The sequence below is a fragment of the Jiella marina genome (assembly GCF_024359545.1).
In the GTDB taxonomy this organism is placed as follows: Bacteria; Pseudomonadota; Alphaproteobacteria; order Rhizobiales; family Rhizobiaceae; genus Jiella.
Window position 1 is genome coordinate 115,344 of sequence record NZ_JAKQZG010000011.1, and the last position, 57,671, is coordinate 173,014.

The window sequence follows — 57,671 nt, forward strand, 5'->3', positions numbered from 1 at the left end:
TTCCCCGTCGCCCGGCTGAGCCTCGCCTCGGGTTTCGAGGCGGTCGATTTCTCGATGGCGGCGGTCGAGATCGAGGAAGAGGCGCGGCTGGCTCTGCGACGTTCCCGTCCGCTCGACCGCGCCGCCGGGCGAACGCGTGAGGGCGTGCACCGCGCCGACCTTTCGGTCTATTATGCGGAAAAGGACATGCCGGCCGCGCTCGCCTCCACCGGCGAGCAGAAGGCGCTGCTGATCGGCCTCGTCCTCGCCCACGCCCAGCTCGTCGCCGCCGTTTCCGGCTTCCGGCCGGTCATGCTGCTTGATGAAGTGGCGGCCCATCTCGACCCGGGGCGGCGCGCGGCCCTGTTCGAACTGATCGGCTCGCTGGACGTCCAGGCTTTCATGACCGGTACCGACGCCCATCTGTTCGAGGCGATCGCGGATCGCGCCAACATGATCCCGGTCGGCGGCGACCAGGAAGGACGGTGACATGACGGACGAGCGCAGCCTCGACCAAAGCGAACTCGCCCGCTACGCCCGGCACATCGTGCTGCCGGAGGTGGGCGGGCCGGGCCAGCAGAAGCTGAAACGGGCCCGCATCCTCGTCATCGGCGCCGGCGGCATCGGCTCGCCGGTGGCACTCTATCTCGCCGCGGCAGGTGCCGGTACGCTCGGCCTCGTGGACGACGACACAGTGTCGCTGTCGAACCTCCAGCGGCAGGTGATCCACGGCACGAAGGACATCGATCGGCCCAAGCTCGAAAGCGCCCAGGACAAGATCGCGGACATCAATCCGCATGTGCATGTCGTCCCGTATCACCAGAGAATCGACGCAGGGAACGGTGCCGCGATCGTCCGCGATTACGATCTCGTCGTGGACGGGTCGGACAATTTCACCACGCGTTACGCCATGGCCGATCTTTGCGAAGCCGCCGAGCGGATCCTGGTGACGGCGGCCGTGCAGCGCTTTTCCGGCTCTCTGACAGTGCTCGCGCCGCACTTGAGCGACGCGGAAGGTCGGCCGAACCCACGCTATCGCGACCTCTTTCCGGAGCCGCCTCCCGCCGGCGTCGTTCCCACATGCGCCGAAGCCGGCATCCTGGGCACGACAACCGGGGTTCTCGGGACGCTCGCTGCCAACGAAGCCATCAAGCTCGTCTGCGGCATCGGCGAGCCGCTGATCGGCCGCCTGTTGATGGTCGACCTTCTCGCGCCCCGCTTCGAGACGATTCGCTATCGGCGGCCGAAGTCGGGTTGAGCGGTTTCAGCGACGCGGGCGTCCCGATCGATCATACCCCTTCCGCCTGGACGGACGAGGGAGCCGGTTCGTCCACTGCCTCATGCTCCGGCAGGATCAGCGACAGGAGGATCGCCGCCAGACCCGACAGGGTGATCGGCGTCGCAAAGACCTGGCGAATGAAATCGGGCAATTGCTGGGTCGCGTCCGGCACCAGCGTCACCCCAAGGCCGAGGCCGAAGGAGACGGCCATGATGTAGGCCTTGCGACGGTCGATCTCCTGGGTGGCCAGAATGCGGATGCCGGCAACGGCGATGGTGCCGAAGAGAACCAGCGTGGCGCCGCCCAGAACCGGCTTCGGGACAAGCAGGAACGCGCTGCCGATGATCGGCAGGAAGCCGAGCACTACCAGAAGGCCGGCGATGTAATAGCCGACATGACGGCTGGCGACGCCGGTCATCTGGATGACGCCGTTGTTCTGGGAGAAGGTGGTGTTGGGGAAGGTGTTGAACATCGCGGCGATACCGGAATTGACACCGTCCGCCAGGACACCGCCCTTGATCCGGCTGAGATAGAGCGGCCCCTTCACGGGCTCGCCGGAGATCACGGAATTGGCGGTCAGGTCGCCGGTCGTCTCGATCGCGGTGATCAGGTAGATGAAGGCGATCGGCAGGAACAGGCCAAGGTCGAAATCGATGCCGTATTTGAACGGGATCGGGACGGCAAAGAGCGGCGCCGAGCCGAAGTTCGAGAAGTTCACCATGCCCAGGATCGCGGCGACGACGAAGCCGACGATGAGCCCCAGCATGATCGCCGAAATGCGGACCATCGGATTGGCATGGAAGGTGAACACCAGGATCACCGCGACCACGAGAAAGCCGAGCGCGAGATTGACCGGGTCGCCGAGATTTTCGCCTGCATTCGCCCCACCCGCGAAGTCGGTGAAGCCGACCTTGACCAGCGACAGGCCAATCACGGTGATGACGATGCCGGTCACGGTCGGGGTGATGACGCGGCCGAGCTTGCCGATGAATTGCGATAGCACCACCTCGACCAGGCACCCGACGAGGCAGAGGCCGAAGATCATCGCCAGAATGTCCTCCGGCGTGCCGCCATTGTTCTTCACCGCGAAACCGGCGGCGAGAATGGCACCCAGAAAGGCGAAGCTCGTGCCCTGCAGACTGAGGAGGCCGGAGCCGACCGGCCCGATCCTCCGGCACTGGATGAAGGTCGCCACGCCGGAGACGAACAGCGACATGGCGATCAGATAGGGCACCTCGCTGCCGAGGCCGAGCACGCCGCCGATGATCAGTGTCGGCGTCACGATACCGACGATGGCTGCGAGAATATGCTGCAGCGCCGCCAGTGCGCTCGCACCGGGCGACGGCACGTCGTTCAGCTTGTAGATCATGGCGCCAACCGGCGCTGCTTTCGTTTCGCTCACTTTGCCCACCTCGCCATCATCGACCGCGGCTTTCCTTGCGGAAAACCGCTCCCGTGGCTGGGTAAGGCAGAATGCGTGCCAAACGCCCTTGAACAACCCGAGGACACATGAAAACGCCCCCGACCTCTCGGTCGGGAGCGCCCGGCGATCAGATTGTCATGGACTGCATACGGCTACATAGCCGGTCCGCAGAGAGGCTCAGCGATTGATTACGCCGCTTCCGCCTCGATCTGCTTATCGTTCGCGTTGCCGGGATCGGTCGCGATCGAAATCTTCCGCGGCTTCATCGCCTCGGGAATGACCCGCACGAGATTGATGTGCAGAAGGCCGTTCTTGAGGCTCGCGCCCTTCACCTCGACATGCTCGGCGAGCTGGAACCGGCGCTCGAAGGCGCGGCCGGCAATGCCGCGATAGAGCGTTTCGGCGGAGCTGTCGTCCTTCTCGGCCTTCTCGCCGGTGATCGTCAGCGTGTTCTCACGCGACTCGATCGAGAGTTCGTCCTCGCCGAAACCGGCCACCGCCATGGTGATGCGGTAGGCGTTCTCGCCGGTGCGTTCGATGTTGTAGGGCGGATAGGTCTGGCCATTGTCCGGCTGGGACATGTTGTCGAGCATCGAGAAGAGACGGTCGAAACCGACGGTCGAGCGGTACAGCGGCGCAAAATCAACGTGACGCATGGTGTCCTCCAAGAGAAGCAACAGTGTGAGCGTATGACCGATCAAGCAACCCGACTGGCGTTGCTTCGGTCGCGTGACCCTGTGAAGCGGTCACGTCCTGGATTTGGGGCTCGCGATTTCGCCGTTCAAGAGCTTCCAGGACGCCGAGCAAGAAAAAAATGCACCATGCGACTGAACGGCAGGAGCGCGCCGTGCCGCCTTGGCGACTTGCGCTACTCCGCGCTTTCCTGAACGCCGGATGAATGGCGGCTTCCGGAGAGGTTCAGATGGTGTCTGCGATTATCCGCGTCATCGGGTCGGCCGGGCTGCAAACCAATCGCCTTGTTCCGCGCCGTCCCGCCGCCGCCCGTCTGTCGAGTTCAGCGGCGGACCTCAAACGGTCGCAGTGTCCCGTCCCTTCCACTGTGGCCGCTCGGCCGGGAGTCTTAAGACGGGGCTCCCGGTCTTTTTTCCGTTCTTCAAAGATCATGACGCAACAAAAGACCGCCCGCCATGCGGCGAGCAGTCTGCGAGAATTCTTTATCTGAAGCGAATGTTGGATCGCGTCCGACGCGCCCCTCAGGCGGCGGCCCGGGACATGGGAAGCATCGCCTGGGACGAGCCGGTTCCAACTGCAGGCGGCGTGGAACGATCGCGATCCTCCTGCATCATGCGCAGCCGCGACTTCTGGTCTTCGTTCTCGCGGCGAAGACGCTCGATCTCGTATTTCCGCTTCCAGGCGAGGCGGCGATAGTGGGACTGGGTCAGGAAGGTTCCGATGCCTCCAAGGATCAGACCGACGACCAGAGAGCCCATCAGAAGGTAGAACAGGGGCACGCTGTAGGTCAGCTGCGGGATCGATCCGAACGGGTCGAGGGTGATCGGCACTTCGCCACGGTTGGCGACGAAGAAGATGACGAGCACGATCGCGATCGGCGCAAGAATGAGGAAGGAAAGAATTTTGGCGATCATGGTCTCTTAGTCTCTCTTCGTCCCGCCCCGGTAGCATCTTGATGTCGAAGCCTAACGCGCTGGCACGCAGCCGCGCTCCTTCTCCATCACGCTCGTTCAGTAAATGGCAGACGGGGCGCTGCGGTCAACGCCTGACCGCGACATCGTCGAGACCGCGAATCCGCGTCGAGCGTCATTCCTCGTTCAGGCGCTCGCGCAGTTCCTTGCCGGCCTTGAAGAAAGGCACCCACTTCTCTTCGACCTCCACGGCCTCGCCGGTCCGCGGGTTGCGGCCGGAGCGGGGCGGCCGGTTCTTGACCGAGAATGCCCCGAACCCGCGCAGTTCCACGCGGCTGGAATCGCAAAGAGCCTCTGTGATCTCATCGAAGATCGCGTTGACGATGGTTTCCACGTCCCGCTGATAAAGATGGGGATTGCGGTTGGCGATCGCCTGAACCAGTTCCGACTTGATCATTCGCGCTCTCCTTTCGGCGCGCCCGTCCGGCACTTTGAGCGATGCCGGCGCCAACTCCCGCCAAATCCCGGGCCATTGGCAAAACAGACAGACATTTCCGAAGCTTCATCGAACCTTTGTGCGGCTATCGAAAGGCTGCCAGAGCGAAACGAGCCCGTCAAGATGACCGGTCTTCATCAAGAGCGCCTTGTCGATCGAACCGGCACGCGGATCGAGACCAAGCCAGCCATAGACGGTCCCGCGCACCGATGCCAGCATCGACCATGAGAATGGCTCTTCCGGCTTGCGGTCGACGAAATCGAGCCCCGCCTCGATCTCGCGTTCCTCTTCCAGCCACCGCCGCACGGCCTCCTCGCCGCCGAGCTCGTCGACGAGTTGTCGCTCGAGCCCCTGGCGGCCGCTGAAGATGGAACCGTCCGCCAGCCGTCGAACCTCGCCAACCGACAGATTCCGGCGCTCGGCGACGAGGTCGACGAACCAGTCATAGGTATCCATGACCAGCCGATTGATCATTTCCTTCGCCTCTTCCGGCGGCGGGCCGAACGGCGATGGCTCGGCCTTGAGCGGTCCGGACTTGATGGCGTTCACCTCGACACCCACCGTGTCGAGCAGCTTCTCCGCATTCACATACTGGAAGATGACGCCGATCGAGCCGACGATCGAGGTGCGGCGGGCGACGATGCGGTCGGTTCCGGCAGCGATCATGTAAGCGGCCGACGCTGCAAGCGTGCCCACTTCGGCGACAACCGGCTTGGTTTCGGCAATGTCGCGGACCGCCTGATAGATGGATTCCCCGCCAACGGTCGTGCCGCCGGGCGAGTCGATCCGCAGCACGACGGCCTTGACATTGTCTTCCTGCTTCAAGCGATCGAGGAGGTCGAGCAGCTTGCGATCCTCCAGGATCATGCCTTCGATGGCGACCCGTGCGATCTGACCGCCGCCGGCGGAGGGAATCGCCTTCGGATAGCCGGCCAGAAGCGGGATGGCGAGCACGGCCAGCGCGACGACCACCACTGCGACGATCCGCCAGAAGCTCAGCTTGCGGCGCAGGCGGCGGCGATCGATCATCTCTTCGGCGTTCGCGACCATGACGGCCTCCATCGTGCGAGCCCTCGCAAGTCAGGGCTTCGTCGCCAGCCGGTTACCGAAAAGCGGCGCCGCTGTGAAGCGGGTCACTCGTCGCGGGATGTCTCCGGCGCGGTAAGGTTACGACCTTGGAGCTGTCGTAAAATACCCGCATTGATGCTACAAGGCCGCGCCAATCGACATGCGAGCATGCCCTGTTCAAGCTCGCACGCTCCGGCGGGACCCTTCCGGACCAGAGGTTTTTTGTTGACGTTGCAAAGTGTTGAGCTCGATGCTGAGGGGCATAATATCGCCGGCTTGACGCGCCACGCGGGTTCGCCCTCCCAAAGCCGGGAGGCCGAGTTCCGGCGCGCACGGCGACATGCCAGCATCGTTCGTGTCCTGAAGATCGGCCTGCCGCTTGTCGCCATCCTGATCCTGGTGAGCGGTGCCGCAGCCATCTGGTTCGCCCGCAGCCTGCCCGACGATGTTTCGGTGACCAGCGCCGCGATCGACGACGGCCAGGTCGTCATGGAGGATCCGCGCATGTCGGGCGTCGACGGCGAGGACCGTCCCTACGAACTCATCGCCAGACGCGCCATCCAGTCTCTGGACGGCACCGGCATCACACTCGACAAGATCGAAGCCAAGGTGCCCGTCAACGACGAGACCTCGGCGGAGATCGCGGCCACGACCGGCTATTACGACGCATCGGCGGGGATGCTGTCCCTCACCGAGGGGATCAGGGTTAAGACTAATAACGGCGTTTCCATCCAGCTCGCCGGTGCGAACATTGACCTGTCGGAAGGTACGCTGCATGGTCAGGGGCCCGTTCTGATCAAATCGGCGGGTCAGACGATCCGTTCCGAGACATTGAAGGTCTCTGACAGCGGCAAGCTCCTGTCGTTCGGCGGCGGCGTGCGCATGCTGATCGAGCCCGACTCGCTCAAGGAACAATCCGCGACCTTCCTTCCCAAGAGTAACTAACCCATGAGCCTGCTCAATTTTCGTCTGCCGGCCATCTGCCTGGGCGCGCTGCTTGCCACGACGGTCTTCGCCGCGGCACAGAACCAGGCGGAGGGCCGCAATTTCGGCGCGCTGCAGATCCGGGGCGATCAGCCGATCGCGATCGAATCCGATCAGCTCGATGTCGACGATCGCAAGACCGTGGCGACCTTCACCGGCAACGTCTCCGTGCGGCAGGGCGAAACGGCGCTGCGGTCCGGCAAGCTGATCGTCTATTACAAGCGTGACGGCGCCAGGGAGGCATCCGCCGAACCCTCGGCCGGCGCGCTGCCAAGCGGCTCCAGCCAGATCGAAAAGCTGGAGGCCACCGGCAACGTCTACGTCAAGTCCGCCGACCAGGTGGCGACTGCCGACCGCGCTTCGTTCGACATGTCGAGTGAAGTCGTGCTCATGACCGGCAACGTCGTCCTCACCCAGGGCGAGAACGTCGCCGAGGGCTGCCGTCTGCAGATCGAGATGGACACGGGCGTCGCCCGGCTCGAAAGCCGCGACTGCGGCGGCGCTGCCGGCGGCGGTCGGGTCAGGCTGATGCTGACGCCGGGCCAGGACGGCAATTGAGGTCCGAACCTTGAACGTGATGACCAAGGCGAGCAGCGGAAGCGACGTAAGGGAGGAACTCGCCGGTACGCTGGTCGCTCACGGTCTGACCAAGACCTATCGCGGCCGGCGGGTCGTCGATGATATCGGCCTGGTGGTCAGACGCGGCGAGGCCGTGGGCCTTCTCGGCCCGAACGGGGCCGGCAAGACCACCTGCTTCTACATGATCACGGGGCTGATTCCCGTGGATTCCGGCCGGATCATGCTCGACGGGCACGACATCACCCGCGTGCCCATGTATCGCCGAGCCCGCCTCGGCATTGGCTATCTGCCGCAGGAAGCATCGATCTTTCGCGGCCTGTCGGTGGAAGACAACATCCGCGCCGTGCTCGAGGTCGCCCAGCCCGACCGCAAGCTGCGCGAGGCCGAACTCGACGAGCTGCTCGAGGAATTCCACATCAGCCATCTGCGCAAGCAGCCCTCGACATCGCTTTCGGGCGGCGAGCGCCGCCGCTGCGAAATCGCCCGGGCGCTGGCCTCCAAGCCCACCTTCATGCTCCTGGACGAACCCTTCGCCGGCGTCGATCCGATTGCTGTCGCCGACATCCAAGGTCTCGTTCGCCATTTGACGGCACGGGGCATCGGCGTTCTGATCACCGACCACAATGTCCGCGAGACGCTCGGTCTCATCGACCGCGCCTATATCATGCATGCCGGCGCCCTCCTCACTCACGGGACGCCGCAGGGAATCGTCAACAACCCAGACGTGCGACGTCTTTACCTTGGTGACAGCTTCAGCCTCTGACTTGCCAAGGGCTTGGCTCGCTCCACATCTGCGCGATTGACAAGCAATCATGCAAACCGCTTTGATATGCGGCATCGGACAGGGGAGGTCGTCCGCCTTTCCATCCGATAGCCTCAGCCCGACGAGGCGCCTCGCGCGCTTCTCCAGTCCCACGGCCAAAGCGAGTATGATCTTTGCGTCCCATGGCTCTATCGGCAAAGCTGCAGATCAGACAGTCCCAGGCGCTGGTGATGACACCGCAGCTCCTGCAGTCGATCCGCCTGCTGCAATACAGCCATACCGAGTTGAACGCTTTCGTGGAGACGCAAATCGAGCGAAATCCGTTGCTCGTGGTCGGTCCGCAGGGAGCAAGCGAAGACGGGGGCGCGGCTCAACCTTCCGGGGAGCCCGCTCCGCCCGAGGGCACTGGCCTGGCGGATAAGCAGGTCTCTCCTCCCGCCGCCTCCCTCCCCTCGCCTTCCGGGCCAGCGGGAGCGGGCCGCAGCAGCTCCGGATCGGGCCGGCAGAACGCGCTCGACGGTGATCTCGGCATCGAGAATCTTGCCGATCGGCGGCCCTCCTTGCACCATCACGTGCTTGCCGAGGTCTCAGACATCATTCTCGAGGGAACCGAACGCAAGATCGGCGAGGCGCTCGCCGAGCATCTGGACGAAAGCGGCTATCTCAGGATCGAGATCGAGGAGGTAGCGACCAGCCTGGGTGTATCTCCGACCGTCGTGGAAGCGGTGCTGAGCCGGCTGCAGACCGATATTACCCCCGCCGGCCTCTTCGCACGATCGCTCTCGGAGTGTCTCGGCATCCAGCTGAAGCGCCAGAACCGCTTCGATCCGGTGATGGCGCGGGTCCTCGACAATCTCGACCTTCTCGCCCGACGCGACTTTACGGCTCTGCGCCGTCTGACGGGCGAGGACGAGGCAGGGCTGATGGAGATCTTGGCGGAGATCCGCGGGCTCGACCCGAAGCCGGGTCACGCCTTCGTCCACGACAACACCGAAACCATCGTCCCCGACGTCTTCGTGACGGAAGGCGCTGACGGCGGCTGGCGGGTGGAACTCAATCCGGATGCGCTGCCGAGGGTTCTCGTCGACAACGACTATCTCGCCGCCGTGCGCGACGGCGTGCGGACGGAGGCCGACAAGGCGTTCATCGGTGAATGTCAACAATCAGCGAACTGGCTCGTGCGCTCGCTCGATCAGCGTGCGAAGACGATCCTGAAGGTCGCAAGCGAGATCGTCAGGCGCCAGGACGGGTTCCTCAACCGCGGCGTCGGCGGGTTGAAGCCGATGACGCTGATGTCGGTCGCCGAAGCGATCGGCATGCACGAATCGACGGTCAGCCGGGTCACGGCGACGAAATACATTGCCACCCCCCGCGGCACATTCGACATGCGCTTCTTCTTCACCGTGGCGATTGCGTCCGCCAATGGCGGCGACGCCCACTCGGCGGAGAGCGTCAAGCATCGCATCAAGATGCTGGTAGACGCCGAAACCGTCGGCAAGGTCATGTCCGACGACGACATTGCCGCTGTCCTCAAGAAGGAAGGCATCGATCTCGCCCGGCGCACGGTTGCGAAATACCGCGAAGCGCTCGGCATTCCCTCCTCGATCCAGCGACGGCGGGAAATGAACGCCCGCCGGCTGGCCTCCTGAGCCTGGCGGATGCGGCCGGCTCGCCCATGACCGCGTTTCCGACCACCACTTCGTCCATTGCGCTTGCGCCGATCGCACCTAGCTTGAGAGAGGTTGGGAGCGCGTTGACAGGGCGGAACATCGTCCCTAGAAGGCGCCACCTCCCAGACTCGGTGGCGGCCGCGACATTCGACATGCGAGGGCACGGCCCAAAGAGCAGGCGAGAGCCGCTTCGAGGGGACCGGTTCGGGCCTGTAGATCCGGTGTGCGGCGGCGATGATAAGGAGCATAATCGGATGAGCCTGCGTGTTTCGGGAAAGCACATGGATGTCGGCGAAGCCTTCCGCATCCGGATCGAAGAGCGTCTCGGCGAAGCGGTCGACAAGTATTTCGACGGCAATTTTTCCGGCACGGTCGTCGTATCGAAGGACGGAAGCCGCTACACTACCGACTGCACCGTGCATCTCGATACCGGCGTCGTCTTCCAGGCTACCGGTGCCGCTCATGATCCCGAGGCAAGCTTCGTCGAGGCCTCCGAGCGCATCGACAAGCGTCTGCGCCGCTACAAGCGCCGGCTGAAGGGCCATCAGAACAACGGCCACAAGGAAATGGCCTATTCGATCATGGCGGCGATCCCGGACGAGGCCGAGGAAGTGCCGGAGGACTACGCGCCCGCAATTATCGCGGAGACGACGCTCAAGGTCGGAACCCATTCCGTGGCCGGCGCGGTCATGGAACTCGACCGGCAGGACAGCCCCTTCGTTCTCTTCCGCAACGCCCAGTCGGGCGATCTGAACATCGTGTTCCGCCGCTCGGACGGCAATTACGGCTGGGTTGACCCGTCGAACTATTCGGGGAATTCGTAAAGGCGACACAAGGTTGATCGGCTAGGAAGACGCGCCCGTCCCGCAACGAGAAGGCAGCCTTGATGGATGTCGAGACCCTGATCGACCCTGACGCGATTTTGCCCGCTCTGCGGGCGAATTCCAAAAAGCAGGTTCTCCAGGAAATGGCCGCAAAGGCCGCCGAGATCACCGGCCTGCCGGAGCGGGAGATCTTCGAAACGATTCTCGGGCGCGAGAAGCTCGGATCGACGGCGGTCGGCAACGGCATCGCCATTCCGCACGGCAAGCTGGCGGCGCTCGACAAGATCGTCGGCATCTTTGCCCGATTGTCCCGACCTGCCGATTTCGACGCGCTGGACGACCAGCCCGTCGACATCGTCTTTCTTCTGCTGGCGCCGGAAGGCGCCGGCGCCGACCATTTGAAGGCACTGTCGAAAGTGGCACGGCTGCTCAGAAGCCGTGAAATCGTCGACGAGATCCGCGATTCGACCGATGGTCGCACGATCTACGCCCTGATGACCAACGCCATGGCGAAGAACGCCGCCTGAGGCGCCCGCTGCCATTTTCGGCAGCTAGCCCTTACCTGCACACCCGGGACCCTCCCGAAATCGACCACCATGGACCATGCGCCCGGCTTCTCGCCGCCCACGTCACTTAATGGTTGTTGAATAAATATATTCTTTGATAGGTTGCATGCCGTTCGGGACGGCCGTGCGACATTTCCGTTTTCACGGCTGCCCCGCGAAGGGGAGGGTGGCGGCTTGCGCGCCGCAGCCCGGCAAGCCGTGGAAAGGAATGTGTCGGCCCGATGAGCGGATCGCTTCTGCAACAGACCCGCATCGGCGAGTTGACCACCCCGCTCGGGAAAGATGTTCTCGTTCTTCACCGACTGAACGGCTCGGAGGCAATCAGCGAGAATTTCGACCTGCGCGTCGACGCCCTCTCGAAATCACCGAACCTCGACTTCTCTTCCGCAATCGGCGAGCACTGCACGATCCGATTGAACACGATCCGCGACGGCACGCGCTATTTCGACGGCATCCTGACCGCGGCCCAGTGGCTGGGCGCCGAGGAAGGGGCCTATCGCTATCAGCTGATACTCCGCCCCTGGCTCGAATTGCTCGCACATCGAGTGAACACTCTGATCTTTCACGAGCAGACCGCCCCCGACATCATCAAGCGCGTCTTCGGCGAGCATGGCGGCCTCGCCCGCTTCGAGGACAGGCTCACCCGGTCCTATCCGACCCTCGAATACACGGTCCAGTTCGAGGAAAGCGACATGGATTTCGTGCGGCGCCTGATGGAAGCCCACGGCATCGCCTATTACTACAAGCACCAGAAGGGCGAGCACACGCTCGTCATGGTCGACGGTATTTCCGGCTACGATCCCGTGCCCGGTGCGACGCGCAGCTATTATCCGCTCGACCGGCAGTATCGCCGCGACGAGGAGCATCTCTCCCGTGTGGTGACCGAAAGGCGCTTCACCTCCGGCAAGTCGACGCTGAACGACTACGACTTCAAGAAGCCCTCGGCCGACATGAAGGCCGAGCGGCGTGGCGACACGGATTTTCCCCACGGTGATCTCGAGATCTACCGCTATCCCGGCCGCTATGTGGATCGCGGGGACGGCGAGGATATCTCCCGCGCACGCATCGAAGCGACGCGCGCCACCGACCGCCAGATCAGCGCCAGCGGCGACTGCATGAGTCTCTCACCGGGCCATCTCGTCACCGTCCAGAAGCATCCGACGGGCGCGATCAACCGCGAATATCTGACCCTTGCGGCGAACCACCATTACCTCGCCGAGGACTATATCAGCGGCGCGTCCGGCGACGAGGAATCCTATCAGGGCTCCTACGCCTTCCTGCCCTCGGACGTGCCCTTCGTGCCGCTTTCCACGACGCCGCGGCCGAAGACGCCCGGCCCCCAGACCGCGAAGGTGGTCGGCGAGGGCGAGATCGACTGCGACGAGCACGGGCGCATCCTCGTGCGCTTCCACTGGGACCGGAAGGGCGACCAGTCCATGCGCTGCCGCGTGGCGCAGGTCTGGGCGGGGAAGAATTTCGGCGGCATCTTCATTCCCCGCATCGGCATGGAAGTGATCGTCGAATTTCTCGACGGCAATCCCGACCGACCGATCGTGACCGGCTGCGTCTACAATGGCGAGAACAAGCCGCCCTATCCGCTCAAGGAGAAGAAGAACATCGCCGGCTGGAAGTCGAATTCCACCGTCGGCGGCGGCGGCTACAACGAGTTGGCGATCGACGACACCAAGGGCGACGAACTCGTCCGGCTCCACGCCCAGCACGATCTCGAAGCCAAGGTTCTGAACGACGAGCGGCGCCACGTCCTCAACGATCGCAAGACCGCGATCGATCATGACGACACACTGGACGTCGGCAACGAGCTGACGGTGACGGCGGGCAAGAAGATCACGCTGCGCGTCGGCGCCAGCACCATCGTCATGGACGGCACCTCGATCGCGATCCAGTCGCCCAATGTGGAGATCAAGGCCTCCCAGGAATTCTCCTCCAAGGCGGGCCTGACCTCCGAACACAAGGCCGGCATGCTGATGGACATCAAGGGCGCCATGGTGAAGATCAACACATGAGCGCGCCGCCGGACCCGGGCGCGCGCGACCGGCCGCCTTCCCCGGACGCCGGGCGCGAACCGGCGATCCCGGAGATGGCGGAAGCGGTGTTCGCCGCGATCCCGGAAATCATGGAGGACATGCGCGCGAGGCCGGGGCGCGAGACGAGCCTTGCCTTTCTCGACAAGCTCGTGGATTCCCCGACCCCGGAAGAGGCCGTCACCTTCTGCGCCTATCTCCTGCCGCCCCGGGTGTCGGTCGGCTGGGGCTACCGCTGCCTTGCCCCGCAGACATGGACGCTGACCGAGACGGACCGCAGCCTCCTGCAACTCGTCGAGGACTGGCTGCGCGAGCCGAGCGAAGAGGCCCGTTTCGACGTTCTGGAGATGGCCTCGGCGATCCGCCCGCGAAGCCCGGCCGTATGGCTCGGGCTCGGCGCGGGCTGGAGCGGCGGCAGCATTTCCGCGCCGGACCTGCCACCGGTTCCCGCCCCGGCCTTCGCCGCACCGCGTGCCGTCAATGCGAGCATCCTCAGCCTCCTCGCACGCGCCGCCGCCAAGGACCGCGAAGCGGCGCTAAGGCAGTTCGTCGGCCTCGGCCGGCGGATTGCCGCCGAATGGCCGGCACCCGGGCCTCATCGCTGACCCCCGAAGACAGACACGAGAACGCCATGCGCATCGATCTTGTCATCGAAAATCTGGACATGCTGGACAATGGCGGCCCGACGACATTCTCGGCCACCGATCACGGTTTTTCCATCGGCCGCGAACGGCCGCGGGACTGGGTCCTGCCCGATCCGGATCGCTTCATCTCCGGTCACCATTGCGAGGTGCGTTTCGAAGACGGCGACTTCGTGCTCGTCGACCATTCGACCAATGGCACCTTCGTGAACGGCTCGGATTCGCGGCTGCGGGGGCCGCATCGTCTCTGTGACGGCGACCGCATTCATATCGGCAATTATGTTGTCGCCGTCCGGCTGGACGATCCACATGGTTCGTCCGATGTCCCGCTTCGCGGCGGGTCGGATCCCTACGGCTGGGGCGAACCGGCCCCTGGTGACGATGCGGACGCAACCGCCGGGATGCAAAGCGGCTGGTCGATCGACGGGCCGTTCGCGCCGCCGATCGACCTGGCGCCGCCGCGCCAGCCCCGCCCGTCCGAGTTCGAGCAGCACCCCGTCGATCTCTCCACCGGATGGGATTCCGGCGCATGGGGCAACGCGGAGACGGAGACCTCGGCCGGCCCGCGGCAACCCACACCGCCACCCTCGGCGTCGCCCTTCGACGAACCCTGGAGCGGCGAAGAAGCGGACGATATTTTCGAACTCGGCCAGCCCGAGCCACTCAAACCCCGCCAGACCACGCCGAACTCGCCTCGACCGCTTCGCGGGGAGTGGGACGAAGAGGCCTGGGGGCAAAGGCCTCCACCACCCGAAGCAGACGAGGATGGATGGCCTCCGGCCCGCCCAAGCTACGACCGTGATCGCCCCAGACCCGCTCCGCCATCCGGTCGGCCTCACCCGATACGCAATGCTCCCGCGCGCAGGGCGCATGATCCGGCCTCGATGCCGGCCTCTCCCGACCCGCGCCAGCCGGCGCCTGCCGAGCGCTCCTATGCGGACGAAGGACCGGCGCGACCGACAGGCGACGACCGGCTCCTGCAGATCATCGCCGAAACCGCCGGGCTCGACCCGCGCGTCTTCGCTGGTCGAAGGCCGGAGGAAGCCGCGCGCGAAATCGGTCTGGTCATGTCCCTTGCGACCGATGGGATTATCGAACTCCTGCGCATGCGTGCCAAGGCGAAGACCGTGACCCGCAGCGCCAACCGCACCACGATCGAGGCGGCCGGCAACAACGCGCTCAAATTCTCGCCCAATGCCAGTGCGGCGCTCGCCAAGATGCTGGGCGCGGAAGGACCCGGCTATCTGTCGCCGCGTGAGAGTTTCTCGGAGGCGTTTCGCGATCTCTCCCAACACGAGATGATCACCTTCGCCGCCATGCAGAAGGCGCTGAAGCGGCTGCTGGACGACCTCTCGCCGGAATCGATCGAGGAGCGCGCGCCCTCCTCTCTGGTGCCGTTCTCGAAGAAGGCCCAGGCCTGGGACCTCTTCGTCACGCGGTGGGACGCCAAGACCGAGCCTTTCGAGAACGGCATGCTCGACGTCTTTCTCCAGTATTTCCGTGAGATCTACGATCAGACGTCCCGATCAGACCGGGGCTGAGCGAGAAGGCCCGCGACGCTCCCACGTCATACGGTCCGCGCAACGACAGGTCATGAAGTCGCCGCAGCATTGACACAATAGGTTGCATGAATTTTAATGCGCTCTCATAACGAGTATCATGCGAGATGAGGGTCAAGACCATGCGCGGTGGATTGTTCGCATTCTCCTGTCTGGCGACCGGCTTGTTGATGACGGCGCCCGCGGCAGCCGAACCGGCCTACAGCCGGCAGGACGTCGCAGATTTCTTCGCCCAGTCGGCAGAGACGGCAAAGTCCTTGTCGCTGGGCAAGACCCGGGGCCTGCAGCTGGGATCGAAGACCGGCAAGACCCGCGGCATCTGCATCGGCCTCGCCTCGGAGTGCAATGATGGCGAGCGGCCGACGGGTTTCGATCTTCTGATCAATTTCGGGCTGGACTCGGCGGCCCTGACCCCTGTCGCGCAGGAAAACCTCAATGAGATGGCCGCCGGGCTCACCGACAAGCGCCTCAGCACGGTGCGCTTCGTCATCGAGGGCCATACCGACGCGACGGGCAGCGAGGGCTACAATGACGAGCTCTCGCGCCGGCGGGCGGAATCGGTGCGTACTTATCTGCTTGCGCGCGGCATCGACGCCGGCAAGATCGAAGCCGTCGGGCTCGGCGAACGGGCGCCGCGTGTTGCCGATCCCTTCGATCCCCAGAACCGCCGCGTCGAAATGCGGGTGAGCCTGCAATAGGCTTCCCCGCCGGGCACCGACGCATGGCGGATGCAGACAGCCTGCTTCAGCCGATTTCGGACGCCGCACCCTGCGGGCCCGATCTCGTCGCCGAATTCGACGGGGAGTTTCTCAACTTCCGCGATCGGATCGAAGCCATGCTGCCGGAGCGTTTTGCCGGCGGCCGCTTCATGCGCGAGGACGGCCTGCCTTTCGAACCGCGCGAGATCAAGATCAGCACGGAAAAGAAGGCGATCGACGCGCTTCTCGAACGCTCGCGCGACATCCGGTTCGTGCTGATCGAGGCCCGGCTTTACCTGCTGACCGGCCGGCTTCAGGATTTCGCCGCCAGGCTCGATGCCATCGCGCAGCTTCTGGATCGCCACTGGGAGCACGTCCATCCCACCGACCCGATGAGCCGGCGGGCGGAACTGGAAGGTTTCGAGCCGCCCTCTTCGGGGCCGATCCCCCTGCAATTCGTGCCGCTCGTCCGGGACAAGCGCGCCGGCGCGATCCGCTATCGCGACTACATGATCGCTACGGGCGAGATCACCAGTCCCGAGGGCGAGTCGACGCCCGACGAGACCACGATCCTCGGCGCACTCGCCGACGAGGCCAACAAGGCCGCCGTCGACGCGCTTTGCGAAACGCTCGACGCGATCAAGGGGCATTTCTCCGCCATATCCACGATCATGAGCGAGCGCGGCGGCTCTTCGACCGTTCCGAAGACCAGCGCCTTTCTCGGCGCATTGGCCCGCATCCGCGCCCTCGTCACCGAAGCGCGCGGCGAAGAGGCCGAGCCGGCCAAGGCCGCCGAGGACGCGGCAGCGAGCGGCACGGCGACTGCCCCCGCCACGACCGCCAACCTGTCCGCGCTTGCAACCATTCCGATTGGCAGCCATGGCGAGGCAGCGGCCGCCCTTGTCGCCGCCGAGCGCTATTTCACCCGGCTCGAACCCTCGGCCCCGTCTCTCCTTCTGGTGCATCAGGCCCGCAAGCTCATTGGCCGGCCGTTGCTCGAAGCCCTGCAAGCCTTGGCACCTGACCTTGTCGCCTCGGCAAAGCTCGGGATCGCCGGGCCGCCGGGGTTCGAATTGGAAATCTCCCGGCTACAGACGCTCTCCGAAGCCGCACTTGCCGACCGCGTCGAACTGGAGATCGAACCCCAGGCCCCGAACGCAGAAGACGAATCGCGCTTCGAGGCCCAAACCCGCGAGCGTGCCGCCGGCCTGATCGCCAGTGTCGAGGCCTATTTCCTGCTGGCCGAACCATCCAGCCCGGTTCCGCTTCTCCTGGCCCGCGCCCGCGACCTTCTGGGCAAGGATTTCACGACGCTGATGCCCCAGATCTTCCCTTCCCTGCGATCCAACTAAGGATGAGGCGAGTGCTGCGTTAAGCCTTTGGACGCATTCAAGGCGACGCGGCGTCAATTTCTCGCTTTGGTTTTATTGACAATCTATAGCAACTCTGGCTTGCTTTCATAGATCCAATGCAACGGGAGCAAGACGCCATGGCCTCCGATTCCGGTCAGCGCTTCATCAAGCGGAACCGGCCGCCGCGGGTTCAGATCGCCTACGAGGATCCGCATGATTCCAACCGCCGTGTCGAACTGCCCTTCGTCATGGGTGTGATGGCCGACCTGTCCGGCAATGCCGGCGCGGAGAAACCGCCGGTCGGCGAGCGGCATCTCGAACAGGTGGACATGGACACGTTCGACGAGCTGATGGCGAGCAAGGTCCAGCCGGGCGTCCGTTTCGCCGTCGAGAACAAGCTCGGGGACAAGGGCAGCGACAAGCTCAGCGTCGACCTGAAGTTCAAGAGCATGGACGATTTCTCGCCGGCCGCCGTCGCGAAGAACGTCCCGCCGCTCAAGAGCCTGCTCGAAGCGCGCCAGCAGCTCAACAATCTGCGCAGCTACATGACCGGGCGGGTGAAGGCCGAGGATATCCTGCAGAAGCTTCTCTCCGATCCCGAGCTGATGGCGGCGATCAAGGACCGCCGCGGCCAAGCGAAGGCCGCGGCCCTCACGGACGACACCAAGGATGCGGACGAGCCCAAAGCCGGCTCCGGCGACGAATGACGGCCTGAAGGGGGGATCCGACCGATGAGCAACAACCCGACCACCGCGCTCGACGAGCGCTCAGAGAGTGCCGTCGCCACCCGTGACGAGAGCGAGGCCGATGCCTTCGCCGAGATGCTGAAACAAAGCATCAACCCCTCGCGCTCGGAAAGCCGCGACAAGGAGGTGGACGGTGCCTTCGACACGCTGATCGCCGAGGCGCTGTCGAACGCCGACCTCGTCTCGACCGATGTCTACGAGACCATCGAGGCGCTGATCGCCAAGATCGACGAGACCCTGTCCGACCAGGTCAACGCGATCATCCATCATCCGACCTTCCAGGAGATCGAGAGCGCCTGGCGCGGCCTCGAATATCTGGTCACCCATTCCGAGACCGACGCGAATCTGAAGCTGAAGGTGATGAATGTCGGCAAGATGGAGCTCTATCGCGAGCTCGAGACCTATCGCGGCGCGCGCTGGGACCAGAGCCCGCTGTTCAAGGAGATCTACGAGGCCGAGTTCGGCCAGCTCGGCGGCCAGCCCTATGGCGCGCTGATCGGCGACTACTACTTCGAGAAATCGCCCACCGACATCGCGCTCCTGCGCCATCTGGGCAAGATCGCGTCCGCCTCCCATTGCCCGTTCATCGCATCCGCCGGCCCGGCCCTTCTCGACATGGAAAGCTGGACCGAGCTCTCGACGCCGCGCGACATCTCGACGGTTCTCGACACGCCGGACTTCGCCGCCTGGAAATCGCTGCGGGATTCGGAGAACTCCCGCTATATCGGCCTCTGCATGCCGCGGGTGCTCGCACGCGAGCCCTATGGCGCGAAATCGGTGCCCGTCGAGGAATTCGGCTTCGAGGAGGAGACGGACGGTCACGCGGGCAAGAAATACGCCTGGATGAACGCCTCCTACACCTTCGCCGCCAACATCAACCGCGCCTTCAAGGAGTATGGCTGGACGGTGCGGATCCGGGGCGTCAATTCCGGCGGCGAGGTGGCCGATCTTCCGACCCACGCCTTCCCGACCAGCGACCCGGCAGCCGGCGGCGGCAAGATGGTCGACCTCAAATGCCCGACCGAGATCGCGATCTCCGACCGCCGAGAGGCGGAGCTTTCCAAGGCCGGCCTCCTGCCGCTGATCCACCGCAAGAACACCGACAAGGCGGCCTTCATCGGCGCCCAGTCGCTCTATCGGCCGAAAGCCTATGACGACGCGGAGGCGACGGCCTCCGACAATCTGTCCTCGCGGCTGCCCTACATGTTCGCCGTCTCCCGCTTCGGCCATTACCTGAAGCAGATGGTGCGCGATCATATCGGTACCTACAAGGAACAGGAAAAGCTGCAGAACTGGCTGCAGACCTGGATCTACCAATATGTCGACGGCGATCCCTTGAACTCGTCCGACGAGGCCAAGGCCAAGCGCCCTCTGGCCGAGGCCCGGGTCGAAGTGTTCCCGGACGAGGAAAACCCCGGCTATTACGGCGCGAAATTCTACCTGCGCCCGCATTTCCAGCTCGAAGGCATGGATATCGGCCTCAGCCTCGTCTCCAAGCTTCCCAAGAACGCCGAGAGCTGACGCGCCGGCTCCGGCGCCCGGCCGCCGTCACCGTTCGGCCGGCGCGTTTTCTAGACCAACAGTTTTCAACGGGCGGAACGGCCGCCCGATCATCACCGGAGAGGCGACATGGCAGTCGATATTTTTCTCAAGATCGATGGCATCCCGGGCGAAGCCCAGGACGAAAAGCACCAGGGCGAGATCGACGTTCTCGCCTGGAACTGGGGGCTCGCCCAGAGTGGCACGACCCATATGGGCCCGGGCGCCGGCTCGGGCAAAGTCTCGGTGCAGGACATCACCTTCACCAAGTATTGCGACAAGTCGACCACCAACATCATGAAATACTGCTCCAACGGCAAGCACATTCCGAAGGCGCTTCTCACGATCCGCAAGGCCGGCGGTGACGCCCCGGTCGAATATTTCAAGCTGGACATGACCGATCTCATCGTCTCCTCCTACGCCACCGGCGGCTCTGCGGACGGGCTCGACCGGCTGCAGGAGACGATCACGCTCAACTTTCGCAAGTTCAACGTGACCTACACCGAGCAGACCAAGCAGGGCACGCCGGGCGCTTCGACGGAAGCGACCTGGGACATCGCCGCGAATGTCGGCTCGTAGGGTCGGGGTATAACGCCCCTCCCCTTGCCGTCTCGGCGCTCCGCCACGAACGGAGCGCCACTTTCAACTGAAACCCGTCTCCTTCGCCTTGTCCCGGGAGCCCGTCCATGGCTCGCGTCCCGACCCATGACCGCTATCAGGCACCCCTGATGCTCGCCTTCGCCGAGCCGCATCGCCGCCGGCAGGCGCTCGAGAAGGATTCGCGTCAGGGGAGCGAGCAGAGCCCGGAACGGGCGAAATCGCTGGTCGCAGCGCCGGGCCGCGTGGCCGGCCGCCGCGAGATCATCGCCGGCTTCCGCCGAAGCCTGGAAACGCTCGCGAACACCATCGACCTCGCCTCCGCCCGCGACCTCGAACCCTATCCGATGGTCGCGGGCTCGATCCTCAATTACGGCCTTCCCGACGTCACGCCGCTCACCGCCGGCTCGCTGGCGGTCGCAAGTCTCGTCGACGAACTGCGCCAGGCGCTTCTGCGCCACGAGCCCCGGCTGATCGCCGAAAGCCTTCTCGTCGAGCAGGGAAGCCGCACCGGCTTCATCGCCGATGCCAGCGGTTTCGACAGCGAGCGCCAGCGGCTGCGCTTCGAGATCTCCGCCGAACTCGCCTTCAACCCGCAGCCGATCCCCGTCGCCTTCCACGCCGATCTCGACGTCGCTGCCGGCAAGGTCGCGATCGACACCGCGACGCTCGTCTCATGAACGAGGCCTTCCTTGCCGCCTATGAGGACGAGCTGGCGATTCTCTATGAACGCGCCCAGGAATTCGCCGACGAGTTTCCGGGCGTCGCCGAGCGCCTGGGCGGGCTCAAGCGCGAGACCATGGACCCCGGCATCAAGGGGCTTCTGGAAGGGGCCGCCTTCATGGCCGCGAGGGTGCAGCTCGAACTGAAGGCCGAGTTTTCGACCTTCACGAGCGAGCTTCTGGAGCGCCTGCTTCCCGGCCATCTGGAACCGATACCCTCGGCCGCCCTCGTCGCCAGCGAACCCGACCCGCAGGATGGGGCGAACGAGGCGGCGAAGGTGATTCCGGCCGGCGCGATCATGGAGAGCGTCCACCGTGACGCCGCGCGGGGCGTTGCCTGCCGCTTTCGGTTGGGAAGCCCGATCACGGTCTGGCCAATCGCGATCGCGCGGGCGGAATATCACGCCTCGCCCGCGCCCCTCCAGGCGCTCGATCCCGGAACCCGGCCGGACACGCTGGCGGGGTTAAGATTGTCGCTGAAACGGCTGCAACCGCCGGTACAGCCGGGTTCGCCCGAAAAGATCAAACCCTTCGCGCTTCCGGGCCTTGATAGCCTCGTCATCCACATCATCGGCTACCGGGCCGAGCAGGACCTGATCTACGAACAGCTCTTCGCCCGGCTGAACGCCATCACGCTGCGCTATCTCGACCAGAACGGCGATCCACGCTTTCGCCGTCTGCCGCTGTCGGCCATCGGACAGATCGGCTTTTCCCGCGACGAAAGCCTGTTTCCGCCCGACGATCACGTCTCGCCGGGCTTTGCCTTGCTCAGAGAATTTTTTGCCTTTCCGGACCGATTTCTCGGCTTTCGCCTGACCGGCCTCGCCAAGGCGCTGAACGGCATCGAGGCGGCCGAGATCGACCTCGTCTTCGAGTTTTCCGAAGCCGCGCCGACGCTGGCAGCCCGCGTCTCGGCCCAGAGTTTCCGGCTCTTCGCGGCGCCTTGCGTCAATCTCTTCGAAAAGGCCTGCGACCGCATCCGGCTGACGGCAGGCCGCTTCGAGCATGCGGTCGTGCCCGATCGCAGCGCGCTTCTGGAATATGAACCGCATCGCGTGATGAAGGTCGCCGCACATTTTTCCGGCAGAGCGGACAGCCTGCCGGTCGAGCCGCTCTACGCCCCGGCCTCCGCCGTTCCGGCCGGCGAGGAGGCGATGACCTACACGACCCGCCGCCTGCCGCGCCGCCTGACCGATCGGGAGCGGCGTCACGGATCGAGCCCGTCCTATCGCGGCACCGATCTGTTCCTCACGCTCGGCGACCAGACGACGCTCGATGAAGACCGCTCTCCGCGCGAACTCGCCGCCACCGCGCTCTGCTCCAACCGCCATCTCGCCGGCGAACTGGCCGCCGTCCCAGGCGGCGGCAAGATGCGGCTTCTGGGAAACAGCGAATTGCCGGTGACGGCAATCGTCGGGCCGACCCCGCCCCGCGAGGCGATCGCCACCGGCAAAGGTCGCCGGGGCGCGGCCGCGACGGGCGACGTGTTGTGGCGGCTCCTGAGCTTCCTGTCGTTCAATCACACGGGGCTGGCCAGCGGCGATGCCAGGGCCGCCGCCGATGCACTCCGCGAAATCCTGTCGCTTTATTCGGATGCGTCGGACATCGCCGCCGAGCGGCGCCTGCGCGGCATTCTTGCGATCGAATGCCGGCCGGTGACACGCCGGCTGCGGCGCCCGGACGGGTTTCACGGCGCGCGCGGCATCGAGGCGACGATCACGCTGGACGACGCCGCCTTCGAAGGCGCGGGCGTCATGCTGCTCGGCGCCGTGCTGGAGCGTTTCCTCGCCGATCTCTCCGGCGTCAACTCCTTCGTCGAGACCGTGGTCGCGACACCTGGCCGGGGCATCGTCAAGCGCTGGCCACCACGCTCGGGCACGGGGCCGGTCCTGTGACGCTCAAAGACGACATCGCCGCCGATCCCGACGCGATCGACCTCTTCGTGCTCTTGCGAGCGATCGAGCGCGGCGCGCCCGACAAGCCGCGCATCGGCAAGAGCCGCACGGCGCGTGAGGACGCGGTGACGCTCGGCCAGGAGCCCTACGTCGATTTTCCCGTCGGCAACGTCGCAGGGCTGGCGGTGCAGGGCGATCGGGCCCATGTGACGACGCGCTTTCTCGGCCTGTTCGGACCACAGGGTGCCCTGCCCCTGGCCACGACGCTGGAAGCGCTCGCCTGGCGCGACGCGCGCGATCCGTCCTTCCTGCGTTTCACCGAGATCTTCTCGAACCGCTTCCTTCAACTGTTCTTCCGCGCCTGGGCCGATGCCCGGCCGATCGCCCAGCATGACCGGCCGGATGATGACCGGTTTGCCCTTTATCTCGGCGCTCTCGCGGGCCTCGGCACGCCGTCGGTCAGGCAGAGCGGCATCGTGCCCGACGGGGCGAAGATCGGCTTCGCCGGGCTTGTGTCGCCCCGCGTGAAAACGCCGGCTCAACTCGCCCTGCTCATCCACGGCGTCCTCGACGTGACGGTGCGGGTGGTCGAGCGGGTTCCAAGCTGGCTCGTCTTCGACGCTGGCGAGCAGACGGCGATCGGCCGGGCTCGATCGAGCCTTGGCCGGGATACGGCGATCGGCGCGCGCATGCTGTCGCTGAGCGACAAGATTGCCGTCGAAATCCGCGCGGCAAGCCTTGCCGAATACCGCGACTACCTCCCAGGCGGTGCCGAGGCAGCACGTCTCTCCGACCTGATCTTCCTGGCGCTCGGCCGCCGGGTGGAGACTGAAATCCGCCTCGGCCTGCCCGCCCATCTCGCCGAGCCCGTGCGGCTCGGGCGCTGCGGCCAGCTTGGCTGGACCGGCTGGATCGCCCCGCCCGAGGCCGGCCGACCCAACTCCGATCGCATGCGCTTCGACGCCCGCTATACGACGCCGCCTCCGACCGCAAGGCGGCAAACCGAGGATGCCGCCCCATGACCGACATCAATTACGCAAGCTTGTTGGGCAAACTCACGCCGCTTGCCCACAAAGCATTTCATGACGGATTCCGCCAAGCCGAGAAGGCCGGCAATCGTGAAGCCGAACTCGAGCACTTTCTCACGTTCTTGCTCATGAACGATAAGTCCGACATGTCCGTCATTCTCGACCATCTCGGCCATGATCGCGGCGTTGTCCTATCGGAACTGACCCAATCGATTCGAAATCTCCGAGAAAACATCACCAAGAAGCCGGCGATCAGTCCTGCCTTGACCAATAGCCTGCGCACCGCATGGCTCTATGCGTCACTGCTGTTCGAATCCGGCGCCATCCGAAGCGGCCATATCCTCTTCGGCGTTTTGCAGGACGATGGACTCAAGAAGACATTGCGCGCGGCATCGAGGACGCTCGCATCAGTGGGGACAGAAGAGATTCTGACCTGCGGAGACGAAGTTTGGAAGCAATCGGAAGAGGAGCATGCCGCGAATGCGAGCCGCTCGACAGATGCAACGCCGACAACCTCGCGATCGTCCGCATCGGACAAGGGCGCGGTCGATTCATCGGCCCTTGCCCGCTTCGCCACCGACCTCACCACCGAAGCCGAGAGCGGCAAGATGGACCCGGTGGTCGGGCGCGATCATGAAATCCGCCAGATCGTCGACGTTCTCCTGCGCCGACGCCAGAACAATCCGCTGCTGACCGGCGAGGCCGGCGTCGGCAAGACCGCCGTGGTCGAAGGCTTCGCCCAGCGGATCGCCGCCGGCGACGTACCGCCCTCCCTGCGGGGTGTCCGGCTCTACGCCCTCGATATCGGACTGATGCAGGCGGGCGCCGCGATGAAGGGGGAGTTCGAGCAGCGGCTGCGGGCCCTCGTCGACGAGGTGCAGGCCTCAACCGATCCGATCATCCTGTTCATCGACGAAATCCACACGCTGGTCGGCGCCGGCGGCCAGAAGGGCACGGGCGACGCCGCCAATCTTCTGAAACCGGCGCTCGCCCGCGGCACGCTGCGCACCATCGGCGCCACGACCTTCGCCGAATACCGCGCCCATATCGAGAGCGATCCGGCGCTGACCCGCCGCTTCCAGCCGGTCGAGATCGGCGAGCCGGACATTCCGCGCTGCGCGCGCATGTTGCGCGGCCTCGCCGCCCCCATGGAGCGGCATCACGGCGTGCGGATTCTGGACGAGGCGGTGATGGCGGCGGTGTCGCTTTCGGCGCGCTACATTCCTGCCCGCCAATTGCCCGACAAGGCCGTCAGCCTGCTCGACACGGCCGCCGCGCGGGTCGCGATCAGCCAGACGACCATTCCGGCCGCGATTGCCGATCTCGACGCCAGCCTCGCGGCCCTTCAGGCGGAGCGCGACGCGCTCTCCCGCGAGGCTGGCCTGTCCGAGGACCAGAGCGAGCGGATCGCCGAGATCGATGCCGAGATCGACGCAAAGACCGCCGAGCGTGGCGACCTCGCCACGGCCCATGAGGAAGAGGCCGCGTTGGTGGAGAGGATCGTGGGGCTGACCGCGCCCGACAGCGTTCTCGCCAAGAGCGCGGACGGCCCTGCGGAGCCTCTTCCTGAAGCGGAAGTCCGCGAGCCGGCCCCGAACGAAACGGCCCTTTCGGACGCGATGACCGCCCTGAACGCGATCGATCCCGACCGGCGGATGATCCATGCCCAGGTCGATGCCGATGCGGTCGCCTCCGTCGTGGCGGACTGGACCGGCATTCCGGTCGGTCGAATGCTGCGCGACGAGATCGCCACCGTTCTCAACCTGGCAGAACGGCTGAAGCAGCGGGTGATCGGCCAGGATCACGGGCTCTGGACCATCGCAAGGCGGATCGAGACGAGCCGCGCCGGGCTCGACGATCCCGGCAAGCCTGTGGGCGTTTTCCTGCTCGCAGGCCCCTCCGGCGTCGGCAAAACTGAAACCGCGCTGGCGCTCGCCGAAACGCTCTATGGCGGCGAGCAGAACCTCATCACCATCAACATGTCGGAGTTCCAGGAGGCCCACACGGTCTCGCTCCTGAAGGGCGCGCCTCCGGGCTATGTGGGCTATGGCGAGGGCGGGCGGCTGACCGAAGCGGTGCGCCGCCGGCCCTATTCGGTCGTGCTTCTCGACGAGGTGGAAAAGGCCCATCCGGACGTCCACGAACTGTTCTTCCAGGTCTTCGACAAGGGCTGGATGGAGGATGGCAACGGACGGCGGATCGATTTTCGCAACACCCTGATCATCCTGACCTCCAATGTCGGCACCCAGGCGATCATGGAGGCGACCGATTACGGCGCCACCGACGCGGCAATCGAGGATCTGGACCAGATGCTGAGGCCCGAACTTCTCGCCGTCTTCCCGCCGGCCCTGATCGGGCGGATGGTGACGGTGCCCTACAAGCCGCTTTCGGCGGAGATGATGGAGGGGATCGTCCGGCTGCATCTGAACCGGATCGTCAAACGCGTCCGGGAAAGTCAGCGTGCGACGCTGACGATCGACGATGCGGTGGTAAAGGAGATCGTCCGGCGCTGCCAAGATCCGCAATCGGGCGGCCGGATGATCGACCGGATCATTACCCAGACCCTGCTACCCGACCTATCGCGCCGTTTTCTCGACAGGATGGTCAATGGCGAGACGGCGACCACGGCCACCGTCATGCTTGACGAAACGGGTGAGTTCGCGACCGCCGTTTCTTGAGTGTCGTTGCGAAACCGTGGGTCTCCAACTCAGCGGCGTCCGCGGAAGCGGCCACTGTCAATCTCGCGCATGCGCCTCTCGAGATCGGCCATGGAGACGGCGCGGTTCAGATAGGCGTGCTCAAGGGTTTCGGGGCTTTCTGGAAGGAAGATCGAGCGGAGCTTGCTGGTCATTTTCATGTGCGTTCTCCTATGTCGTTGACCTCAAGCTAAGCGTCATGGTGCAGCGCAGCAATTGGGGGTCCTGCAAGCCAGCCATGCATTGCGATGGAGCCACCGAGAAGCTTTTCTTCACAATTTTGAGGAGTCCGACATGACCCGGAAAGCGGACCAAAAAAAATAAAGGGCCGGTGCCCGAAGGCACCAGCCCTATCCTACCTACGATCGTCGATTGATCGTGGCACACTCACTGATGCGGCATTACATGCTGCCGAGCGTGATCATCTCGTCTTCATTCAACAGCGGATACTGGTCGGTGTTGAACTCCTGCAGACCTTCGACCTGGTCCTCGGTGATGCTCGGGGCAACGAAGTTTCCGTTCTGAGCGACAAGAGCGTTCAGCGGGATCGCAACCTGCTTCTCACCCATGCCGAGGAAACCGCCGGAACCGATGACAGCGAAGAGCTGGTTGTCGATGTTCGCGACCTCTTCGATGTCGCCCAGAAGGTCGCCGTCTTCACCGATGATGTTGTAGTCGGTGATCTCGTCGACGCTCATCTGGATTTCGCGGGCGGCATCCGTGGCCACGGCGATGTAGAGATCGCTGTCCGAACCGCCGGTGCTGGCCGTCGACATCTGGTCATCGGAGCTCTCGCTCTGCTGCGCCATGTTCGACTGGTTCTGCTGATCGCTCTGAGCGTTCATCTGGTCCTGGCCGGACTGCTGATCTTCGCCCATGTCGGCCGACTGCATCTCGTTGCCTTCGGCGTCCTCATAGCGAATCGTCGGCTCACCCTGGGCCTGATTGACCTGGATGTTCGCTTCTTCGCTCTCGTACCGGATCTCCGGACGCTGATCGGCACCCTGGACACTGACCTGCGGCTGCGCCTGCTGGATCATCACGTCAGCCTGCTCGTTGCCATCCGTCTGAACCTCGGGACGGCTGTCTTCGGCGACGTTCACGCTCGGCTGACCCTGCTCGACCGTGACATCAGGCTGCGACTGGTTCACGTCGACGTTCGGGTTCGGCATGCGAACCGTAATCTGCGGCTGCGGAATGTCGACGGTGATCGACGGAGCCGGCTGGCGCACGGTGATGGTCGGACGCGGCTGCGTCACGTTCACGTCCGGCTGAGCCTGCTCGACGGTGACGTCGGGCTCGGGAACGTCCACACGAACCTCCGGCACATCCGGATCGACCACGACATCGGCGTCGCCCTGCATCTGATCGCTGGTCGCGCTGTCATTGGCCTGCGGCTGCGTCGCGTCATTGTTGTTGCTGTCCTGCGCAAAAGCCGGCGCAACAAAAATCGTACTCATCAGAAGAGCAATTTTCAGATTCGGTTTCATAAAACCTCCACAAATACTTTTGGAAACGCCGCGTGATCGAGTTCACGCCGCTCTTGTGAGACAAACATTCTTCGCGGGGGACTGTTCCTGCGAAATTTCGACACTTTCGCGTCGCAGCTAAATATTCAAGTTATTTATGGCTCTGATGCGCACAGAATTTAAAGTCTTTAAAAATCGGCCCACACCCCCGTTTTCCGGCTCTTCCAGGAGGAAGCTCGAGCGCCGAGCACGACATGGCAGGGCGGGGACAAGCGCTCACCTCGGGCCGGATAGTCCGATCGAGAGAATCCCGAGCTCCTGTGAGACCTCTGGCCGGTTGCGGCTCAGTCTGGCGAAAAGATGTAGCCGGATCCGCGCACGGTACGGATCACCGTCGGATGGGCCGGATCGGGTTCGATCTTCTTGCGAATCCGGGTGATCCGCACATCCACGGCGCGATCGAAGGGCTCGCTGTCCCGCGCGCTCGCCAGGTCGAGAAGACGTTCGCGCGAAAGAACCCGGAGGGGATTTTCCGAAAAGGCCTTCAACAGGGCAAATTCGCTGTGCACCAACGGCTGTTCCTCGCCATCATCGCCCCGCAGGGTCTGTGCATCGAGATCCAGCCATTTCGTGCCGAAGCGGACTTCCCGGCGCTGCGGCGGCGACGCCTCCTCCGGGCGGGCAGCGGCCTGCGCCCCGGCGCGGCGCATCACCGAGCGGATCCGCGCCAGGAGTTCGCGCAGTTCGCAGGGCTTGGCGATATAGTCGTCTGCACCGAGCTCCAGCCCGACCACCCGGTCGACCAGGCTTGCGGTGGCCGTCAACATGATCACGGGCACGCTGTTTTCGGCCTTCAATCCGCGCACGATCGAGAGACCATCCTCCCCCGGCATGTTCAGGTCGAGAATGATCAGGTCCGGCATTTCCTTGGCCATCTGGGCGCGCAACGCTTCGCCGCCGTCGAGAAGGCGCACGCAGTAGCCGTGCATGTCGAGATAGTCGCCGATGAGCGCGCGCGTCTCGGCTTCGTCGTCGACGACGAAGATCCGAGCCTCATTGGTATTACTCATGGAGTCTCCAGAAGCGGGATCATGATCGAGAAGCTGGCGCCACCAAGCGGGCCATTCTCCTCGACCGTCACCTCACCCTCATGCAATTCGACGATCTTTCGGACGATCGAAAGACCGAGCCCGGTCGAGCTTTCCCCAGCGGTCGGCTGCGCGGAGAGACGCTGGAAGCGACCGAAGAGTCGGACCGTATCCTGGTCGTTGAGCCCTGGACCGGAGTCCGACACGCAGATCCGCACGAAACCGTCCTCACGGCGAGCCTCCACGCGGATCTCACCACCGAGGGGGGTGTATTTGATGGCATTGCTGATCAGATTGTCGACCGCTTCGGCGATGCGGTCGGGATCGCACGCTGCCGTGAGTTGCGGCTCGACATCGACCGTCAGGGTCTGCTCTTTCGAGTCAGCCAGAGCCCGGCTCAATTCCGCCGTGCCCGCGACCAGGGAGGACAGATCGATCGCCTGCTTGTCGACCGAAATGTCGAGCGCATCGGACAGGGCATCAGCGATCGAGACCTCGACGATCCGCGTCATCCGCTCGGCAGACCCGCGAATCTGGTCCACCTGCCGGGAAAACAGTTCGCGGGTCTTGTCCTCCAGCCGCTCGGAAAGCGTGGACAGCATCTCGGAACGGCCGAGGATGACCGCGAGCGGATTCTTCAGGTCATGGGCGATGGTCCCGAGGATCTCGTTCTTGAAGGCGTTGACGCGCTTGAGAAGCGCGCCCTGCGCGCGCAGCCGTTCATTGGCACTGCCGAGTTCGGCGGTGCGCCGCCTGACACGCTCTTCCAGCTCTTCATTGGCCTTGCGCAGCTCGTCGTAGAGATGGGCGTTGTCGAAGGCGATGGCGAGCTTGGCGGAAAAGACCGAGACCAGCGACGTCTGGGTTTCCGTCAGTTCGTCCTCGGTTGCAAGGGCGACCAGGATCTCCGCGCCGCTGCCGGTCTTGACGTAAAGACAGACAAGGCCGTCCTTGCGAACCGGACCTCCCGCCGCAGCCGCATCGGAAAACAGACCCAGCTTGTCAAAGCCCGTGTCGGGAGAGCGTTCGAACTTGCCGAGACCCGCCAGCACCAACGGGTCTGCGCCATTGTTCTCCCGCATGATCAGGATGCCGTCGGTCTCGATCTCGAGGAGTGCACTGATCTGGATGAGGACACCGTGAGCCAGCGTCTGCAGCGAGCGATCGTCGAAGAGCGAGGCGGATGCCGCGACGATCATCTCCAGACCGATGCGTGTGTCGTCGAGGCGCTTGAGCTGGTCATAGCCCCGAAGCGCCGCGGTCAGCGTCGTGAACAGCTTCTCCGACGTGAGCTCGGTCTTGGCCTTGTAGTCGTTGATGTCGTACTCGACGACGACCCGGTGCTCCGGCGCCTGACCAGGCTGCCCGGTGCGCAGGATGATGCGCACCAATTCATTCTTCAGTTCCTCCCTGATCGCCTGGGCGAGGCGCAGACCGGCGTCGTCGGTTTCCATCACCACGTCGAGAAGGACGACGGCCGTATCGGGGTGCGCGCGCAGGAGTTCGAGTCCTTCCCGGGCCGAGTGCGCTCCGACGATCTCGAGACCGTAACCTTGCAGGGAGAAATGCTTCAGCGCGAAGCGCGTGCCATCGTGCACCGCCTCGTCATCATCGATGACGGCGATTTTCCAGCCGACCGCGACGGAACTGCCGGCTTCGGCCTCCGACGGCTCCGCAAACTCAAGAAAATCACTCGGCATGATGCTGCAAACCGTCGGGTCGGCCCTCGTGGCGATAACGAACTTCCATTCGTGTGAAAGGAAATTTCCCTATCATAACCGAGGGCTGTTCGCGCTGCCAGTAGATTTACCGCCCGGCGGCAGGCTGGCGCTACGTCATGCACGGGATTCATCGACATGACGGCAAAGATGCCAAAAGCTGCCTCTTCGAAAGGATGCACCGCCCCCTCGGCCGCGTGATCGGCCGACGAAACGCCCGCAGAGCGACTGCCTGCCTCAATCGTAACCGAGCACGCGGATCATCGCAGGGCCGAGAATCACGGCGAACAGGACCGGCAGGAAGAAGACGATCATCGGTACCGTCAGCTTCGGCGGGAGCGCGGCGGCCTTCTTCTCGGCGGCGTTCATGCGCATGTCCCGGTTTTCCTGGGCCATGGTGCGCAGCGCTTGGCCCAGCGGCGTGCCGTAGCGTTCCGCCTGAATGAGTGCCGTGCAGACCGCCTTGACGCCTTCCAGGCCGGTTCGGGACACCAGGTTCTCATAGGCGGTCTTTCGATCCGGCAGATAGGAGAGCTCGGCACAGAGCAGGATCAGCTCTTCCGCAAGCGGGATCGACTGAATGCCGATTTCGTCCGCAACGCGTCGAAAGGCGCCCTCGATGGACTGGCCCGATTCCACACAGATCAGCATCAGGTCGAGCGCATCCGGCCAGGCGCGCGTGATCGACTGGCGCCGCTTCTGGGCGGTGTTGCTGACGATCACCACCGGCAAATAGAAGCCCACATAGGCAACGATCAGCATCACCAGGATACGAACGCCCATCGGCCAGTTCGAGAGAATTCCGATACCGAAAATGTAGAAGCCGGCGAAGGCGAGAAGGACGAGCGGGGCGCAGACCCGGGCGAACAGGAACATCGTCAAGGGGCGCTGGCCGCGATAGCCGGCGGCACGCAGATTGCTGACGGTCTTGTCGTCGACGAGGAGCGAACGCAGGTTCAACTGCTCGACGACCATGCTGGCAATGCCGCGCTTTTCCTGGTGGCGCAGACCGCGCGACTGTTCCTTTTCGGCAGCGAGCTTGGCACGTTCGCGGGCACGGATCTGGTCGCGTTCGAGCGCCACCGATTTCATCCGGCTCTTCAGCTTGTTGCCGCTGAGGGCCGGCACCGCGATGGCAAGGACCGTCATGAAGACGCCGAGCGCAACAGCCAGGCTCAGCACCAACTGGCTCGACAGGCCCATGGTCTGAAAGACCGATTCCATCGTCAGAACGCTCCTTGTGTGATGCCTGAGCTCAACGGTTCAAACGGTCCAGGTCAGAAGTCGAAATTGATCATGTTCTTCATGACGAAGATGCCGAGGCTCATCCAGATCGCGCTCAGACCCACCAGGATCTTGCCGACGTCGGTCGTGTAGAGCAGGCTGATGTATTCGGGGTTCGTCAGGAACACGAGGAAGGCGACGATGACCGGCAGACTGCCGATGATCGCGCCGGACGCCTTGGCTTCCATCGACATGGCCTGGACCTTGTCGCGCATCTTCTTGCGCTCGCGCAGAACCTTGGAGAGGTTGCCGAGCGCTTCCGACAGATTGCCGCCGGCCTGGGACTGGATGCCAATGACGATGGCGAAGAAGTTCGCCTCTGCCGTCGGGATGTTGCGATAGAGCCGTTCCACCGCTTCGGTGATCGACATGCCCATCTGCTGGCTCTCGACGATGCGCCGGAACTCCGATTTCACCGGTTCGCTCGTCTCGCCGGCGATCATGCGCAGGGTGTCGTTGAGCGGCAGGCCCGACTTGACGCCGCGCACGATGAGATCGATCGCGGTTGGAAATTCCCGGGTGAACTTGGCAAACCGCTTCTTGCGCGCGCGGGCGACGATGAAGCGCGGCACTCCGAAGCCGACGACGATCGCGATGCCGACGGTCATGATCAGAGAGAACCCGAACAGCAGGCAGATCAGAAGCGTGACAATGCCGAGGCCTGCGCTCATCAGCATGAACTGCTTGGCGGTAATCGTCATCCCGGCCTGCTCCAGCTGACGCTGCAGGGTCAGCTTCGACAGATGCTTGTCGCGCTCCTTCTGACGGGTTTCCAGATCCTTGAGCGAGTTCTGGATGGTCTTGCGGCGCTTAACCTGCTCCTGGAGACGGTCGCGATGGGCCTTGTGGGCCATGCGATCGTTTTCGTCGCGGCTAACAAGACTCCGCCGCTGCTCGACCTTCTTTTCCGTTGCGAGCCGCGGCTGCAGCAACGCGAAGGCCAGGCCGCCTGCCGCCAGGCTCGACAACAGGACGAAGAGGAGGATTCCAGCCGTTCCCATCGTCACATCCCCGCATCGGCATTGTCGGCCGCGCTTTCGTCGAGGGCGCGGGCAAGCCGGTTCTCTTCGTTGTAATAGCGGGCACGATCCCAGAAGACCGGTCGGCCGATGCCAGTCGAGCGATGGCGGCCCAGAATCCGGCCATTGGCGTCCTCGCCGAGGATCTCGTAGACGAACAGGTCCTGGGTGGTGATGACGTCGCCTTCCATGCCCACCACCTCGGTGATGTGGGTGATGCGGCGCGAGCCGTCGCGAAGGCGGGCGGCCTGCACGATCACGTCCACCGAACCAGTGATGATTTCCTTGACCGTCTTGGAGGGAAGCGAATAGCCGCCCATGGCGATCATCGATTCCATACGGTTCAGGCATTCGCGCGGGCTGTTCGAGTGGATCGTGCCCATCGATCCGTCATGGCCGGTGTTCATCGCCTGCAAGAGGTCGAACACTTCCGGTCCGCGCACCTCGCCGACGATGATGCGTTCGGGGCGCATACGCAGGCAGTTCTTGACGAGATCGCGCATGGTGATTTCGCCCTCGCCCTCGATGTTCGGCGGACGGGTTTCGAGACGCACCACATGGGGCTGCTGGAGCTGGAGTTCGGCGGAGTCCTCGCAGGTGATGATGCGCTCGTCATGGTCGATGTAGCGCGTCAGCGTGTTGAGCAGCGTCGTCTTGCCCGAGCCCGTACCGCCGGAGATGACGACGTTGCATCGGACGCGGCCGATGATCTGGAGGATCTCCGCGCCGGCCGGGGTAATCGAGCCGTATTGGACGAGCTGATCGAGGGTCAGCTTGTCCTTCTTGAACTTACGAATGGTCAGCGCCGTGCCATCGATCGCGAGCGGCGGCGCGATGACGTTGACGCGGCTGCCGTCGGGAAGACGCGCGTCGCAGATCGGCGAGGTCTCGTCGACGCGCCGGCCTACCTGGCTGACGATGCGCTGGCAGATATTGAGAAGCTGCTGGTTGTCGCGGAACCGGATCGAGGTTTCCTCGACCTTGCCGCCAACTTCGATGAAGGTCTGACGCGAGCCGTTGACCATGATGTCGGCGATGTCGTCGCGCGCCAGCAGCGGCTCCAGGGGCCCGTAGCCCAGAACGTCGTTGCAGATATCGGCGAGCAGGTCTTCCTGCTCGGCGATCGACATTGCGAAGTTCTTGATCGCGATGATGTCGTTGACGATGTCGCGGATTTCCTCGCGCGCCGATTCCTGGTCCATGCCGGCGAGCTGCGACAGGTCGATCGTATCGATCAGTGCGGCAAAGACCTGGCTCTTGCGGTCGTAATATTCCGGCGAACGGTCGGGCGCTGCCCGCGGGGCAGGAGCGCTTTCGGCGCGCGGCTTCGGGGCCGGCTTGGGCTCGGGTGCCCTCGGCTTGGCCTCCGCCGGCGCAGGTGAAGCCGGCCGAGGCATCGTCGCGACGTCGCGAGCGGGGCTCTTCTCGTTTCCGCGCTTGCCGAACATGGCTCAATGCTCCCAGTTTATGGCTTCGTCTTCGTCGGATGGACAAGCGATCACCGCTGCGACGCCGTTCGCAGCGGCAAGGAACTGCCCGAATTTCTCAGGCCTTGCGGCGAAATCGATCGAGAAGCCCGGGCCGCTTCGCCTTCTTGGCTTCGCCACGACCGGTCAGGACATGCGCAATGGTGCTCAGGACCGCGACCGTCGGATGTTTGGAGTCGGTCTCCGCCAGCATGCGCCCGCTATTCGCTGCATTGCCGAAGAGATGCGGGTCGAAGGCGATCTCGCCGATCGGTTCGAGGCCAAGCGGCTCGCAGAATTCGTCGGCCGAGATCTCCGGACGCTTCGGGATCGCGAGCTGGTTGAGGATGAGGGACGGGGGTCCGTCATTTGGCCGAAGCTTCTTCAGCGTGTCGACGAGGTTCTTGGTGTTGCGGAGATTGGCGAGATCCGGCGTTGCCGTGATCACCACACGGTCGACCTGGGCCAGGACGTTCCGCGTCCACTCGTTCCAGACATGCGGAACGTCGAGAACCACGGCCGGCGCCCCGCGCTGCGCGGTCTCGATCAGCGCGCTGAACGCGTCGCCCTCGAAATCGTAGGTGCGATCGAGCATGGAGGGCGCCGCGAGCAACGACAGATGCTCGGCGCACTGGGCGAGCAGGCGGTCGAGATAGACGTCGTCGATCCGGTCGGCCGAAAACAGCGCTTCGGCAATCCCCTGGGCCGGGTCCTGGTCGAAATTGATGTTCGCGGTGCCGAAAGCGAGGTCGAGATCGGCAAGCACCACGTCCGAGGCGAAGAGGTTGGAGATCGACCACGCGACATTATGGGCGATGGTCGACGAACCGACGCCGCCCTTGGCGCCGACGAAGGCGATCGAACGACCGAGCGGCTCGTTCCCCTCCGCCACGAAGAGGTCGCCGATCACCGTCATCACGTCGCCGATCGAGATCGGCGCCACGAGATACTCGGAAATGCCCCGGTGGATCAGATCGCGATAGAGCGCGACGTCGTTGTAGTGGCCGATGATCACGACCTTCGAGCCGGGATCGCAGACTTCCGCCAGCCGTTCGAGCTCGTGCAGGAGTTCCGAAGGCGGCAGCCGGGATTCGAGGATGACGAGATTGGGCGTCGGGGCCGACTGAAAATGCTCGACCGCGGCCCTGATGCCGCCCATCTGCACCTTGAGATGGGCCTTCGCCATACGGCGGTCGGCACCGGCCTTTTCGATCGGACGTTCGATCGATTCCGACTCGCAGAACGCCTGGACCGAGATGCGGGGGATAGGCCGCACCTGATCGAGCCGGCTCCGCTCATCCTCTTCGCCGACATCCACATCGGCGGGAAGCGTATTATCCATGGACATGTCTTCCCTCACCACTCGTAGTCCGACTCGGCATCCATCGCGTCCGAGGTCGTATCCTCGCCGTCGCGGTAATTCCCGATCACCTCGGTCCGCCGGGCCGCATCGCTGGGATCCATGCCACGCGGTCCGAGAAGGTCGCGCGGATCGGCGATCTGCGCGGCCAGGTTCTGCTGGGAGGCGCAGCCGAAATTGAAGTAGTTCTTGTTCTCCGAGGTCTCCGACAGATCCTCGGGCCAGCGCCCACAAGGGCCCGTCTTGGCAACGAGAGTCGAATAGGCGAGCCGGATCGGCGTCGCCCCTTCGTCGCCAACGGCGGAATAGGGCTGGACCATGATCTGGTGGCGCGCGACCTTCCGCTTCTGCAGCGTCTTGATCACGTCGTGGGAGACGCGTTCCGCCGCCGCCTCGTTCGCAGAACCGTAGGGAACCATGACCCGGATCGTGTCGATGCGGTCATTGCGGAAGCGATCGGCGAATTCCTCGACACGGCTGCGGCTCGACATCGTCAGCCTGGCCTCGGAGGAGGCTACCGGAATGTCGATGGCCGTCTCCGCCTGGGTCACGACGATGGGGTGGCGCGTCCGGTAGTCGTCGGGGATCGAGCCGACCTCGACGTGATGGACGTTGCCGCAACCGGCGACCAGAGCCAGCGTCGCGACGGCGAGGCCGTGTCGGATGGCCGGATTGGAGCCGATCGAAAGGATCCGGCTGGCGCGGCGGGAGAGAGGAAGCGTGGTCACGGTCTTCAAATCCTCGCGGGTGGTCACTTGTAGATGAAGCCGACAACGCCGTGGTAGCGGCCGGGCGGGAGCTTCGTTTCCATGTGGCCGTAGACACGGTTCAGCCGACCCAGGAAGTTTGCCGAGCCATCGCTGGAAAGGGCGAATCCATCATCCGGCCGAGCCAGTGCCTGGCGAGCGGTGGGACGGACGAGATAGGGGGTCACGATGACGACCAGTTCGGTCTCGTACCGCTGGAAATCGCGGCTGCGGAACAGGCTTCCCAAGACCGGGAGCTTGGCCAGTCCCGGAAGTCCCGACACGACCTGACGGACCTCGTCGCGCACGAGGCCGGCGATCACCAGCGACCCGCCGGACGGCATTTCCACCGTGGTGTCGGCGAGACGCTTGCGCAGACCGATGAGGTTGACGGCAGGGGCGACGCCGCGCGGCACGCTGAACGGGTTTTCGAAACTCGGCTCGGAAACGCTGGTGCGGATCTTCAGGCTGATGCGACCGGCAGACAAGACGAGCGGCGTGAAGTCGAGACCGATGCCGTAGTCGATTTCCTTGCTCTCGTAGACGACCCGAGCCGGGTCGGTGTCGTAGCCGACGATATTGCCGGCAGCATCAAGGATCGGGGTCGTGTCTTCCGGCTCTTCGCTCTTGCCGGCGGCGACAGTGTATGTGCCGCCGACCTTGAAGCTCGCCTTTTCACCGGAAATCGCCGTCAGGCTCGGCTCGGCGAGCGTGCGCATCACGCCTGCCTGTTCGAGAGCTGAGAGCTCGGAGTCGAGCGAGGTCGTGCCGATCGTTCCGCTGGCCGTCAGCCCGCTGCCCGAGAGCGCCTTGCCGAGGCCGAAGGGATTATCGTTGACGAGACCGAAGGAGACGCCGTCCATCGCCGCCGACAAAGTGCCGTTCAGGCCAAGCTGCTTGACGATCGAGCGCTGCACCTCGGCGACGGTGACCTTCAACGTCACCTGATCCTCGCCGCGGATCTGCAGAAGATTGACGATCTGGCTCTGCTGGCGCCGTTCCTGAGCGAAGGCGACATCGGCCCCACCGCCGGCGCCTTGCGATTGAGCGGAAGCGGACTGGATGTACTGACCGGTCGTACCTTCGCCGCCAGTGACGAAGATTCGAGCCAGCCGTTCGACCTTCGCCGCATCCTGCGGTGTTTGCACGATGCCGGTCAGAACGACGTTGTCGTTCAGCATCTCGACCTTCACCTCCGAATCCGGCACGTATTTGCGGATGGAGGCCTCGAGGCCGGTGATGTCGCGCTCGATCTCCAGATCGATCGAGGCGATCTGCCGGTTGTTGCGATCGAACACCACAATGTTCGTCTGGCCGATCTTCTTGCCGAAGACATAGATCCGGCGGGCGTCGCGGGTGACGGCGTCGGCAACCCCAGGGTTGGCGACCAGAATGTCGTGGGCGTCGGCCGAAAGCACGATGACCTTCGATTTGTTGAGGCCGAGTTTCACGGTCTGCCGTGCCTGGTGAACGTTCACGACCGTGTTTTCGGCGCGAGCCTGCTGGGCCGTCAGGACCGGGCTCGCCACCATCGAAGCGGCGGAAAGCGCCACAATGGCGGTGCGCAGGGCCGAAGCGATCTGGCGCGGGCGCGGGATGGCAGTCATCTGGGTCATCGTCTTCGTCCGGGGGGTCGCCGTCGTCATGGGTCTCACCGTCATTGCGTCGTGGTGACGTCGTCGATCTTGCCGTAGCGAACGACGCGGATCTTGTTGCGTTGAGCCTTCTCCCGCTCGAGCAGGAACTTGGCGTAGCCCGGCGTGCCCGGGATCGAGTCGGCCAGCGACCGGAGCGACAGGACGAACCGGTCGGCCATCTGCTGCGCCGCCGTCAGCGCCTCGGCCTGTTCGGGATCCACCTCGAGAGTGGCGACGTTGCCGACGACGACCTTCTGGCCGTCCTGCTCCTGAACGGTCTGATCGATCGCGAGGACACGCAGATTGCGCAGCACCGTCTCGGTCGCCATGCTGTCCGAGCGCCCATTGGCGCTCTGCAGACGGCGCGTCATGATCACGTCGACATGGTCGTTGGGCAGGATGAAGCCGCCGGCGGCCGTCTCCGCGGAGATTCGCACCGAGACGGCGCGCTTGCCTTCGCTCAAGATCGCCGAAAGGAAGCCGTGCTCGGGCTTGATCAGCTTGGATTCGCGCACCGGCTCCCCGGCGAAGAAGGACTGGCGGGCGATCGAGCCGTGGAACTCATCGGTCGCATTGGGGCGCTCGGACTTCAGGATCAGATCGGGACCCACGCCGTCCTGAGGCCATTTCTGCCAGGCGAGGCCACCCTCGACGATCGATCCCATCGGAACCTCGTTCTTCGTGATCAGAACGTCGACAAGGCGGATGGGCGGCTGTGCGGGAGCCGCGGTGATGATGACCGGTTCCTGAGGTTCCGGCTGCGACAGATTGAGGGCCACCAACCCGGCGCCAACGGCAGCCAAGAGGGCCACGCCAATGATTGCGACACGCGCAAGGCTCATCCGACAACTCCCGCAGTTCGAGCCGGCGAACCGGCTGTCCTTGCCCTGTTATCGGTGCCAAAACCTCAATGTATGGTTAACAAAACCTATCGAGGGCGAAATAATGCCCTGCGCAGAAGGGATTCGAACCCGTCGCACCAACGCTAGCTGCCCTTCCGTCAAGCCTCGCGCAAGGCCTCTCAGAGACTGGCGGCTGTGCGGGCGGCCTGATCGTAATGGCCGGAAAGCAGCCGGAGAAGATGGGCGATCTCCGACATGCGCTCGGCGGACAGGCCCAGTTCCGAAATGCCTTCGACGAGGATCTTCTCGCGCAGCGTGCGGTAGCGGCCGCATGCGGCTTCGCCCGCCTCGGTCACGGCGACCAGACGTTCCTTGCCGGCCTTCTCGCGGACCACCAGCCCCCGCTGCTCGAGCTTCTTGATGGCGTAGGTGGCCAGGTGCGTGTCCTCGATGCCGAGCACCAGACAGATATCCGCGAGCCGCTTCGGCTTGCCACGATGGGTGACGGTATGGAGGACGAGGATTTCGGTCGCCGTCAGACCGGGCTCGCCCGCCGCGGTCATGCAGCGGACCATCCAGCGTTCGAACGCATGGCCCGAGAGGATCATGCCGAATTCGACTTCGGAAAGCTCGGGCGCCGATCCATCCGCAAGGTGAGCCGACGACACGATCGGGCCGATCCTGCTCGTCGATCCTTCGTCCTTTGTGCCCATTGCCTCCCCCGGAATTCGAGCCGTCCAGCGGCGAGCCGATATCAGGAACTGACGCCGAACGCACGTCTGGCCTCTGCCCCGATGGCGGACCGTCGATCCTGCCACCGCGAACGCAGTTCGGGCGGCCCAGTTGCGAGACGCGTACCGGAGATTCTCAAAAAGGCCGCAACTTTTTCTTTCTCAGGGAGTTATTGAGCCGACCAACTTTCATGTAAAAAAGGAGTACCAGCCATGATCGGTTGGGCTATTACCTTCCTTGTGATCGCTCTGATCGCAGCACTGCTTGGCTTCGGCGGCGTTGCCGGCACGGCAGTCGGTATTGCGAAGATCATCTTCTTCGTAGCGATCGTTCTCTTCGTCTTCTCTCTGATCTTCGGACGCCGCAGAGCACTATAATTCATCCATATACGAGCGACGAGATAATGAATTGGCCGCCCCCTTGAAGTGGAGGCGGCCTTTCTTCTTAGAGAAGGAATTCGCACGCCGCAGAAGATCTTGAAGTTCATCGCTCGTCGGCGGCCGGCTCCGGGCTCGCCCGTTCCAGATAATCCTTAGAGCGCATCTCGAAGAGACGCGAGGCCGTGCGGTCGAACTCGAAGGCCTCGGTCCCCGAACGGCCGCGATAGAGTTCGTCTGCCGGCGCATCGGCGAGGACCACGAGACGGCGCCCGGAATCATAGAGGGCATCGACGAGCGTAATGAAACGCTTGGCCTCGTTGCGTTCGGCTTCCGCCATCACAGGAACGTTCTCGACGATGATCGTGTGGAAACGCCTCGCGATCGCCAGAAAGTCCTGTGCACCCAGAGGACGCTTCAAGAGATCTTCGAAGGCAAAGCGTGCCGCTCCGTTGCCGCTGCGCGGCACCGGGATGGTGCGGCCCTTGATGGAAAGGGACGTGCTCGTCTCGCGCTCGCCGTCCAGCAGCCTTTGCCAGGCAGCCTCGATCCGGTCGGCAGCGTTTTCTTCGCCCGTCTCGACATAGATGTCGTCCACCCCGAGGAAGGCGAGACGATAATCCTCTTCGCCTTTCAGTTCGAAGATTTCGGCATGATCCTTCAGAACCTTCACGAAGGGCAGGAAGAGCGGCCGGTTGAGACCGTCGGGATAAAGATCGTCGGGCGCGACGTTCGATGTCGCCACCAGGACCAATCCGTTGGCGAACAGGGCCTTGAAGAGCCGCGACAGGATCATCGCGTCGGCGATGTCGGTCACGGTGAATTCGTCGAAACACAGGAGCCGGGATCGCGCGACGATCGCTTCCGCCACGGGCGGGATCGGGTCGTCGCCCTTGGCCTCGCCGTTCTTCGCCTTCTTGCGATGCTCGCCGATGAGTTCGTGTACCTCGCCCATGAAGGCGTGGAAATGCACCCGTCGCTTGGACGCGACCGAGCTGTGGCGAAAGAACATGTCCATCAGCATGGTCTTGCCGCGACCGACATCGCCATGGACGTAGAGGCCCTTGACCGGCTCGCTGTCGCGTTTGCGCCCGAACAGCCAGCCCAGCGCGCTCTTCTTCGTCGCACCGATCTCGGCGGACAGGCGACGGTCGAGCGCATCGAGCCGATCGGCGAGCAGACGCTGTCTGTGATCGGCCTCGATCTCGCCGGTTTCGATCAGACGCTCGAGCGCCGAGCGCACCGGGCCGAGCCGGTCTCGCGGCTGCGGGATCGCGCTGGATGCCATCGTCGGACGGAGCCCTCCCCTCGCCTAGCGGGATGCGGCCGGCAGATCTGCTTCAGGAACAGCGACCGACCACGCTGCAACGCAGCAATATGGCCAGCCCCGCTCCCGCGGCAACCGTTCAACGACGTTACCCGGCTCCAAGACCTCTTGGAACTCGACTGGACCCCACGAGCGCTCGCGGAATCGCCCGCGAGACCCGAAGAGTTTGTCTCATATGCGGCGCAGAAGCCGACTCAGCGATAAAGGCTGATGCTCTGGCCGCCGGTGGTGCGCCCTTCGTAGCGGGAATCGCCCGACGAACTCAGATTGGCGACGTTCGATCCGCTGCCATCCTTGAGCACCACCTGGCTTCCCGAGACGTCCCAGGCCGACACGTCGGCCACCCGGCCCGGGCAGCCGCGCGAGGCAGCGCGGTAGCCACCGGACCATTTGGTCAGCGACAGGATGATCTGGCAGTTGCCGCCATCGGTCGTCACCTTGTAGGCGCCCAGCACAGAATTGCGCGACAGCGCCGGCTGGCTGACCGCGGCGACCTGCGTGTTCTGCTGATCGCCGGTGGCCGAGGCGTCGCTCTGATCGCCGCTGGGCGATGCTTCGGCGCCATCGGAATCGGTCGCGGAATCGAAGTCGTTGCCCGGGGGCGGCGGCGGTGGCGGTGGCGGCAACTGGTTGGCCGCCACGCGGCCCGTCGGAGCCGGCGTCAGCGGCGCAGGGCCGCTGTCGTAATAGGACGGAACCGAGCGCGAACAGCCCGCCGCCGCCAGGAGCACGGCCAACACCGCCGTTGTCCTCAATGCCTGATTCATCGAATCAATTCCCCCAAAAGCTGTAGCGAGCTTGCGCCATTCGATGTTCTCGCCGCCGAGGAGCCCATAAAGCGGGCCGAAACAATGACATGCAAGGCGGCACGGCGGCTTTCCGCGCACGATCGTGACCACAATGCCACAAAACACGCCGCGATCGCACCCTCCGGCGGTCAATGACGAACTTCGCTGCGCAGCCTTCGTCCTCTTCGAACGCCATTACTTGCGGCGAGCACTCGATGCGATTCTCTCGGACCTAGGCCTCGTCACTTGCCGCCTCGAAATCTCCGGTCTGCGGGTCCATGACCCACAATTCGCCTGAGGAGATGTCGAACCAGGCGCCGTAGAGTGTCAGTTCGCCATCCGCTTCGAGGGCCTCGATGGCGGGGAAGGTGCGCAGATTCGCGATGGAATAGCGGATCGCGATCCGCTCCAGTGCGGCCTGGCGCTCCTGCTCGGTCATCAGCGCGTTGGCGCCGACCGACCTGGCCGCCGGGTCGAGCAGGCTCATCCACTTGCCGATAAAGTCGCCGGGCGAGAGCGGCTCGGCCGCAGGCGAGAGCGCGGCATGAATGCCGCCGCACTTGCCGTGCCCCAGTATGACGATGTGCCTGACCTTGAGGGAGTGGATCGCGAATTCCAGCGCGGCCGATGTCGAGTGATACTCGCCGTCGGGCTCGTAGGGGGGAACCAGATTGGCGACGTTGCGCACGACGAAGATCTCGCCGGGCCCGCAATTGAACAGCGTCTCCGGCGCGGTGCGTGAATCGCAGCAAGCGATCACCATCGTCGTCGGATGCTGGCCTTTCTGGGCGAGGTCGCGAAACCGCGCGCGCTCGGAGGGGAGCCGCTGATCCTTGAAGGACCGGTAGCCGGCGAGAAGGTGATCGGGGAGCAAGGTCGTCATGGAACGTGTCTAGCGCCTCGCTGCACCGCAATCAATTCATCCGCAACCGAAGCTTGACAGCGCTTGTCTCACTCGGCCCGTGAGCCAGGCAGACATCACGCCGTGGGCGGATATCAATCGACGGCCTAAACGCCAACCTTTGCCAGGCGCCGCATCTGGACCATGGCCATCGGGTGTTTCAGGCTGTCGATGTCGGTCTCAAGCGTCAGTTCGTCGGCCCCTCGCTTGGCGGTTCTCGCCAGGAGTTCGAACACCGTGGCTGTCGTCGATTGCAGGGCCTTCTCCATGCTCGCGCCACCCAGCAGCCGGGCCAGCAGGACGGCGGAGGTCAAGTCACCGACGCCCTTGGGCGCGTTCTCGATCATCCGATGCTCGGCGAGGATCGTCTCGCGATCGCCAACCAGAAGATTGCCCGTGCCGCCGCGAAGCATCGGGAAGGCGGAGGTCACCACGACGATCTGCGGGCCGAGCGCGCTCGCCGCCTCGACGAGTTCGGCATTGTCCGCGAGTTCCAGGCCGGAGAGGAATTCGAGTTCGAACCGGTTCGGCGTGGCAAGGCTGGAAATCGGCAGGAGCTGATCGCGGATTGCTTCCAGGGTCTCCCTCGGCTGGTACAACCGGCCGGCGTCGGCGGTCGCCGGATCGCACAGGATCAGCGCCATCGGGTTCTTTTCACGCACCGCCTCGATCAGCCTGACGGTCGGGGCGATCTGGTCCGGCGCCCCGAAATAGCCTGTCATGACCGCGCCGACCTCATGGAGCCAGGGCGAGGCGGCGAGTTCGTCCATCATGGTGGCGAAGTCTTCGGCGGGCGGAACGATGCGGCGGCCCGGCCCGTGGCCCGGATGCCAGGGCAGCGTCACCGTGGGAACCGACCAGACCGGATAGCCCAGCACTTCCAGCGCGAACGCCGCGGCACGATTGCCGACGGTGCCACGCACCACATGGCTCGAAATGGAGATCACGGCCGGATTGTCGCCGCGGAAGGATGCGTCAGAATTCATGCCGCCTCTTCAGGCCTCAGGAAAGGAGTTGGCTGGCGAGCAGGAGCGCGAGGACGACGAAGCCGACGATGCTGGCCAAGCGGCCGATCCGCGTGCCGAGCACCTCCACACGGTCGTCCTGGTCGACGTCTTTCGCCAGGAAATGATCGCGCGTTCTGGTCGCGATCGCCTGCGTATGCGCGCCGATCTGCGGTTCCGTCTCATGGCGCACCCGATCAAGGATTGCTCTGGCCTCGCGCTGACGCTCGTCTTCTGAAGGATCGCGGCTCATCTCGACCTTTGGTCTCTCGGGTTCGGGTCGCCTTGTCACGCCCCCAGCGGCAGAACGGGACCAGCCCGGCCTAGCGGGCCATGGCATGATACTCGGCATTGGGCCGCATGTCGCTGGCCGCCGCCACGCGATTCGACATGGCGAAGAACCCCGCAACCTGTGCGATATCGAAGATCGCCCGGTTCGAAAACCCGGCCTCACGCAGAGCGTCCCGATCGGCTTCGACGATCGTATCCGGCCTTTCGGTCAGCTTGGTGACGAATTCGAGCATGGCGGTGCGCTTCTCATCAAACCCGGCCGCGCGCCAGTTCTGGGCGATCGTCTCGCCGAGGGCGGGATCGCCGGAGAGTTCGCGCACGGCCGCCCCGTGGGCAGCGAGGCAGTAATGGCAGTGATTGATCGCCGAGACGACGACGGCGATGATCTCGCGATCGAGCTTGGAGAGCTCGCTGTCGGCCAGCATGACCTCGTTGTAGAAGCGCGAAAAGGCTTCGAGCTTGGCCTCGTCGAAGCCGTAGGCGAGGAGCACGTTCGGCACGAGACCGAGCTTTTCCTGGCATTTGTCGAAATAGGCGCGCGTCTTGTCCGACAATGGCTCGGCGAGGCCGAGGTCGAGCGCTGTCACTGGACGGTCGCGATCTGAGATCATGTTTTCCTCTCCCTGGACGTGGTTTCGCGCCTCGCAGTGTGGCGCACCTCCCCTATGATAGATGCCACGAACCGGGGCCGACGCGACAGGAGGAGGGCGCGCAATGGACAATCCGACGAGCCGGGACAAGGCCGAGATCCTCGCATCAGTCGCCGAGATCATCGGCGAAGATTCCGCGGCGAGCAAGCTCGCCCCGCTCCTGTTCGCCCGACCGCCCGCCGAAGATCTGGAAGCCTTCACGACCGAGGGACTCGCCGCGGCGGCGGCCACGGCTGCGCTGGCCCTGGCCGATCATCGGACGGGCAACCCCCAGGTCCGGATCGACCGGCCCGAAAGCTTCCGACGCCAGGATCAGCCCCAGGATCTCATCACCGTCGTCAGCGACGACATGGCCTTCCTGTTCGATTCGATGACGGCCGAGGTCGCCGACAAGGCCAAGGAGATCCATTACATCACCCATCCGATCCTCGATGTCGCGCGGCACGAGGACGGCACTCTTTCGGAATTCGCGGCCTCGCGCTTCGGCGAGGAGACGCGCGCCGGCACCAGCCGCGTGAGCGTCATCCAGTTCGCGGTCGACCCGCTTGCGACGGAGGACTCCGGCGCGAGCCTCGTCGCGGAGATCCGGGCGATCCTCGCCCAGGTGACTCACGCCAACCGCGATTTCCAGGCGATGCGCGAGCGTGTGAGCCAGACGGTGAACGACCTCGAACGGCGCGCGGCGGGGCTTGAGGGCGAAGATCGCGCGACGAACGAAGAAGCCGCCAGACTGCTCGCCTGGCTCCGCGACGACAATTTCATCTTCCTCGGCGTGTGCAATTACGATTATCGCGGCGAGGCCCATAGCGAAGTTCTCGAACGCCGGCAGAGCGACGCGCTCGGCATCCTGTCGGACCCTGAAATCCGCGTCCTCGGCCGCGGCGGCCGCCCGATGGTCACGACGCCGGAAATCCGGGCTTTCCTCGAAGCACCCAACCCCTTGATCGTCACCAAGGCCAACGCCCGCTCGGTGGTCCACCGCCGCGCCTACATGGATTACATCGGCGTCAAGCAATATGACGAGGCGGGCCAGTTGACCGGCGAACTCAGGATTGTCGGCCTGTTCACCTCGACCGCCTATACGCGCTCGATCCTGACCATCCCCTATATCCGCCGCAAGGCCGAAAAGGTGATCGAACGCTCCGGTTACCGGCCCGATTCCCATTCCGGAAAGGCACTACTCAACGCACTCGAATCCTATCCGCGCGACGAGGTCTTCCAGATCGACGCCGATCTTCTGGAAAAATACGCTTCCACCGTCGTCGAACTCGGCGAGCGGCCGCGGGTGCGCGTTCTGCCCCGCGTCGACCGCTTCGACCGTTTCGCCTCGATCACCGTCTATGTTCCGCGCGACCGCTACGATTCACGGCTGCGCGAACGGATCGGGATGCTGCTGGCGGAAGCCTATGACGGCCATGTCTCGGCTTACTATCCGGCCTTTCCCGAGGGCCTGCTCGCCCGCGTCCACATCATCATCGGCCGCTCGGGCGATCCGACCCCTGCAGTCAATGTCGCGCAGCTCGAATCGCGCATCACCGAGATGGCGAAGAACTGGGAAGACGAGTTCTTCGCCGCCCTCGACCAGTCGGACGCGCCCAGTCACTATCGCAACTTCGTCACGGGCCTGCCCGGCAGCTACCGGGACGTCGTGTCCGCGACGGAAGCCGTCACCGATGTCGGCGTCATCGACGGGCTGAGCGAGGACGAGCCGCTCTTCGTCGACTTCTATCGCCGCGGCGGCGATGCCAGCGAAACGGTGCGGCTGAAGATCTACCATCTCGGTCAGGCGGTGGCGCTTTCGACCCGCGTGCCGATCCTTGAAAACATGGGCTTCGGGGTCGTCTCCGAACGCACCTACCGGATCGTCAAACCACATGGCGAGACCGTGCATCTCCATGACATGGATCTGGTGCGACAGCGCGGCGACGGCCCGATCCCGCTCGACGACGACGGCGAGGCACTCCAGGACACCTTTACCGCGGTCTGGCGCGGCCGGATCGAGAATGACGGCTTCAACGCGCTGGTGCTGGAGGCCGGGCTCGACTTCCGCAAGGCCAACGTGCTTCGGGCCTACTCCCGCTATCTCCGCCAGGTGGGCGTGAGCTATTCTCCGGATTATCTCGCTCAGGCGCTGGTGCGTCTTCCGCAGATCACCGGGGCACTGTGGCGGCTGTTCGAGACCACTTTCGATCCCGGCAACGCCAACAAGGCTTCCGATGCCGAAGCGGCCCCCACCGAAGAACCGGAATCGCGGCAGGCGAGACGCGCCGAGGCCCGCGGCGCCGGCGACATCCACGACGAGATCCTGCAGGCCCTCGACGACGTCGCCTCGATCGACGACGACCGCATCGTGCGGCGGTTCCTGAACGTGATCATGGCGACGCTGCGCACCAATTACTTCGCCGTCGACGGCATTTCGGCGGAACCGGACTCGCAGCCGGGCGAAGTCTCACCGGCGCTTGCCTTCAAGTTCGATTCCTCCGCCGTTGAGGGCCTGCCAGCGCCCGTGCCGTTCCGCGAGATCTTCGTGTTCGACGCCCGCGTCGAGGGCGTGCATCTGCGCTTCGGCTCGGTGGCGCGCGGCGGTCTGAGATGGTCCGACCGCGCCCAGGACTTCCGCACCGAGGTGCTTGGCCTCGTTAAGGCGCAGCAGGTCAAGAACGCCGTCATCGTGCCGGTGGGCGCCAAGGGCGGCTTCTATCCCAAGCGCCTGCCCGATCCCGCGCAGCGCGACCAATGGTTTGCCGCTGGCCGCTCGGCCTATGTGGTCTTCATCGCCTCGCTCCTGTCGATCACCGACAATATCGTCGGGGAAATCGTGAAGACTCCGCAGAACGTGCGCCGACACGACGGCGACGACCCCTATTTCGTCGTCGCCGCGGACAAGGGCACGGCGACCTTCTCCGACACCGCCAACGCCATCGCCCAGTCGGAGGATTTCTGGCTCGACGACGCTTTCGCGTCCGGTGGCTCCGCCGGCTACGACCACAAGGCAATGGGCATCACCGCCCGCGGCGCCTGGGAGGCCGTGAAGCGGCATTTCCGCGAGATCGAGCGGGACGGCAAGGCCTGGGACATCCAGTCCGAACCCTTCACCGCCGTCGGCTGCGGCGACATGTCGGGCGACGTCTTCGGCAACGGCATGCTTCTGTCCGACAAGACGCGGCTGCTCGCCGCCTTCGACCATCGCGACATCTTCATCGATCCCGATCCGGACCCGGCGACCTCCTTCGAGGAACGCAAGCGGATGTTCGCGCTGCAGCGTTCCTCCTGGGCCGACTACGACAAGGACAAGATCTCCGAGGGTGGCGGCGTCTTCTCTCGGCGGGAGAAGCGAATCAAGCTTTCGGACGCCGCACGCGACGCGATCGGCTGGGACCGGAACGAAGGCACGCCGACGGAAATCATCACCGCGATTCTCAAGGCCCCGGCCGATCTCCTCTGGTTCGGCGGCATCGGCACCTATATCCGCGCGTCCTCCGAAACCAACGCCGATGTCGGCGACCGCGCCAACGATGCTTTGCGCGTGACCGGCAGCGAGGTCCGGGCCAAGGTGGTCGGCGAAGGCGCCAATCTCGGCGTCACCCAGAAGGGCCGTATCGAATTCGCCCGGGCCGGCGGGCGCGTCAATTCCGATGCGATCGACAATTCGGCGGGCGTCAACACCTCCGACGTCGAGGTGAACATCAAGATCGCGCTGAAATCTGCCATGGCCGACGGCCGCCTGTCGCGCGAGGACCGCAACACGCTCCTCTCCTCCATGACCGACGAGGTGGCGGATCTCGTCCTGTCGAACAATTACGAACAGACGCTGGCACTTTCGCTGGAACAGGCACGCGGGGCCGGTGCGCTCGCTCTTCAGGCTCGTTTCATGGCCGTTCTGGAGGAAGACGGCACGCTGAACCGTGTGGTCGAGACGCTGCCCTCCGAGGCAGCGATCGCCGATCTGCGCAGCCAGGGCGCGGGGCTGACCCGGCCGGAACTCGGCGTGCTTCTCGCCTATGCCAAGATCGTCCTGTTCGACTCGCTCGTGGCCGGGTCCCTGCCGGACGATCCCTATCTGGAAGACCGGCTGACCGACTATTTCCCGGTCCCCATGCGCCGCGACTTCTCCCGCGACATCAAGGGCCATCGCCTGGCCCGCGAAATCATCGCGACGGTGCTCGCCAACGAGATCGTCAATCGCACGGGCCCGACCTTCGTCACCGTGGCGCGCGAGACCACCGGCGCCTCGGCCTCGGAGATCGTCCGGGCCTTCGTCGCCGCCGCCGACGGTTTCGATGCGCGCAGCCTCTACGAGCGCATCGATGCGCTTGACTGCCGTGTCAGCGGCGAAACCCAGAACGGCCTTTATGCCGTGGTCGGCGAGTTCCTTCGCCGCACGACCCTCTGGTTCGTCCAGAACCAGCGCTTCGAGAGCGGCCTGACGAGCGTTGCCATCGACAGTCGCGACGCCCTCGGCAAGCTGCGGCCAGAGCTCAATGCCATCGCCTCGGACCTTTCGCAGAGAGAGAACGAGGAACGGGCAGCGAAATGGGTCGAGCGAGGCGTGCCGGAGGATCTTGCCGAAGACATCGCGCTTCTGCCGCTCGTCAGCCTGATCCCCGACATTTCGGCTGTGGCGAAGGAGACAGATCTTCCGCTGAAGGAGGCGACCGCCTGCTACTTCGCGATCACAGAACTCTTCGAACTCGGGCGACTGGAGGATGCGCTCACCCGGCTCAACCCCAACGACTATTTCGACACGCTCGCCGTCCAGCGGGCCGAGAGCGGCATTGCCCGGGCTCGCCGGCAACTGACCACGGCCGCGCTCCGCAACAACCGTTCGGCCAAGGCCTGGGCCGAGGAAAGGTCGATCGCGGTCGAGCGCATCCGCAGCCAGATCGCCATGCTCGCAGGCAGCGGCGAAACCTCGGTCGCCAGGCTGACGGTCGCTGCGGGACTTTTGTCGGATCTTGCCAACCAGGCGTGATAGCAGCACTATATCCTTACTTAAGGTAAGGATTGTTGCCGATGCGTGGGACGTGGCTTACCTGCCGATCCGGCGCGCACGGTTGGAGGAGCGTGGCGTTCGCGGTCATCTGTCTGACGCCGGCGGCAAGCGGTATCGCCACGGCGCAGGAGCAGAGAGGCCCGACCCGGCTGATGCCGGTGCAGGTACCGGCCGGCTTTGCCGCTGGCCCGCTCCAGCCGAATGTCTCGCAGATCATGATCCGGCAGCTTCGACAAGCCAGCGAGAGCGCGGCAGGAAACTGCCTCGGCGACATGCGCCAGATCACGGTTGCCGCCCCCTCAAGGAAGTCGGCGGCGGAGTTTCAGAGCAATGCGGATCTTCGCCTAAGCGAGATCGTCGCGCTCGGCCGAAGAAGAGCGCCGAACGACCTCCTCCTTCTCTATTCGCTGACGGGCATCGGCAAGGCCGACATCTACCAGGGTCAGCCGCAGATTGCGGCGGCGTTCCGCTATCGTCTGATCGATGTTCAGGCCGATACAGTTCTCCTTCAGGCCTCGCACTTTTCCGAACGGCTCCAAGGCGGACGCTGCGATCCGGCGAAACTTTAGCCGGAAACCGCCGAGGCGGAGCGCCAGACGGCGATCTCATGCTTCGAAGAGGCGCTGAGCGAAGCTTTTCCCGAACTCATGGGTGATGCGGCGGCCCAAATCCTTTCTGCCGCGATATGCGCACCCGTCCCCGAAGGACCGACTGTCACCGTGGTGGTGGACAGGAATGGAAAGGACGCGCTGCGGCCGGTCTATTACGAAGACGCCGTGCTCGAAGGACTCCTCACCGCCGGCGGGCAATCTGACGCCGGCATGTCCTATTTCACCGTTCGACAGGCTGATACCGACCTCTCGTCAGAGTTCGTCACAGACGATGAAGAGGCAAAGACAAGCGAGGAGGATATCGAAAGCGCGGCGCGTTCGCTTGCCGGCCGTTCGGCCTATCTCCTCGTTTACCAGCCCCGTGCGACCGCCAAAACGGAGCCGTTTACTGGACTTACCCAACTCGAAGCGACGATCGATTACCGGCTCTACGATATCGACAAGCGAGAATTCGTCGCTGACGACAGCGTCGAAGTCGAGGACGAATATCTGACGGGCTGCGCGACCACGATCGCCGGACAGAGCAGCGATCCTCTTTGCATCAAAGCCTTCGTCGCCCAGAGGCTGCGAACCCTGGCGAGCGAACTCGGACGCGGCTTGGCCGTCAATCTCGCAAGGCGTCAGCAGGCTCGATAGATCCAGGCGCCGGTATCGGAGAAGATCGGCGCGCACGTCTCTTCGACCTCGAAATCCGATTGCCCTGCCCGTCGCCGCTTCCTATTGCTTGGCGAAGCTCTGCTGCTCGAGGGGACCACAATGGCAATCGCACGGACCGACGCGCCGCAGGAAAGCGGTTCGCCGTTGAAGCGCCCCGGCGTCTGGGGCTGGATGACCTTCGATTTCGCCGCCCAGCCCTTCTTCACCGTCGTCATCACCTTCGTCTTCGGACCTTACTTCGTCTCGCAACTGGCGCCGAACCCGGCGACCGGTCAGACATGGTGGGCATTCTCCGCAGCTGTCGCCGGTTTTCTTGTCGCCATCGGCTCGCCCTTTCTGGGCACGGTCGCCGACCGGGCTGGGCCGCGCAAACCCTGGATCGCCGTGTTCGCGGTGGTGAAGATCACGGCGCTCTGCCTCATCTGGTTCGCTGCCCCCGGCTCGTCGCTCCTGATTGCCGCCCTCCTGATCGTTCTCGCCAGTGTCGCGGCCGAGTTCTCGATCGTCTTCAACGACGCCATGCTGCCGCGCCTCCTGCCGCCCGCCGCCATCGGCCGCATCTCGAACATCGCCTGGGGGCTCGGCTATGCCGGCGGCATGATCTTCCTGATCGCAGCGCTGGCGTTTCTCGCGGGCTCCGAGAAAACCGGCTTGACGCTCCTGGGCCTTGAGCCAGCCTTCGGCCTCGATCCGGCCGAGGGTGAAGGCGCCCGCGCGACCGGGCCGCTGGCCGCGCTCTGGTATCTCGTCTTCGTCCTGCCGATGTTCTTCTTCACACCGGACCGTCCGCGCGGGGAGCCGGTGCGCCAGGCCGTGAGAAAAGGCGGAGCCGATCTCCTCGCCACCTTCCGCGAGATCCGCGCCCGCATCCCGCTCTTTCGTTTCCTCATAGCCCGGATGATCTATCAGGACGGCGTCAACGCGCTTCTCGTTCTCGGCGGAGCGTTCGCCGCCGGCATGTTCGGCTGGTCGCTGGTCGAGAGCGGCCTGTTCGGCATCATCCTCAACGTCACGGCGATCATCGGCTGCCTCGGCGCCAGCGTGCTCGATGCGCGCCTCGGCTCCAAGGCGGTGGTGATGATGGCGATCGGATGCCTGACGGTGGCGACGATCGGCATCATCTCGACAGCCCCGGACTCGACGCTCTTCGGCTTCCTTTCCTTCGCACCAGTGGCCGAAGGCGCCAGCGGCCCCTTCGCGACGCCGGCGGAAAAGAGCTACATCGTCTACGGCCTGCTGATCGGCCTCGCCTTCGGCCCGATCCAGGCCTCATCGCGCTCCTGGATGGCGAAATCGGTCACAGCCGACGAGGCGGGCCGCTATTTCGGCTTTTATGCCTTCATCGGCCGGGCGACGGCGTTCCTCGCGCCGGCCATGGTCAGCGCGGCGACGGCGATGGCGGAGACGGGTTTCGATCCGCTCACCGCCTCGCGCATCGGCATGGCGACGCTGATCGCCTTCTTCATCGTCGGGCTGCTGATCCTCATCCCGACGCCCGGCCCCGACAAGGCGAGGTCCGCAAGCTAGGCCGCTCCGCTCGCCGCCGTGGTGACGAGACCCGCACCTTCGGGTTCCAGCGAGACGAGCAGCGGCCCCTCGCCCTGCATGTGCTGATCGATGGCGCGCTTGGCCTCTTCTTTCAGGCCGGCGGTCGCATCGAGGATTTCACGCGACTTGAGAAAGTCGAGCACGCCATAGGGCGAAACCGCCGGGCGCAGCAGGAGATCGGGCGGGGAATACCGCACCTTCGTATCGATGATCGCCTGCATGGTGAGTTGGGAAGAACCGATGACGGCTTGGACCGGCGTCGGCATGCGGGTGCCGTCGCCGAGGGGACCGCCATTCACGTCGACCGCAACGATGAGATCGGCCTTGCCGCGCAACCGGTCGAAGGGCAGCGGATTGATGATGCCACCATCGACCATCAGCCGCCCGTCGCGCCGCACGGGCCGGAATACCGCCGGGATCGCGCAGGAGGCGGCGACCGCGCTGCGCAACTCGCCGGTCTCCAGTTCGCATCCCGCCCGGGCGTAGAAATCCGTTGCCATGACGCCGAGCGGCAACCGCAATTCCTCGAAGGTCAGCGGCACGTCCGGCGGCAGGAAGGCATCCATGACCCGGCGCGCATTGAGCTGGCCGAGGCGAAAACCGCCATCGGCCAGGAAGTCCTGCAGGGAGACGGGGCGGGTCTGCCAGAGCCGGCCGATGACGATGCGCGGGCTCGTGAAGCAGTCGAGCATGTAGCTCTTGATGTCATGCGCCGACATGCCTGCGGCATAGCCGGCGCCGATGATGGCGCCGATCGACGAGCCGGTCACGCGCACGGGCTTCAGACTGAGCTCGTCGAGGGCCTCAAGGACATGGATATGGGCAAGGCCCCGCGCGCCACCGCCGCCAAGCGCGAGACCGAGCCGCATGCTGGCCCTCAGGCTCCGGCCGGACCGACGGTCACGACGGTCGGCTTCACGTCGAGCAGCTTCTTCGCCATCGTCTTCACCTCGTCGAGCGTCACGGCGTCGATGATCGCCTGGCGGCGATCGATATAATCGGTGCCGAGATCATCGAGTTGAATGCCCACGAGCGTCGAAGCGACCGCGAGAGAGGAATCGAGATTGCGCACGGCGTAAGAGCCTTTCACATAGGCCTTGGCCTTGGCAAGCTCTTCCGCCCTCGGTCCCTCATTCGCCATCCGCTGCAACTCGGCACGGATCAGTTCGACCGTCTCGGCCGCGCTCTCGGCCTTCGTCGCCGTGGCGATGCCGATGAGGGCCGCGTGGTCGTAGGTGGCGAGCCAGGAGCTTGCGCCATAGGCAAGGCCGCGCTTCTCGCGGATTTCCTCATAGAGACGCGAGGTGAAGGAACCGCCGCCGAGAATGTGGTTCACGAGATAGGCGGCAAAGAACTCCTCGTCGTCGCGCATGACGCCCGGCAGGGCGAAGCGGATCGTCGTCTGCGGCACGGCCAGATCGACATTGACGTCCTTGCCCATTTCCGGCTCGGCGATCGCGATCGCCTGCAGATCGGCTTCGGCGGGCAGATCGCCGAAGACCTGATCGAGGCGCTCGCCGAGCGCATCCGCAGTGATGTCGCCCACCACCCCGACGACGAGGTTGTCGCGGGCGAAGGTGCGGGCGCGAAACGCTTCCAGATCGTCGGCCGTGACCGTCATCAGGCTTTCGACCGTGCCTTCCGTCGGCCGCTGGTACGGATGCCCGGCGAAGACCGTCTGGCGATAGGCTTCGGAGGCGATCTCGCCGGGGTCGTTGCGGTCGGCGATGATGCCGGTGGCGATCTGCCCGCGGATCCGGCTCACCGGCTCCTCGTCGAAACGCGGGTCGCTGAGCGCGAGGCTCAGAAGGTCGAACGCCTCGTCCTCGAATTCGGTGATCGTGCGGAAGGACCCGGTGAAATTGTCGTAGCTCGCGTCGAAGCTCATCGACACGCCGAGGTCGTCCAGCTTGCGCTGGAAGTCCGCACTTCCGATCTCACCGGCGCCCTCGTCGAGAAGGCCGGTGAGGAGATTGGCGGTCCCCTCCTTGCCATCGGGATCCTGAGTCGAGCCGCCGCCCTTGAAGGCGAACTTCATCGCGATCAGCGGGTTGGAATGGTCCTCGACGAGCAGGGCCTTGATGCCGCCCGGGCTCGTCACCTCCTGGATGTCGACGGCAGCGGCCGGCATGGGCGCGAAGGCGACGAACGAAAAGGACATCGCGGCGGTGACGCCGGCGATCGCCCGATTGATGTTGAAAAGGGTCATGATGGTCGTCGAACTCTTCAATTCGTTCAGGAGCGCGTCTCGTCGGCCTGCGGCTCGGCCGAAGCCGCCGTGGCCTTCGCGGGTTCCGGCCGCAGATAGCCGGTCACCGAGCGCTTGGGCTGCAGATATTTCCGGGCGACTTCGTTCACGTCTTCCACCGTGACCGCCTCGATGCGGTCGGGCCAGGTCTCGACATCCTCGATCGTGCGACCGGTGGAGAGCGCGGCCGCCACCCGGCGCGCCATCGATGTCTGGCTGTCGCGCAGATAGATCATGTTCTTGCGCACGCGGTTCTTCGCCCGCTCGAGTTCTTCCTCCGTAATGCCTTCGCTGCGGATCCGGGTGATCTCCGCCTCGATCGCCTCTTCGATGTCGGCAAGTGTCGCCTCCCCCCGCGGCATACCGTAGAGGGTGAACTTGCCGTCGTTGAGAGCGGTGCCGCCGTAATAGGCGCCGGTTCCCGCGGCGATCGCCTTTTCGACGACGAGCGAGCGGTAGAGCCGGCTCGTCGTGCCGCCGCCGAGGACGTCCGAGAGCACGTCGAGGGCTTCCGCCTCGCCCGGCTCGGCCGTGGTGTCGGACGGCACCAGATAGACCCGCTGCATCGAGGGCTGGGTGACCTTCGGGTCGCTCAGCGTGACGGTGCGTGCGGCCAGCGGCTCCGGCTCGGCGGGGCGAATGCGCTCGCCAGGTTCGGCGCGGCGCTCGAGCTTGCCATAGGTCTCCTTGGCCAACCGGCGCACCTCGTCGACGGTCACGTCGCCGGCAACCAGAAGGGTGGCGTTGTTGGGCGTATAATATTTGTCGTAGAAGGCGATCGCATCCTCGGCCGTCAGCTCTTCCATCTCGGAGCGCCAGCCGATCACCGGTGTGCCGTAGGGGCTGTTCTGGAAGAGGGCTGCCTGCACCGCTTCGGAAAGCTGGGAGCCCGGATCATTGTCGATCCGCATGCGCCGTTCTTCCAGGATCACGTCGCGCTCGGGCAGGACGGTCTCCTCGTCGAGGACGAGGTTCGCCATGCGATCGGCTTCGTAGCCCATCACCATTTCGAGCGCGGAGGACGGAACCTGCTGGTAGTAGCCGGTATAGTCCTGGCTGGTGAAGGCGTTCTCCTGGCCGCCGATCTCGGCGACGGCACGGGAAAACTCGCCCTCGGGATGATTGGGCGTGCCTTTGAACATCAGATGCTCGAGGAAGTGGGCAATGCCGCTTTCGCCCGGCGCCTCGTCGGCGCTGCCGACATTGTAATAGACCATCTGGGTCACGACCGGGGCGCGACGATCGGGCAGGACGACGACGCGCAGGCCGTTGTCGAGGGTGAAGTCGGTGATCCGCTCCTCGATCGGCTGGGCGTCATCCTTGGCTTCGGCGGTCTCGGCCTTGGTTGGCTCCGCAGCAGTTTCGGTCCGGGCCGTCTCCGCGTCCGTCGCATTCTGGGCGAAGGCGATCGGAGCGCTTCCCACTCCGATCAGGAGAGCGAGCGCCGTGGTTGTCGTGGCGCGCGTAAGAAAGGTCATCGTCGTTTCGTGTCCTCGTCACGTTCGAATCCGGGCGCGACTATGCCCAATCGCAAGCTCGCGAACCACTTACGCTTTCGTTAGGCGTTTTCCGTGTCCGACCGAGGCAAGCCCGGATATTGGCTTTCCCTCCCTCGTCAGGAAGCACCGGATAGCCGGAGAAACCGCAGCACCGTCGCGCCCATTTGTCGCGTCTCGTCGAGCTGCCAACCCGCGGGCACTTCGAAGTCTGCGCTTTCGGCCTCTTCCACGACCGCGCGAGCCCCCGGTTTCAGCCATCCCCCTTCGAGCGCAGAAGCGAGGGCCTTCTCCCCCAGCCCCTTGCCGTAAGGCGGGTCGGCGAAGAGGAGATCGAACGGTTCCATCGTCCCGACCTGCCCGAGCCGCATCGCGTCGCGGCGGAAGATCTTCGAGCGGCCATTGAGGCCGAAGGCCTCCATATTGCTGCGGATCAGGCCGCGGGCCTCCACGTCCTCCTCGACGAAGAGGCAGAAGCGGGCTCCGCGCGACAGGGCCTCGAAGCCAAGCGCGCCGGTCCCCGAGAAGAGATCGAGCACCCTCGCGCCGTCGAGATCGAATTCCGGCCGGTGGGCGAGAATGTTGAACAGGGTCTCGCGGTTGCGGTCGGTGGTGGGGCGAATGCGGTCGCTCTTCGGCTCGGCGAGACGGCGTCCGCGCAATTCGCCC

At 64.6% G+C, this 57,671-nt stretch carries 52 protein-coding genes (2 of these 52 cut by a window edge); 25 read left to right on the top strand and 27 right to left on the bottom strand.

Translation table 11 applies throughout. The annotated features are described in order from the left end of the window. Both recF and moeB read left to right on the top strand, forming a co-directional pair. A protein-coding gene (gene recF, locus MF134_RS17850) for a DNA replication/repair protein RecF (RefSeq protein ID WP_255340836.1) crosses the window boundary here: on the top strand, positions 1-468 show its final stretch. Its footprint begins 675 nt before the window's first position; the window shows 468 of its 1,143 coding nt (coding positions 676-1,143); its start codon lies off the left edge, out of view; its stop codon occupies positions 466-468. Position 469: 1 nt separating this feature from the next. Continuing rightward, positions 470-1,237, top strand: coding sequence for a molybdopterin-synthase adenylyltransferase MoeB (moeB, locus tag MF134_RS17855; protein ID WP_255340837.1), 768 nt, complete (start codon positions 470-472; stop codon positions 1,235-1,237). A gap of 31 nt (positions 1,238-1,268) precedes the next feature. Here moeB and MF134_RS17860 read toward each other — a convergent pair whose 3' ends face one another. From MF134_RS17860 to sppA, 5 genes are all read right to left on the bottom strand, one after another. After that, positions 1,269-2,660: a nucleobase:cation symporter-2 family protein gene (locus MF134_RS17860; RefSeq protein ID WP_255340838.1), complete on the bottom strand. Its 1,392-nt coding sequence runs from the start codon at positions 2,658-2,660 to the stop codon at positions 1,269-1,271. A 209-nt stretch (positions 2,661-2,869) separates the two neighbouring features. After that, a complete protein-coding gene (locus MF134_RS17865) occupies positions 2,870-3,337 on the bottom strand; it encodes an Hsp20 family protein (protein WP_255340839.1) in 468 nt (155 codons plus the stop codon). A gap of 558 nt (positions 3,338-3,895) precedes the next feature. Then, positions 3,896-4,288 (bottom strand): LapA family protein, encoded by a 393-nt coding sequence (locus tag MF134_RS17870; protein WP_255340840.1) that lies wholly within the window; start codon positions 4,286-4,288, stop codon positions 3,896-3,898. 172 nt (positions 4,289-4,460) lie between these two features. Beyond that, positions 4,461-4,742 (bottom strand): integration host factor subunit beta, encoded by a 282-nt coding sequence (locus MF134_RS17875; RefSeq protein ID WP_255340841.1) that lies wholly within the window; start codon positions 4,740-4,742, stop codon positions 4,461-4,463. Positions 4,743-4,847: 105 nt separating this feature from the next. Next, positions 4,848-5,831 (bottom strand): signal peptide peptidase SppA, encoded by a 984-nt coding sequence (gene sppA, locus MF134_RS17880; RefSeq protein ID WP_255340842.1) that lies wholly within the window; start codon positions 5,829-5,831, stop codon positions 4,848-4,850. Positions 5,832-6,125: 294 nt separating this feature from the next. On the opposite strand from sppA, the gene lptC reads away from it, so the two are divergent. The 18 genes from lptC to tssH all read left to right on the top strand — a co-directional run bounded on the left by lptC (position 6,126) and on the right by tssH (position 26,732). Further along, positions 6,126-6,794, top strand: coding sequence for an LPS export ABC transporter periplasmic protein LptC (lptC, locus tag MF134_RS17885; RefSeq protein WP_255340843.1), 669 nt, complete (start codon positions 6,126-6,128; stop codon positions 6,792-6,794). Between the two features lie 3 nt (positions 6,795-6,797). Next, a complete protein-coding gene (locus MF134_RS17890; RefSeq protein WP_255340844.1) occupies positions 6,798-7,391 on the top strand; it encodes an LptA/OstA family protein in 594 nt (197 codons plus the stop codon). Between the two features lie 19 nt (positions 7,392-7,410). Next, positions 7,411-8,175: an LPS export ABC transporter ATP-binding protein gene (gene lptB / locus MF134_RS17895; protein WP_255340845.1), complete on the top strand. Its 765-nt coding sequence runs from the start codon at positions 7,411-7,413 to the stop codon at positions 8,173-8,175. A 182-nt stretch (positions 8,176-8,357) separates the two neighbouring features. Next, the gene (rpoN, locus tag MF134_RS17900) at positions 8,358-9,824 is read left to right on the top strand and encodes an RNA polymerase factor sigma-54 (protein WP_255340846.1); all 1,467 of its coding nucleotides are present in this window, start codon (positions 8,358-8,360) and stop codon (positions 9,822-9,824) included. A gap of 275 nt (positions 9,825-10,099) precedes the next feature. Further along, positions 10,100-10,669: a ribosome hibernation-promoting factor, HPF/YfiA family gene (hpf, locus tag MF134_RS17905; RefSeq protein ID WP_255340847.1), complete on the top strand. Its 570-nt coding sequence runs from the start codon at positions 10,100-10,102 to the stop codon at positions 10,667-10,669. Positions 10,670-10,731: 62 nt separating this feature from the next. Then, positions 10,732-11,196, top strand: a complete 465-nt coding sequence (ptsN, locus tag MF134_RS17910; RefSeq protein ID WP_255340848.1) for a PTS IIA-like nitrogen regulatory protein PtsN — start codon at positions 10,732-10,734, stop codon at positions 11,194-11,196. Positions 11,197-11,456: 260 nt separating this feature from the next. Next, a complete protein-coding gene (locus tag MF134_RS17915) occupies positions 11,457-13,259 on the top strand; it encodes a type VI secretion system Vgr family protein (RefSeq protein WP_255340849.1) in 1,803 nt (600 codons plus the stop codon). Then, entirely contained in the window at positions 13,256-13,882 is a 627-nt protein-coding gene (locus MF134_RS17920; protein WP_255340850.1) for a DUF6931 family protein, read from the top strand. Before MF134_RS17915 ends, MF134_RS17920 begins: the two co-directional genes overlap by 4 nt. Before the next feature lie 26 nt (positions 13,883-13,908). Next, positions 13,909-15,459, top strand: coding sequence for a type VI secretion system-associated FHA domain protein TagH (gene tagH / locus MF134_RS17925; RefSeq protein WP_255340851.1), 1,551 nt, complete (start codon positions 13,909-13,911; stop codon positions 15,457-15,459). A gap of 125 nt (positions 15,460-15,584) precedes the next feature. Then, entirely contained in the window at positions 15,585-16,175 is a 591-nt protein-coding gene (locus tag MF134_RS17930) for an OmpA family protein (RefSeq protein WP_255340852.1), read from the top strand. A gap of 23 nt (positions 16,176-16,198) precedes the next feature. Next, positions 16,199-17,527 (top strand): type VI secretion system protein TssA, encoded by a 1,329-nt coding sequence (locus MF134_RS17935; RefSeq protein ID WP_255340853.1) that lies wholly within the window; start codon positions 16,199-16,201, stop codon positions 17,525-17,527. Positions 17,528-17,664: 137 nt separating this feature from the next. Next, entirely contained in the window at positions 17,665-18,234 is a 570-nt protein-coding gene (gene tssB / locus MF134_RS17940; protein WP_255340854.1) for a type VI secretion system contractile sheath small subunit, read from the top strand. Between the two features lie 24 nt (positions 18,235-18,258). Further along, positions 18,259-19,794, top strand: coding sequence for a type VI secretion system contractile sheath large subunit (gene tssC, locus MF134_RS17945; RefSeq protein ID WP_255340855.1), 1,536 nt, complete (start codon positions 18,259-18,261; stop codon positions 19,792-19,794). A 108-nt stretch (positions 19,795-19,902) separates the two neighbouring features. Next, positions 19,903-20,391: an Hcp family type VI secretion system effector gene (locus tag MF134_RS17950; protein ID WP_255340856.1), complete on the top strand. Its 489-nt coding sequence runs from the start codon at positions 19,903-19,905 to the stop codon at positions 20,389-20,391. A gap of 107 nt (positions 20,392-20,498) precedes the next feature. Continuing rightward, positions 20,499-21,089, top strand: a complete 591-nt coding sequence (locus tag MF134_RS17955) for a type VI secretion system baseplate subunit TssE (protein WP_255340857.1) — start codon at positions 20,499-20,501, stop codon at positions 21,087-21,089. Further along, complete coding sequence (gene tssF, locus MF134_RS17960) at positions 21,086-23,026, top strand: type VI secretion system baseplate subunit TssF (RefSeq protein ID WP_255340858.1); 1,941 nt, start codon at positions 21,086-21,088, stop codon at positions 23,024-23,026. The genes MF134_RS17955 and tssF overlap by 4 nt, the downstream gene beginning before the upstream one ends. Next, positions 23,023-24,048, top strand: a complete 1,026-nt coding sequence (gene tssG, locus MF134_RS17965; protein WP_255340860.1) for a type VI secretion system baseplate subunit TssG — start codon at positions 23,023-23,025, stop codon at positions 24,046-24,048. Before tssF ends, tssG begins: the two co-directional genes overlap by 4 nt. Further along, positions 24,045-26,732 carry a type VI secretion system ATPase TssH gene (gene tssH, locus MF134_RS17970; protein ID WP_255340861.1) on the top strand — a complete coding sequence of 896 codons (2,688 nt, stop codon included), beginning with the start codon at positions 24,045-24,047 and terminating at the stop codon, positions 26,730-26,732. The genes tssG and tssH overlap by 4 nt, the downstream gene beginning before the upstream one ends. Positions 26,733-26,761: 29 nt before the next feature. On the opposite strand, the gene MF134_RS17975 is transcribed toward tssH, so the two are convergent. The 12 genes from MF134_RS17975 to MF134_RS18030 form a co-directional block, all read right to left on the bottom strand. Continuing rightward, complete coding sequence (locus MF134_RS17975) at positions 26,762-26,911, bottom strand: DUF3563 family protein (RefSeq protein WP_255340862.1); 150 nt, start codon at positions 26,909-26,911, stop codon at positions 26,762-26,764. 240 nt (positions 26,912-27,151) lie between these two features. Continuing rightward, positions 27,152-28,210, bottom strand: a complete 1,059-nt coding sequence (locus tag MF134_RS17980) for a PRC-barrel domain-containing protein (RefSeq protein ID WP_255340863.1) — start codon at positions 28,208-28,210, stop codon at positions 27,152-27,154. A gap of 353 nt (positions 28,211-28,563) precedes the next feature. After that, positions 28,564-29,289: a response regulator gene (locus tag MF134_RS17985; protein WP_255340864.1), complete on the bottom strand. Its 726-nt coding sequence runs from the start codon at positions 29,287-29,289 to the stop codon at positions 28,564-28,566. Continuing rightward, positions 29,286-31,007: a hybrid sensor histidine kinase/response regulator gene (locus tag MF134_RS17990; RefSeq protein WP_255340865.1), complete on the bottom strand. Its 1,722-nt coding sequence runs from the start codon at positions 31,005-31,007 to the stop codon at positions 29,286-29,288. The genes MF134_RS17985 and MF134_RS17990 overlap by 4 nt, the downstream gene beginning before the upstream one ends. 255 nt (positions 31,008-31,262) lie before the next feature. Beyond that, entirely contained in the window at positions 31,263-32,249 is a 987-nt protein-coding gene (locus MF134_RS17995; RefSeq protein ID WP_255340866.1) for a type II secretion system F family protein, read from the bottom strand. A gap of 53 nt (positions 32,250-32,302) precedes the next feature. Then, positions 32,303-33,310, bottom strand: a complete 1,008-nt coding sequence (locus MF134_RS18000; protein ID WP_255340867.1) for a type II secretion system F family protein — start codon at positions 33,308-33,310, stop codon at positions 32,303-32,305. A 2-nt stretch (positions 33,311-33,312) separates the two neighbouring features. Beyond that, the gene (locus MF134_RS18005; RefSeq protein ID WP_255340868.1) at positions 33,313-34,776 is read right to left on the bottom strand and encodes a CpaF family protein; all 1,464 of its coding nucleotides are present in this window, start codon (positions 34,774-34,776) and stop codon (positions 33,313-33,315) included. Positions 34,777-34,873: 97 nt separating this feature from the next. Then, on the bottom strand, positions 34,874-36,142 hold the full coding sequence (locus MF134_RS18010) for an AAA family ATPase (RefSeq protein ID WP_457590021.1): 1,269 nt from the start codon (positions 36,140-36,142) through the stop codon (positions 34,874-34,876). Positions 36,143-36,150: 8 nt separating this feature from the next. Continuing rightward, positions 36,151-36,882, bottom strand: coding sequence for a CpaD family pilus assembly protein (locus MF134_RS18015; RefSeq protein WP_255340869.1), 732 nt, complete (start codon positions 36,880-36,882; stop codon positions 36,151-36,153). Positions 36,883-36,905: 23 nt separating this feature from the next. After that, entirely contained in the window at positions 36,906-38,516 is a 1,611-nt protein-coding gene (locus tag MF134_RS18020) for a type II and III secretion system protein family protein (protein WP_255340870.1), read from the bottom strand. A 41-nt stretch (positions 38,517-38,557) separates the two neighbouring features. Continuing rightward, entirely contained in the window at positions 38,558-39,379 is an 822-nt protein-coding gene (gene cpaB, locus MF134_RS18025; protein WP_255340871.1) for a Flp pilus assembly protein CpaB, read from the bottom strand. A gap of 179 nt (positions 39,380-39,558) precedes the next feature. Then, positions 39,559-40,047: a winged helix DNA-binding protein gene (locus MF134_RS18030; protein WP_369695437.1), complete on the bottom strand. Its 489-nt coding sequence runs from the start codon at positions 40,045-40,047 to the stop codon at positions 39,559-39,561. A gap of 276 nt (positions 40,048-40,323) precedes the next feature. On the opposite strand from MF134_RS18030, the gene MF134_RS18035 reads away from it, so the two are divergent. After that, the gene (locus MF134_RS18035; protein WP_255340873.1) at positions 40,324-40,488 is read left to right on the top strand and encodes a DUF1328 domain-containing protein; all 165 of its coding nucleotides are present in this window, start codon (positions 40,324-40,326) and stop codon (positions 40,486-40,488) included. Positions 40,489-40,594: 106 nt separating this feature from the next. Here the strand turns inward: MF134_RS18035 and zapE are convergent, their stop codons facing one another. The 6 genes from zapE to MF134_RS18065 form a co-directional block, all read right to left on the bottom strand. Further along, positions 40,595-41,776, bottom strand: coding sequence for a cell division protein ZapE (zapE, locus tag MF134_RS18040; RefSeq protein ID WP_255340874.1), 1,182 nt, complete (start codon positions 41,774-41,776; stop codon positions 40,595-40,597). 233 nt (positions 41,777-42,009) lie between these two features. Continuing rightward, on the bottom strand, positions 42,010-42,582 hold the full coding sequence (locus MF134_RS18045) for a protease inhibitor Inh/omp19 family protein (RefSeq protein ID WP_255340875.1): 573 nt from the start codon (positions 42,580-42,582) through the stop codon (positions 42,010-42,012). 253 nt (positions 42,583-42,835) lie between these two features. Next, positions 42,836-43,486 carry a carbonic anhydrase gene (locus tag MF134_RS18050; RefSeq protein WP_255340876.1) on the bottom strand — a complete coding sequence of 217 codons (651 nt, stop codon included), beginning with the start codon at positions 43,484-43,486 and terminating at the stop codon, positions 42,836-42,838. A gap of 125 nt (positions 43,487-43,611) precedes the next feature. Further along, complete coding sequence (pdxY, locus tag MF134_RS18055) at positions 43,612-44,490, bottom strand: pyridoxal kinase PdxY (RefSeq protein WP_255340877.1); 879 nt, start codon at positions 44,488-44,490, stop codon at positions 43,612-43,614. Positions 44,491-44,506: 16 nt separating this feature from the next. Beyond that, the gene (locus MF134_RS18060; protein WP_255340878.1) at positions 44,507-44,761 is read right to left on the bottom strand and encodes a hypothetical protein; all 255 of its coding nucleotides are present in this window, start codon (positions 44,759-44,761) and stop codon (positions 44,507-44,509) included. Between the two features lie 70 nt (positions 44,762-44,831). Continuing rightward, positions 44,832-45,410 (bottom strand): peroxidase-related enzyme, encoded by a 579-nt coding sequence (locus MF134_RS18065; protein ID WP_255340879.1) that lies wholly within the window; start codon positions 45,408-45,410, stop codon positions 44,832-44,834. 103 nt (positions 45,411-45,513) lie between these two features. Here MF134_RS18065 and MF134_RS18070 point away from each other — a divergent pair, with 103 nt between their 5' ends. The 4 genes from MF134_RS18070 to MF134_RS18085 all read left to right on the top strand — a co-directional run bounded on the left by MF134_RS18070 (position 45,514) and on the right by MF134_RS18085 (position 53,237). Continuing rightward, entirely contained in the window at positions 45,514-50,421 is a 4,908-nt protein-coding gene (locus MF134_RS18070) for an NAD-glutamate dehydrogenase (RefSeq protein WP_255340880.1), read from the top strand. Between the two features lie 92 nt (positions 50,422-50,513). Then, positions 50,514-51,011 (top strand): hypothetical protein, encoded by a 498-nt coding sequence (locus MF134_RS18075; protein WP_255340881.1) that lies wholly within the window; start codon positions 50,514-50,516, stop codon positions 51,009-51,011. 150 nt (positions 51,012-51,161) lie between these two features. Then, positions 51,162-51,689, top strand: coding sequence for a hypothetical protein (locus tag MF134_RS18080; protein ID WP_255340882.1), 528 nt, complete (start codon positions 51,162-51,164; stop codon positions 51,687-51,689). Between the two features lie 120 nt (positions 51,690-51,809). Further along, positions 51,810-53,237 carry an MFS transporter gene (locus tag MF134_RS18085; protein WP_255340883.1) on the top strand — a complete coding sequence of 476 codons (1,428 nt, stop codon included), beginning with the start codon at positions 51,810-51,812 and terminating at the stop codon, positions 53,235-53,237. On the opposite strand, the gene MF134_RS18090 is transcribed toward MF134_RS18085, so the two are convergent. The 4 genes from MF134_RS18090 to rsmD form a co-directional block, all read right to left on the bottom strand. Beyond that, positions 53,234-54,127, bottom strand: coding sequence for a patatin-like phospholipase family protein (locus tag MF134_RS18090; protein ID WP_255340884.1), 894 nt, complete (start codon positions 54,125-54,127; stop codon positions 53,234-53,236). The genes MF134_RS18085 and MF134_RS18090 overlap by 4 nt on opposite strands. Positions 54,128-54,135: 8 nt before the next feature. After that, complete coding sequence (locus tag MF134_RS18095; RefSeq protein WP_255340885.1) at positions 54,136-55,467, bottom strand: M16 family metallopeptidase; 1,332 nt, start codon at positions 55,465-55,467, stop codon at positions 54,136-54,138. 26 nt (positions 55,468-55,493) lie between these two features. After that, positions 55,494-56,984 carry a M16 family metallopeptidase gene (locus MF134_RS18100; RefSeq protein ID WP_255340886.1) on the bottom strand — a complete coding sequence of 497 codons (1,491 nt, stop codon included), beginning with the start codon at positions 56,982-56,984 and terminating at the stop codon, positions 55,494-55,496. Positions 56,985-57,121: 137 nt separating this feature from the next. Further along, positions 57,122-57,671, bottom strand: partial view of a 16S rRNA (guanine(966)-N(2))-methyltransferase RsmD gene (gene rsmD / locus MF134_RS18105; RefSeq protein WP_255340887.1) — the 3' portion only. Its footprint extends 14 nt past the window's final position; only the last 550 of its 564 coding nucleotides appear in the window; its start codon lies off the right edge, out of view — the gene reads right to left on this strand; it ends in the stop codon at positions 57,122-57,124.

Bases quoted from the DNA above. Each gene is read 5' to 3' on its own strand.
- moeB (WP_255340837.1), top strand. From the start codon at position 470: ATGACGGACGAGCGCAGCCTCGACCAAAGCGAACTCGCCCGCTACGCC.
- MF134_RS17865 (WP_255340839.1), bottom strand. From the start codon at position 3,337: ATGCGTCACGTTGATTTTGCGCCGCTGTACCGCTCGACCGTCGGTTTC.
- MF134_RS17870 (WP_255340840.1), bottom strand. From the start codon at position 4,288: ATGATCGCCAAAATTCTTTCCTTCCTCATTCTTGCGCCGATCGCGATC.
- MF134_RS17875 (WP_255340841.1), bottom strand. From the start codon at position 4,742: ATGATCAAGTCGGAACTGGTTCAGGCGATCGCCAACCGCAATCCCCAT.
- sppA (WP_255340842.1), bottom strand. From the start codon at position 5,831: ATGGTCGCGAACGCCGAAGAGATGATCGATCGCCGCCGCCTGCGCCGC.
- MF134_RS17890 (WP_255340844.1), top strand. From the start codon at position 6,798: ATGAGCCTGCTCAATTTTCGTCTGCCGGCCATCTGCCTGGGCGCGCTG.
- lptB (WP_255340845.1), top strand. From the start codon at position 7,411: ATGACCAAGGCGAGCAGCGGAAGCGACGTAAGGGAGGAACTCGCCGGT.
- rpoN (WP_255340846.1), top strand. From the start codon at position 8,358: ATGGCTCTATCGGCAAAGCTGCAGATCAGACAGTCCCAGGCGCTGGTG.
- hpf (WP_255340847.1), top strand. From the start codon at position 10,100: ATGAGCCTGCGTGTTTCGGGAAAGCACATGGATGTCGGCGAAGCCTTC.
- ptsN (WP_255340848.1), top strand. From the start codon at position 10,732: ATGGATGTCGAGACCCTGATCGACCCTGACGCGATTTTGCCCGCTCTG.
- MF134_RS17915 (WP_255340849.1), top strand. From the start codon at position 11,457: ATGAGCGGATCGCTTCTGCAACAGACCCGCATCGGCGAGTTGACCACC.
- MF134_RS17920 (WP_255340850.1), top strand. From the start codon at position 13,256: ATGAGCGCGCCGCCGGACCCGGGCGCGCGCGACCGGCCGCCTTCCCCG.
- tagH (WP_255340851.1), top strand. From the start codon at position 13,909: ATGCGCATCGATCTTGTCATCGAAAATCTGGACATGCTGGACAATGGC.
- MF134_RS17930 (WP_255340852.1), top strand. From the start codon at position 15,585: ATGAGGGTCAAGACCATGCGCGGTGGATTGTTCGCATTCTCCTGTCTG.
- MF134_RS17935 (WP_255340853.1), top strand. From the start codon at position 16,199: ATGGCGGATGCAGACAGCCTGCTTCAGCCGATTTCGGACGCCGCACCC.
- tssB (WP_255340854.1), top strand. From the start codon at position 17,665: ATGGCCTCCGATTCCGGTCAGCGCTTCATCAAGCGGAACCGGCCGCCG.
- tssC (WP_255340855.1), top strand. From the start codon at position 18,259: ATGAGCAACAACCCGACCACCGCGCTCGACGAGCGCTCAGAGAGTGCC.
- MF134_RS17950 (WP_255340856.1), top strand. From the start codon at position 19,903: ATGGCAGTCGATATTTTTCTCAAGATCGATGGCATCCCGGGCGAAGCC.
- MF134_RS17955 (WP_255340857.1), top strand. From the start codon at position 20,499: ATGGCTCGCGTCCCGACCCATGACCGCTATCAGGCACCCCTGATGCTC.
- tssF (WP_255340858.1), top strand. From the start codon at position 21,086: ATGAACGAGGCCTTCCTTGCCGCCTATGAGGACGAGCTGGCGATTCTC.
- tssH (WP_255340861.1), top strand. From the start codon at position 24,045: ATGACCGACATCAATTACGCAAGCTTGTTGGGCAAACTCACGCCGCTT.
- MF134_RS17975 (WP_255340862.1), bottom strand. From the start codon at position 26,911: ATGAAAATGACCAGCAAGCTCCGCTCGATCTTCCTTCCAGAAAGCCCC.
- MF134_RS17980 (WP_255340863.1), bottom strand. From the start codon at position 28,210: ATGAGTACGATTTTTGTTGCGCCGGCTTTTGCGCAGGACAGCAACAAC.
- MF134_RS17985 (WP_255340864.1), bottom strand. From the start codon at position 29,289: ATGAGTAATACCAATGAGGCTCGGATCTTCGTCGTCGACGACGAAGCC.
- MF134_RS17990 (WP_255340865.1), bottom strand. From the start codon at position 31,007: ATGCCGAGTGATTTTCTTGAGTTTGCGGAGCCGTCGGAGGCCGAAGCC.
- MF134_RS17995 (WP_255340866.1), bottom strand. From the start codon at position 32,249: ATGGAATCGGTCTTTCAGACCATGGGCCTGTCGAGCCAGTTGGTGCTG.
- MF134_RS18000 (WP_255340867.1), bottom strand. From the start codon at position 33,310: ATGGGAACGGCTGGAATCCTCCTCTTCGTCCTGTTGTCGAGCCTGGCG.
- MF134_RS18005 (WP_255340868.1), bottom strand. From the start codon at position 34,776: ATGTTCGGCAAGCGCGGAAACGAGAAGAGCCCCGCTCGCGACGTCGCG.
- MF134_RS18010 (WP_457590021.1), bottom strand. From the start codon at position 36,142: ATGTCCATGGATAATACGCTTCCCGCCGATGTGGATGTCGGCGAAGAG.
- MF134_RS18020 (WP_255340870.1), bottom strand. From the start codon at position 38,516: ATGACCCAGATGACTGCCATCCCGCGCCCGCGCCAGATCGCTTCGGCC.
- cpaB (WP_255340871.1), bottom strand. From the start codon at position 39,379: ATGAGCCTTGCGCGTGTCGCAATCATTGGCGTGGCCCTCTTGGCTGCC.
- MF134_RS18035 (WP_255340873.1), top strand. From the start codon at position 40,324: ATGATCGGTTGGGCTATTACCTTCCTTGTGATCGCTCTGATCGCAGCA.
- zapE (WP_255340874.1), bottom strand. From the start codon at position 41,776: ATGGCATCCAGCGCGATCCCGCAGCCGCGAGACCGGCTCGGCCCGGTG.
- MF134_RS18045 (WP_255340875.1), bottom strand. From the start codon at position 42,582: ATGAATCAGGCATTGAGGACAACGGCGGTGTTGGCCGTGCTCCTGGCG.
- MF134_RS18050 (WP_255340876.1), bottom strand. From the start codon at position 43,486: ATGACGACCTTGCTCCCCGATCACCTTCTCGCCGGCTACCGGTCCTTC.
- pdxY (WP_255340877.1), bottom strand. From the start codon at position 44,490: ATGAATTCTGACGCATCCTTCCGCGGCGACAATCCGGCCGTGATCTCC.
- MF134_RS18060 (WP_255340878.1), bottom strand. From the start codon at position 44,761: ATGAGCCGCGATCCTTCAGAAGACGAGCGTCAGCGCGAGGCCAGAGCA.
- MF134_RS18065 (WP_255340879.1), bottom strand. From the start codon at position 45,410: ATGATCTCAGATCGCGACCGTCCAGTGACAGCGCTCGACCTCGGCCTC.
- MF134_RS18070 (WP_255340880.1), top strand. From the start codon at position 45,514: ATGGACAATCCGACGAGCCGGGACAAGGCCGAGATCCTCGCATCAGTC.
- MF134_RS18085 (WP_255340883.1), top strand. From the start codon at position 51,810: ATGGCAATCGCACGGACCGACGCGCCGCAGGAAAGCGGTTCGCCGTTG.
- MF134_RS18090 (WP_255340884.1), bottom strand. From the start codon at position 54,127: ATGCGGCTCGGTCTCGCGCTTGGCGGCGGTGGCGCGCGGGGCCTTGCC.
- MF134_RS18095 (WP_255340885.1), bottom strand. From the start codon at position 55,467: ATGACCCTTTTCAACATCAATCGGGCGATCGCCGGCGTCACCGCCGCG.
- MF134_RS18100 (WP_255340886.1), bottom strand. From the start codon at position 56,984: ATGACCTTTCTTACGCGCGCCACGACAACCACGGCGCTCGCTCTCCTG.